The sequence below is a fragment of the Deinococcus seoulensis genome, assembly GCF_014648115.1.
Classification (GTDB): domain Bacteria; phylum Deinococcota; class Deinococci; order Deinococcales; family Deinococcaceae; genus Deinococcus; species Deinococcus seoulensis.
On the sequence record NZ_BMQM01000010.1, the window covers coordinates 1 to 56039 of the forward strand.

Consider the following 56039-nt stretch of genomic DNA (forward strand, 5'->3'; position numbering starts at 1 on the left):
AGCTCAGCATGCTGATAGTTTATCAGAGCACCCTCAGCTCCCTGGAATCCAGGAAGAGCCAAACAAAAAACCCGCCTCGTGGGCGGTTATTCCTAGAAGATAGCGCGGAATGCAGGGCCTGTCAAATCCATGCAGGCCACCGGGAAAACGCTGTCCGGGACGCACCCGGGTACATCGGCAGGCCTGCGGCCCCATGCACCCCCCCCTGCGAATCGTGACGTGCCGTCTGGGAGAAAGGTCGCCAGTCTGTATACTGGAAAGTCTGTGGTCCGGGCCGCCCAGTGGGGGCGGCGGACAATCGGCGGAACCCCCCAGGCGCCCGGGGCGGAACCGACACCGTACAAGGAGCGTCCACATGCATAAAGTCGCCATCGTAGGCCGACCCAACGTCGGCAAATCCAGCCTGTTCAACCGCCTCATCGGCCGCCGCGAGGCCGTCGTGGCCGACCTTCCCGGCGTCACCCGCGACGCCAAGGAAGGCCTGATGCTGCACCAGAACCACCGCATCACCCTGATCGACACCGGCGGCCTCTGGAGCGGCGACGAGTGGGAAGACGCCATCCGCGAGAAAGCCGAGTGGGCCATGGAAGGCGCGCAGGCCGTCATCTTCGTCCTCGACCCCCGCGAGGGCCTCTCGGCCGCCGATTACGAGGTCACCGACTGGCTGCGCCGCCTGGGCAAACCCGTCATCATTGCCGCGAACAAGATCGACAGCCCCAAGCACGAGGTCTACATGGCCGAACTGTGGGGCCTGGGCTTCGGGGAACCCGTCGCCATCAGCGCCGAACACGCGCGCGGCCTGGACGATCTGCTTGACCGCGTCATGGAGCACATGCCCGAGGACACCGAGGACGTCCCGGAAATCGCGCCCATCCGCATTTCCCTGATCGGCCGCCCGAACGTCGGCAAGAGCAGCCTGCTGAACGCCATCACGCAGACTGACCGCGCCATCGTCGCCGACATGCCCGGCACCACCCGCGACTCCCTGGACGTCGAGTGGGACTACGGCGGTCAGCGTTTCGTGCTGGTCGATACCGCCGGCATCCGCAAGAAACCCGACACGGCCGTCGAGGACTACGCCATCCAGCGTTCGCAGGCCGCCATCGGCCGCAGCGACCTGATCTGGCTGGTCGTGAACGCCGGGGATCTGGGCGACCACGAACTGAAACTCGCGAACATCGCGTACGACAGCGGCAAACCCGTGATCGTCATCGTGAACAAGTGGGACCTCGTGCCCGACGCGGACCTCAAGGCCACCGAGAAGGACCTGAACCAGAAACTCCACCACATCAGCTACGCGCCCCGCGTGTACACCAGCGCCATCAACGAGTACGGCATTCACGAGATGCTGGCCGAAGCCATGAAACTCCACGAGAAATGGCAGAGCCGCATCCCCACCAGCGAACTGAACCGCTGGCTGGGCGTCTGGCAGATGCGTCAGAGCGTCCCGAACTTCCACGGCAAGAAACTCAAGATGTACTTCATGACCCAGGTCGAAACCGCGCCCCCCACGTTTGCGATCTTCTGCAACCGCGCCGACTTCGTCACCCGCGCCTACGAGGGCTTCCTGCAGAACCGCATCCGCGAGGACCTGCAACTCGCCGGGATTCCCGTGCGCCTCAAGTGGAACGAGAAAGGCCCGTACAAACGCGGCAAGAACGCCGAGAACGACGACTGAACCGCACTTTGGACGTACGTCACGTGCCCCCGCTCCGGCGGGGGTTTTTCGTTACCAGTCAGCCGTGACCCGTCAGCCGTTCACGGCGCTGCCCCGGTCAGGGTGCCTGTCCGGCAAAGTACTTCCGGGCCAGGGCCACGGCGTCCAGCCCGACCTCGTGTCCGATGCGCCGCCCGGCGAGGTCGTCGGGTTCGATGTGAATGCCGCCCCAGATGCGGGACTGCCCGGCCTGATCGGCGGCGTCGGCGTACGTGGCCCATTGCAGGTGCACGGGCGCGTCGTTGGTACTGGAGTCGCTGCGGATGAAGCCGGGCGCGGCCGTCATCTCGTACAGGCCGCCGGGGAAGAAGCCGCTGCCGGTCAGGTCAGTCAGGACGCTGGCGGCCGCGCGGCTGAACGTGGAGTGCCCGGACACGAAGCCGGGGAAGGCAGGACTGACGAACACGGCCGTCTGGTACGGAATCCAGTCGGCCGGGTCGCGCCAGCTGAAGCCCCCGGCGGGGTTGAAGGCCCGCACGAGCAGTTTCCCGCCGCGTTCCTCGGTCACGCCTGCCTCGTCGGGGAGGGCCTGCCGGGCGGCCAGGACGCGCACCAGCGTGATGGGCCGCGCGGAATCCGCCTGCCGTTTCACGTCCCAGGCGGCGATGGCGGCGTCGTGCATGGCGGCGTTCAGGGCCAGGTACAGTTTCACGTCCCATTCCAGGCGGGGCAGCGCTGGCCCCTGACCGCCCAGCCGGTGGGCGAGGCGGGGGTCGTCACTGACGGCGTTCGCCAGGACGTTCCAGTGGCCGGGGGGCGTCTCGGCGCGCGGGCCGTCCGCCCAGAATTCCGCGATGACCCGCCCGTAATCCGCGAGTTTCGTGGGGTTCGGCGCGTACGGTTGCCCGGTGACGGGGTTCACGGGGTGCCCGCGCCCGTCGTTGGTGCCCAGGGGGTTGTTGCCGGTCACGGCGGGGGACAGGTCGGTCATGTCGGGCCGGGCGGGGTCCAGCTGGGCCTGCCGCCGCAGCAGGTCCGGCACCCAGCGGGCCGCCATGAGTGGGTCGCTGATGCTGGGGAAGGCGCCCGGGTCGTGATAGAAGCGGCCCTGGCGGGTCATGGCGAAGGGTTTCACGTTCCCCCACTGGGCGCCCATGAAGGTCTGCGGGCCGCTGAGGGGAATGCCGTTCTGCGTGAACGGTTCTTTCAGCAGCAGCGGTTGCCAGCGGTCGGGGTTGCTGGGGGTCGCGCCGGGAATCTCGGGGCGCAGCGGCCCGTTCACGGCGCGGTAGCCGGTGGTGTCGGCGTACCCCTGCCCCTCGTTCGCGCCGTCCGTGCGGGCGGCGTCCAGGACGGCCTGCGCGATGCGGTTGCCGGTCGCGGCGGGTGTGTTCCCCTGCGTGCCGGTGTCGGCGGGGTCCAGGCCCAGGTGCCGCAGGCGGTCGTCGAAGCAGGTGCCGAGCGCCGGGACGATCCCCGCGTACCGGGCGCGCAGGACGCGGTGCGCGGCGCGGTTCAGGGCCTGTTCGACCTGCGCGGGCGTGCCCTGGTGGGTTTCCTGAACGAACACGCCCTGCGCGGTGGGGTCGAAGGCGGCCCAGGTGTCGTACATGGCAGCGGACAGGTGAAAGAGGTTACGGGCGTGCGCGGTGGGTTGCGGCAGCACGCTGCGGATGGCGTTCAGGGCCAGTTCGTCCCACACGCGCGCCGCCGAGTTCCCCGGCGCCTCGATGGCGGCCCACGCGGCGGGCGTCAGGGGGCAGGGGGGCGTGCCGGTGCTGACGGTGGGGCCAGGGTTGCCGGGAGCCGCGCCGGTGGTCGTGCCGGTGTCCGTGATCGGCGTGGCCGGGCAGGCGGTCAGGGTCACGGTCAGGGCCGCGCCCAGGGCGCCGTGCCGCAGGGAACGCGGCCATGCCGGGCGGCCGGGCTGTGGGCGCGTGAATGTGAAGGGCGTCTTCATCTGCCGCGCAGTCTATGGCGCAGGCTGACCCCCGGTGCAGCAACGGGACGGGGGACACAGGCGCCGGGTGTGGCTGTGTCCCCCGTCCGGGTGGTGCCGCTTACGGCTGGTAGGTCTTGATCAGTCCGCCGAATCCGCTGAGGGTCCGGGCGCGGTAGAACACCAGGCTGATCGGCAGGTTGCTGCCGCTGGCCGGCACGAAATCGATGTTCAGGCGGTCGCTCTGCGCGCGCCACAGCATGACGGGCTCGTCGGGTTTCAGGGCGTTGCCGCTGCGGGGTAACTTGATGGTCTGCGTGATGGGGCCGTCCTGCACGTTCATGGCGCCCCGGTACAGGCCGCCGCGCGGGCTGAGTGCCACGGCGGTGCCGGCCGCGCCGTTCACTTCCAGGTCGTACAGTACGCCGTAGTTGCCGCTCAGGCGCACGCTCTGGCGGGTCAGGGCGTCGGTGCCCACGATGGCGGGGTCCACCTGTCCGTCCCCGATCACGATGCGGGTGGGCAGGCTGCTCAGGTTCACGCGCAGGTGCCGCACGGCGTCCGGGAAGGTGCCGCGCACGTGCCGCCCGTCGGGTTGCAGGTACGGGAGTTGCTGCGCGACCTGCCCGGTGGGCGGCAGGCTGTCTTCCAGCATCAGGAAGGTCAGTTCCACGCGGCCCGAGGTGGTCAGGTCCTGCATGACGTTCACGCCGCTCCCGGCGCTAAGGGTGGGGCTGGCGTACACGGCGGCCGACTGCCCCGGCATCAGGCTCAGGGTGGTGCCGCCGCTGGACGCGAAGTACTCCATGAGCGTCACCTGCCCCAGGATGCCCTCGATGCGGGTGGGGGCCGTCTCGCCCAGGCGTTCGCTGCGGACTTCCACGGCGCGGGATTCGAGGTTGCGGGCCATGACGTACAGGCGCGCCGGGCGGCCCAGGCCGTTCAGGTGGTACGCCAGCAGCCGCGCGCGCCCCTGCACGCTGTCCTGGTACAGGATGCCGCTCTGGGTGGGTACCTCGGGACTGTCGCTGAACAGCAGCGGGTAGTTCGGGCCGTCCACGGTGACGGGCGTCGCCGACGGGTAGTTCAGGATCTGCGGGTCCGGGAAGGCGTCGCCGGGCTGCGCGTACTTCAGGGCGTACGTCAGCGGACTGTCGGCGGGCGTGCCTTCCACGCGGATGGTGCGCGTGAACGGCTGGCTCTGAAGGCCCCGGCTGTTCGTGACGGTCAGCCCGACCGTGTACGTGCCGGGCTGAAAGTACGCGTCCTGCCGGCCGGTCCAGCGGCGCGCGGTGATGTCCGCGCCGTCCGGGTCGAAGGGGTACTCGGTGTACACGACCCGCTCGCCCGGCGCGTACACGCTCTTGTCGGTACTGAATCGCGCCTGCGGGCTCAGGGGGTTGCCGCCGTCGCGCAGGGCGGTCAGCGTGAAGCTGCGGTCGTCGGTGCTCAGGTTGGCGTTCAGGGCGTCGGCCAGCGTGCGGACGCTGACGTACAGGGTGGTGCCCACGCTGGCGACCGTCCCGGCGGGTTGCGCCTGCCCGCTCAGCGAGGCGCTGTTCTGGCGGACATCCACGCTCAGGCGCGCCAGTTGCAGCTGGGTGCCGCTGCCCAGCAGCGGTTGCCCCAGCAGGTCCGCCGCCTCGCGCAGGGGCAGCATGGTGCGCCCCCCGATCAGGCGGGGCGGGCTCTGTAGCGTGACCGGGGTGCCGTTCACGAACGCGCCCGTCTGGTCCAGCGTGAAGGTCAGTTGCACCGAGCCGAGCATGGGCTGCGCGGCCCGCGCCTCCCCCAGCACGCTGACCAGTCCGGCCGCGCCCAGTCCGGCCAGCACCCCCGCAGCTGGTGCGGCGGGGGTCAGGGTGGGGGTCAGCAGGGCCAGGAGTGGCAGCAGACGGGATCGTCGGGGAGAACGGGGGAACGCGAGCAGGGAAGACCGTGAAAACCGCATCCGCCGAGTATGCCTGCCCGGCCTGACCGGAATCTTCATGCAGTGACCTTGTTGGTCTTTTCTGACCGTACCCTCAAGGGAACATGGGTGCGCCGTACAGAGCTGCGGGGTACGGAGCTGCGGGGTCATGGGCAAGCCCGGCGGCGGGGGTGGTGGGGGTGTGCGCTTTCAATCGCCGGGCAGGGGAGGGGCATACACTGGGGCATGAACGAGAGCGGCGTGACGGGTGAAGGCATGTCCGGCGTGACCCTGACCACCCTGGCCGGTGCGACCCTGGCCGGTGCGGGGCGCGCATGAAACGGCCGGCGTGGCTGTGGGGTCTGGGCATCGCGGCGCTGCTGCTGGTCGTGGTGGGCCTGAGCCTGCCGCGCGAGCAGGGTGACGAACTGAACCTCACGGACTTCACGGCCGCCCTGAACGGCGGGCAGGTCAGCAGCGCCGTGATCGCGTACCAGAACGGCACCGCGCAGCTCAGCGGGCAGTTGCAGGACGGCCGCCGGTACCGCACCCGCACGCTGGCCGCCGACCCGGCCCTGAACCTGGAGGCGTTGCAGCGTTCGGGCGTGACCGTCTCGTACGTCGCGCCGTCACGGCTGAGCGTGCTGGGCATCCTGAGCGTGGTCCTGACCGTCGCGCTGATCGGCGGCCTGATCGTCCTGCTGATGCGCGGACGCCAGAGCGGCGGCACGGATGCCACCGGGAATTTCGGGAAGTCGAAGGCGGCCGTGATCAGCGAGGGGCAGATCAAACTCAACTTCACCGACGTCGCCGGTTGCGACGAGGCCAAGCAGGATCTTCAGGAAGTCGTCGATTTCCTCCGCCACCCCGAGAAGTACCACCAGCTCGGCGCCCGCATCCCCCACGGCGTCCTCCTCGTCGGCCCCCCAGGCAGCGGCAAGACCTTACTGGCAAAAGCTGTCGCCGGTGAAGCGAGGGTCCCCTACTTCAGCATTTCGGGCAGCGACTTCGTCGAGATGTTCGTCGGCGTCGGCGCCGCCCGCGTCCGCGACCTGTTCGAACAGGCCCGCAAGGCCGCCCCCTGCATCGTCTTCATCGACGAGATCGACGCCGTGGGCCGCAAGCGCGGCATGAACATGCAGGGCGGCAACGACGAACGCGAACAGACCCTCAACCAGCTGCTCGTCGAGATGGACGGTTTCTCCAGCGGGCAGGAGGTCATCATCCTGGCCGCCACGAACCGCCCGGACGTGCTGGACGCAGCGCTGCTGCGTCCGGGACGCTTCGACCGGCAGGTGGTGGTGGACGCGCCGGACGTGCGGGGCCGCGAGCAGATCCTGCGGATTCACGCGCGCAAGAAACCCCTGGACGCATCGGTGGACCTGGGCGTGGTGGCGCGGCGCACAGCGGGGATGGTGGGGGCGGACCTGGAGAACCTGCTGAACGAGGCGGCGTTGCAGGCGGCGCGGTCGGGGCGGACACGGATCGTGGGGCGGGACGTGGACGAAGCGCGGGACCGGGTGCTGATGGGCCCGGAGCGGCGGTCGCTGGTGGTGCGGGAGGCGGACCGGAAGGTCACGGCGTACCACGAGGTCGGCCACGCCCTCGCCGCGCAACTGCTGCCCGGCGCGGACAAGGCGCACAAGCTGACCATCGTGCCGCGCGGCCGCAGCCTGGGCAGTGCGCTGTACACCCCGGAAGACCGCATGCACCACACCCGCGCCGCGCTGCTGGACCGCATCTGCGTGGCGCTGGCCGGGCACGCCGCCGAGCAGATCGCCACCGGGCAGGTCACGACCGGCGCCGCAAACGACTTCCAGCAGGCGACGGGTATCGCGCGGCGCATGGTCACCGAGTGGGGCATGAGCAGCGTGGGGCAACTGGCGCTGGAACAGGACAGCGGCTCGTACCTGGGGTACGGCCCGCAGCAGGGCGCGTACAGCGACCACACCGCGCAGGCCATCGACGCCGAGGTCAGCCGCATCCTGAACGGCGAGTTCCAGCGGGCGCTGGACCTGCTTGGCGAGCACGCGCACGTCCTGCACCGCCTGACCGACGAACTCGTCGCCCGCGAGAGCCTGACCGGCGAGGACGTGCAGACCGTCCTGGCCGGGGGCACGCTGCCGCCCCTCTCGCCCGACCTGCGCCCCACCGAAACGGCCGCGCCCACCGGGAAACTCACGCCGGGACCCGCGTAGCAGGGGGGCGGATGGCAGAAAGCAGATGGCAGATGGCGAATTCCCGCCTCTGCCATCTGCCTTGAGCCATCTGCTATCTGCCCTGACTGCTAGCTGCCCTGTGCCTTCCCGGCGTTCAGTTCTGCGCGGGCACGGCGCACTGGCCGTCCTCGCAGCCGTCGGCGGGGGTGTCGGTGCCGATCATCTGGAGGGGTGCGGGGTGGGTCTCGTCCCAGACCTGCGTGAGGGCGCCCAGCAGCGTCTGCGGGTCCTGCGCGCCGCTGACGCCGTACTTGCCGCCCAGCACGAAGAAGGGCACGCCGCTGATGCCCAGGGCCTGCGCCTGCGCCTCGTCCTGGCGGACGGCGTGCGCGTGGCGGCCGTCGAGCAGCGCGGCGCGGACCTCGGTGCCGTCCAGGCCGGTCTCCTCGGCCAGGCGGACCAGGGTGTCGGGGTCGCTCATCAGCTGACCCTCGCTCATGTAGGCGCGCAGCAGGCGTTCCTTCATGGCGTCCTGGCGGCCGTGCGCGGCGGCGTGGTGGATCAGCTGGTGGGCCAGGAAGGTGTTGCCCATGCGGGCGCGTTCAAAGTGGTATTCCAGGCCCTCGTCGGCGGCGACGCGGGTCATGTGGTCCATCATGCCCTGGGCCTCGTCGGCGCTGCGGCCGTACTTGCGGGCCAGTCCGTCGCGCATGCTCAGGGGGTGTTCGGCGGGGGTGGTGGGGTCGAGTTCGAAGGAATGCCACACGAGTTCCACGTGGTCGCGCTGCGGGAACTGCGCCAGGGCGCTTTCCAGGCGGCGTTTGCCGATGTAGCACCAGGGGCAGGCGACGTCGGACCAGATGTCCACGCGGATCTTGTCGGGGCTGGAGGGCTGGAAGGAGGCGGTCATGCCCACATTCTCCCATGCTTTACAAAACAAAGCATGAGCTGGGGCACAAATGCCGCCCACCCTCCCCACACCGACCCCGCATGAAGCGACCCGACAGGCACACCTCAGCGTCCGTCAGCTTCCACGTGCTACCACTGACAGTATGAACCGGCGTTCCACGCCCCTGAACGTCCCTGCCCTGACCCTCGCCGCCCTGCTGAGCACCCACGCCCAGGCACGCACCCCCGACCTGACCGGCGCCGCCACCCGCGCCGCCGCCGCCCTGAACGGCGTGCTGCGCAACTGCCCGGCCAGTTTCGAGACCATCGGCACGCCCGGCAAACAGTGCGTCGGTGCGCCCGGCACCACCGAACAGGTCCGCCAGACCCTGACCGCCACCCTGAAAGACGACCTGTACGGCGTGTGGCGCAGCCGCGACGAGCAGCGCAGCGTGTTCAACTGGCTGGGCACCCCCGGCGGGTTCGTGTACCTGCGCCTGCAACCCGACCCGGACGGCCGCGCCCAGACCCTGGTGTACCTGGACCTGCCCCCCGACGGCGACCCCACCCCGGACACCCCGCCTGCCAGCGCCACTGCCAGCAATCCCCCTGCTAGCGCCACTGCCAGCAGCGCGGCCCCGGCAGCCAGGGGCGCGGCCCTCCCGGCAGGGGCCGTGCAGATGGGCGGCGTGACCCTCACCCCGCTGGACTCGCCTTCCGTGCAGGCGGCCCGTCCGGCGCCCGCACCCCCCGCGCCGCAACTGACCGCCAGCCGCCCGGCACCCGCCGCGCCCACCCCGACGCTGGTGGTCACGCTCGCCCCGGGCGCAGTCACGGCGCGCTCGCTGGCGCCCGTGCCGTTCAGCCGCCCGCTGTCCCTGCAGACCAGTCGCCTGAACGGCCCGGACGTGCTGGCCGTGCAGAACCGCCTGATCCGCCTGATGCGCCCCGTGCGCCCCGGCCAGGGCGACGGCTGGTTCGGTCCCGTCACCGCCGACGCCGTGCGCGCCTTCCAGTCGGCCAGTGGCCTGCCCGTCACGGGCCGCGTGGACCGCGCCACCTGGGACCGCCTGTTCTCCCCGGACGCCCGTCCCTTCACTGCCCCCTGACGGGTGGGCGGGTGGAGCTGCGGCCCGTGCCTGTCGTCCTCCTTTCGGTGCAGGACCCGGCGCGCCTTCCTCATGAGACGCCGCCCCGGACCTGTCCCGGCCCCGGCCCGGATGGGCAGAACAGCCCTCCTGCACACGCTTTTGCGCCGGGCGGCACCTGAATGAGATACGCGCCTCAATTCTCACTGCCGCCCGGTACAGTAAAAGACACATGAAGCCGACTGCCCTTTTCCTCTCATCTGCTCTGCTGCTGGCGGTCGCGGGTTCAGGACTGGCCCAGACCGGTGATCCATTTCAGCGGGCCGCGCCCACCGCCGTTCCTCCCGTCGTGTCCACCCCGGTCGCGCAGGTCGGGCCGGGCGGCGTGCCCGCCGTGCCCATCACGCTGACCGGCGTGCAGAACGCCACCTTCGGCTCCCCCCGCTCCAGCAACCAGGGCAGCGCCACGCGCGTGGTGTTCGACCTCGCTCCCGGCGTCAGTTACTCCCTGACGCCCACCTTCACGGGCCTGCGCGTGGACGTGCAGGGCGCGCGCGTGCAACCGGCCGTGATCATGGGCCTGGGCAACAGCGTCACCGAGTACCGCGCCGGGGGCGGGCAGGTCACGCTGTCCACCCTGTTCCCGCTGTCCCTGACCGACGGCTGGCAGGCGCGCGAGGCGACCCTGGCGACCGGTACGCGCGTGCTGATCATCGACATCGGCGCGACCGTCACGGGCGGCGCCCCGAACAGCCGCGTGCTGGCCAGCGCGCCCATCAGCGCCGCCGCGCAGGCCGTCCTGAACGCCCCGGTCACCCCCACCCCGGTCAGCGTCAGCAGCCTCCCGCCCGGCGACACCGTCACGCGCGGCGGGAAGGTCCTGCCGCCCGCCCCGGCCCTGCCCGGCGACAACACCGCCCGCCCCAGCGCCCTGAGCGGACAGGTGCCCGGCACGCCAACCGGCGTCACGCTGCCCCCACTGCGCGTCGGCAAGAGCCCCGGCCAGACCCGCGTGGTCCTGGACCTGCCGCCCGGCACCGCGTACCGCATCGTGCCCGGCCCCGGCGGCCTGAGCGTCGAACTGACCGGCCTGAGCGTCCCCGCCCAGCGCGAACGGAACGTCAGCCCGGAACTCACGGAATGGTCCGCGCAGCCCTCCCCGCTCGGCGGGACGGTCCTGCTGGCCACCCCCACCCCCACCACCGCCCGCAGCGGCTGGCGCGCGCAACTGCTGCCGCCGGGCAGCGGCACCCTGTCCCGGCTGGCCATCGACCTGTCGCCCGCCATGGCCGACCTGACCCCCCTGCCTGCCGCCGACCGCGTCCTGGCGGCCGTTCCGCCCGTGTCGGCGGCGCGCGGTACGGCCATCCTGGCCCTGAGCGCCGCGTACGTCCGGCCCCGCGTGGTCATCGACGCCGGGCACGGCGGCCGCGACCCCGGCGCGGTCGGGTCGGTCATCGAGAAGGACGTCACGCTGGCCGTCGCGCTGCGCGTGCGTGACCTGCTGGCCCCCGCCGGGGTGGACGTCATCCTGACCCGCGACAGTGACCGCGAACTCAGCCGCGACAAGAACACCGACCTGAAGATGCGCGCCGGACTGGGCACGCCCGGCACGCAACTGTTCGTCAGTATTCACGTGAACGCCATGGACGCCCGCAACGCCCTGAAAGGCTACGGCGTGGAAACCTGGTGGAACCCCAACCACCCCAACAGCAGCGCCCTGGCCGCCCTGCTGCAACGCAACATGATCGAGGCGACCGGCGCGTTCAGCAAGGGCCTGAAGAACAGCCAGTCCCTGAGCGTGCTGCGCAACAGCCGCGTTCCGGCCGCGCTGGTCGAGATCGGGTTCGCCAGCCACCCGGTCGACGGGCAGAACCTGAAAGACAGCAACTACCTGGACCGCGTGGCGCTGGGCATCGCGCAGGGCGTCCACGAGGCCCTGATGGGCGGCGTGACCGCCGACGCCGACAGCGGCGTCCCGGCCCTCGCCAAGCAGCGCCCCTGAACCGGCACTGAACCGCGCCCCCCGGACCGTTCGTGGCCGCGCGTCAGGCACAATGACGGCATGACCGATTCCGTTCCGTCCGCGCAGGTGGCCCCGGCGTTCCGTGAGCGCGTGCTGGCCCTCGTGGCCCGCATTCCCGAGGGCCGCGTCATGACGTACGGGCAACTGGCGCTGCTGGCCGGGAATCCCGGCGCGGCCCGGCAGGCGGGGTTCGTGATGAACTCGCTGGTGGGCGGCGTCAGCGTCAGCGGGGATGGCCTGCCGTGGCACCGCGTGATCAACGCACAGGGCCGCGTCAGCACCCACAAGGTCGGCTTCGGGGACATGCAGGAGGGCCTGCTGCGCGCCGAGGGCGTCGAACTGGACAGCACGGGCCGCTGCGACCTCGCTGCGCGGCAGTGGTGGCCCGAGGAGGAACGCGGCGCGCCTCCCACCCCGCTGCTGTGACGCCCGCGCAGCCCGGAGCGACATGCAGCGGCATGAAGAAATTCCCCCGGCGGCCCTCCCACATGTCCCGGCGGGGCAGTCGTATGCTCGGGACATGAACAGACGAACGCAGCGTGAAGCGGGCGACGTGGCCTCCTGGGCACTGGGTGTCACGGCCGGACTGGTCCTGGGCGTGACCCTGCTGATCGCCACCCCCCAGCTGATGAAGGCCCCCCAGGCCGCCGAGCCTGCCCAGACGGAAACCAACGCAGTCAACCAGACCGAACCGACCACCATGGGCGCCACCACGACCCCGGAACCCGCTGCGGCTGCCGCTCCCGATACAGCGGCGACCGACACGGCCACCACCGACACCGCTGCCCCTGACACGGCCGCCCCTGACACGGCTGCGACCGACACCCCCGCAACCGACACGGCTGCCGCTGACGCCGGGGCGACCGGTGACGCCGCCGCCGGGCAGACGGTCTTCGCGGGCAACTGCGCGGCCTGCCACGGCGCGAACGGCCAGGGTCAGATCGGCCCGAGCCTCGTGACCGCCGACGGCCCGAAAGCCTGGACGGACGCGCAGTTCCTGACCGCCCTGCGCGAAGGGAAAACCCCGCAGCGTGAACTGAGCGTCGCCATGCCCCGCTTCGCCGAAGGGCAGATCAGCGACGCGGACGTGGCGAACATCCACGCGTACATCAAGACCCTGAACTGACCCTCAACCCGATTGAATGGGTGTCAACCTGTTCAATCCGGGCGGATGCCGGTGGGAACGGACGGCGCGCCCGGCAGCGGCCCGGTCTGCAACGCTCCCCGCAGGGCGTGCAGGTCGGGCCGCGCCTCGTCAGCCGCGCGCTGCGCCAGCCACCAGCGGGCCGCCGGGATGCGAGGCCGGGCGGGCCAGAGTTCACGCACCTGCCCGGCGTCCAGCGCCTCCTGCGCGGCGAACAGGGGAACCAGACTGGCCCACATGCCCAGCGTGACGGCCCGCACCACGGCCCGCAGGTCCGGCGCCACCAGCGCCTGCCGCGCCGCGAACCGCTGCCCCAGCGTGCCCGTGAAGAACCGCCGCGTGACCGGCAACTCCACGCTGTAATACGGATTCCGTTTGTTTCGCCAACAATCCGGAACTTCACCGGATTGCCGGCTCCACGTCCGGAACCCGTTTTGCTCCCACTCGCTTCGCTCGGATCGAACGGGCTTTGCAGCCCATTCAATCGGAGTCCGTATAACTCACCCACGGCCGCGCGTTCAGCCACGCGCCCAGCGTGTTGGGCAGGGTGGGCGCAGCGTCCCAGTCGGGCGGGCCGATCAGCGCGAACGGCATCTCGGTCACGACCTGCGCCGTCACCTGGTGGCCCTCGGGTTCGGTCGTGACCAGCGCGGCGTCCAGCGTGCCGCTGCCCAGCGCGGCCAGCAGCGCGCGGTCCTCGCCGAACGTGACGTGCAGCGCGCCCGGCAGTCCCGCCAGCCGGGGCAGCGCGAAGCCGTGCAGGACCTCGGGTGTCAGGCCCAGCCGCAGCGGTCCGGGCGGGGCCGGGCTGCCACGCAGGGCCGCGCTGGCCGCCTGGAGGTGATCCACGCTCTGCGCCACCTGTGCGTACAGCAGTTTGCCCCGCTCGGTCGGGGTCACGCCGCGCGGGGTGCGCAGAAACAGAGGCTCGCCCACGCGGGCCTCCAGCGCCGCCAGTTGCGCACTCACGGCAGGCTGGGTCAGGTGGCGGTCGCGGGCGGCGCGACTCAGGCTACCGGCACGGTACACCGCCACGAACACCCGGAACGGACCGAGGGACGCCATCAGGTTTTCTTATACCCCATGCCAGGGCCTGTGATTTGCAGTGATGCCCGGCTCCGGCGCACCATCAGGGCATGAGCGACCACCCCGCCCGCGCAGACCACGCCACCCCTGACACCAGCAGCGCGGCGCAGTTCAACCGGCACGCCGCGAAGTACGCCGCCAGCGAGGTTCACCGCCACGGTCCCAGCCTGCCCGCCCTGCTGGGCGCCGCCGACCCGCACGCAGCCGACGTGGCGCTGGACGTGGCGACCGGCACCGGCAACACGGCCCTGGCCCTGGCACCGCACGTCGCGCACGTCACGGGCCTGGACGTGGCCGAAGGCATGCTGGCCCACGCGCGGGACCGCGCCGCGCAGGAGGGCGTGCCCAACGCCACGTTCGTCGTGGGCAGCGCCGAGGCCGTTCCCTTCCCGGACGGGTCGTTCACGCTGGTCACGTCCCGTCACGCGCCGCATCACTTCCGGGACCTGCCGCGCTTTCTGGCCGAGGCGCGGCGCGTCCTGAAACCCGGCGGGCGGCTGGTCATCGCCGACCAGATCAGCCCTGCGCCCGACCTGCAAGCCTGGATCGACGCCTACCAGCGGCGGCGCGACCCCAGCCACCACGCGCAGCGCACCGTGCCCGCATGGCAGGCCCTGGCGCGCGAGGCGGGCCTGCGCTGGGCAGGCGAGACGCTGGTCCCCTACCGCCTGGAGTTCGCGTGGTGGACCGCGCAGAGCGGCAGCACCCCAGAAACCGTGCAGGCGCTGCGCGAGATGGTCGCGGCCCTGACCCCGCCGCAGCAGGCCGCCATCGGCGCGGAATTCGACGCTGCCGGACAACTGAGCGCCCACGTGGACCAGATGATGGTCGCCCGGCTGGAACGCGACTGACCATCGGGGCCGGTAGGCGCAACTGCGGATGCGCCCGCCGTGCCCGCCCGCTAGCGTGAGCCAGTGACCTCCGCCTCCTCTGAACCAGGCCACGCCGAACTGCTCCGCACGCTGCGGGCCACCCTGCCGGACCTGTGGCGCAGCCAGCCGCTCGTGACGGGCGGACTGCTGCTCCTGGGGGCCGCGCAGGGCCTGATGCCCGCCGTGACCATCCTGATCGGCAAGTGGACGGTGGACGGCGTGAGCGGCCTGCTGGCCGGGCAGAGCGTGAACCTGACGGCCCTGGCCGGTGCGTGGGCGGGCGCGGCCCTGCTGACGCAACTGACGACCGTCCTCACGCAGGTCATGCAGGGCGTCGCCGCCGACCACTACACCCTGCACGTGAACCAACGCCTGATGCGCCGCATGACTGAATTGCAGGGCCTGGACGTGCTGGAAGACCCGCAGTTCCATGACGACATCGAGGTGCTACAGGGCGGCGCCAGCTACCGCCCACTGAATCTGCTGTCCACGCTGGTGTATGGCCTGCGCGGCGTGGCGGCAGCCATCAGCGTGGCGGCCACCCTCCTGATCATCGGGTGGTGGGTGCCGCTGGTCGTTGTGGCGGGCATGCTGCCGCTGCTGTCCCGGCAGATGCAGTTCTACCGACTGGGCTGGACCCTGTTCATTCAGAACACCCCCGAGGCGCGCGAGGTGAACTACCTGTCCCGCGTGGCGCTGCGCCACGAGTACGCCAAGGAGGTGCGCCTGTACGGTCTGGCCCCGCACCTGCAACGCGAGGCGCTGCAGCGGACCCGCGCGTACCAAGACACCCTGCGTGCCCAGCGCACGCGGGGTCTGCTGGCCCTGCTGCCCTTCGAGGCACTGTCCCTGCTGGTCACGGCGGGCCTGTTCGTGTTCGTCGTCGGGCAGGCGCAGGCTGGGCGCGTGGGGGCGGGCAGCATCGTGCTGGTCATCACGGCCCTCGCCGCGTTGCAGGGCGAACTGCGGCAACTCTCGGAGATGATCAGTACCGCCACCGAGCCCCTCAGCTGGTTTGGGAAACTGCACGCCTTCCTCAGCGCTCCCGGCGGCGTGCAGAGCCCCGCGCAGCCCCGGCCCATGCCCACGGACGGCGCGATCACGCTGGAGAACGTGAGCTTCGCGTACCGGGATCAGCCGCCCGCCCTGCACGACCTGACCCTGCACATCCCCGCCGGGCAGACCGTTGCCATCGTGGGCGAGAACGGTGCGGGGAAGACCACCCTGGTCAAACTGCTGCTGCGCTACTACGACCCCACGGCGGGTCGCATCCTGATCGGTGACGCCGCTGCGCGCACCGACCTGCGCGACCTGGACCTGAACGACTGGCGCGCCGGAATTGCTGCCGTGTTTCAGGACTTCGCGCGGTTCGAGTGGACGCTGCGCGAGAACATCCTGCTGGGGCAGACGCCCGACGGGGACCGCCTGAACGCCGCCGTGCAGGGCAGCGGCCTTTCGGGCGTCCTGAACGACTCCCGCACGCTGGATACCCGCCTCGGGCAGGCGTTCGGCGGGACCGAACTGTCCGGCGGGCAGTGGCAGAAACTCGCGACCGCCCGCGCCCTGTACCGCAGCGCCCGCCTGCTGATCCTCGACGAACCCACCGCCGCCCTCGACCCCCGCAGCGAGGCCGAGGTATTCAGCACCTTCGCCGCCCTGGCCCGCGGCCGCACCACGCTGCTCGTCACGCACCGCCTGGGCAGCGTCCTGATGGCCGACCGCATCCTGGTCATGAAAGCCGGACGCCTGATCGAGGACGGCACGCACGCCGAACTCCTCGCGCGCGGCGGCGAGTACGCCGAGCTGTGGCAGTTACAGGCCCGGCAGTACGGGACCGGCCCGGCCCCCCACGAACGCGACCCGGCCTACCCCTGATCCGCGCCTACCCCTGATCCGACTGGTCTCCTCCTGCGCCCGCCTGCCGACGTTTCTCGCAGCACAGGTCGTTCATCAGTTCCCCCAGCGGCGCGATCACCGCAAAGTTCCCCACGATGCGCCCCTTGTGCCACTGGGGCGTGCCGGTCACGATCACGTCCAGGGTCGTGCCGTCCGTGCGCCGCAGCCGCGTCCGGTACGAACTGGCCTGCCCGGCCTCCCGCGCCCGGCGGCCCTCCTGCAACTGCGCGTGATCGTCCGGCACCGTGAACTCGAACGGCGTGCGCCCCACCAGCGCGCTGGCGGGCAGGCCCAGCATCTGCGCGTACGCCCGGTTCACGTACGTGAAACGCCCGTCGCCGTCCAGCACGGTCAGGCCGTGATTCACGCTCTCCATGACCTGCCGCGCGAAATCCAGTTCCTGCTCGAACGACTCTTTCAGTTGCCGGTGCCCGCGCACCAGGGTCACGATCCGGGGGGCCAGCCACACGGCCCCGCCCTGCACGGCCAGCAGCGGCAGCACCAGCAGCAGCGCCGCCGGGCGCGGCGCCAGCCACGCCACCAGCAGCGTCTCCAGGGTCAGCAGCGCGAACAGCACATACGCCCACCTCAGTTCGGCCAGCCCCGGCTTCATACCTCAGGGTGCCGGACCGCGCCTGTCAGGACTCTTACGGGCAGTGTGTGGGTGTCAAGCAGGTCTGCGTCAACGCCACGCGAACAGGATCACTACGCTGACGCTCATGACTGATCGACCGTCCGGGTGCGGGCCGACCCTGCTGCTCACCTGTGTGCTGGGCGTCCCCGCCGTGTACGCACTCGGCACGTCTGTCGCGGCGGGCCTGAACGCCAGTTTCATCACTCCGCGTGAGCGGGTGCTGGGTGAACTGTGGGGCGCCCTGTTCTGCCTGTGCACGGTACTGCTGGCGGCGCTGTGGAGCACGCATTTCGTGCTGCGTGGCCGGTGGCCGCTGCTGTCTGCGGCCCGCTGGCGGCGCGTGGCGCTGTGGGTGGCGGGTGGACTGCTGCTGACGGCCGCCGGGTTCTACGTGGCGTTCGAGGTGCGGATGCGGCAGGTCGCGGCGGGTACGCCGGTCGGCGCGCTGGCCAGTCTGGAGCCGGGCGCCGTCAAGTCCGGCCGTCACTGACAGGCCGCCCCGCCCCACCCTAGACTCGCTTCATGACCGCCTCCGACCTCGCCCCTGCGCCTCACATTCACCTGCCGGACGGTTCCTGCTGCAAGCCCAAGCGGTTTGCGCACCTGCATCAGCACACGCAGTACAGCCTGCTGGACGGCGCGGCGAAACTGAAGGACCTGCTCAAATGGGCCAAGGAGGTCACGCCGGAAGGGCAGACCCCGGCGCTGGCGATGACGGACCACGGGAACATGCACGGCGCGGTGCATTTCTACAATTACGCGACCGGGATGGGCGTCAAGCCGATCATCGGGTACGAGGCGTACGTGGTGCCGGGCGAGGGCACGCGCCGCGACCGGACGCGCGGGCAGGACGGCGAGAAGGGCATCTTTCACCTGACGCTGCTGGCCCGTGATTTCGAGGGGTACCAGAACCTCTGCCGCCTCAGTTCACGTGGGTACACGGAAGGCTACTACTACAAGCCCCGCATCGACCATGAACTGCTGCGCGAGCATCACGCGGGCGTGATCGCCATGTCCGGCTGCCTGGGCAGCGAGGTGCAGCAACTGCTGATGCAGGGCCGCGAGGACGACGCCAAGAAGCGCCTGATGTGGTACCGCGAGTTGTTCGGCGAGAATTACTTCATCGAGATTCAGGATCACGGGCTGCCCGAGCAGAAGAAGAACAACCCCATCCTGAAAGCCTGGGCGCAGGAGCTGGGCATCGGGATGGTCGCCACGAACGACGGCCACTACGTCAAGAAGACCGACGCGACCGCGCACGAGACGCTGCTGGCCATCCAGACGAAAGCCACGCTGGCCGACGAGAACCGCTTCAAGTTCCCCTGCGACGAGTTCTACGTGAAGAACCTCGAGGAGATGCAGGCGGCGCTGCCGGTGGGCGAGTGGGGCGAGGAAGTCTTCGACAACACCGCCCTGATCGCGGACCTGTGCAACGTGGACCTGCCGGTCGGGAAGAAACGCGTGTACCAGATGCCCGCGCTGCCCATCCCGGAAGGCCGGACCATGTCCGAGGAACTGCGCGTGCAGACGTACCGGGGAACCGTGAAACGCTACCCGGCGCACGCCACCGAAGGGCTGCTGCGTGATTACGCCGCCCGCACGCTGAGTGCGCTGGGCAGCGACGCGGCGCGGGTGCTGGAACGCGCCGGGAACTGCGACCCGCAGACCTGCGATCTGGAAACGCTGTTCACGCTGCTGGCCTTCGCGGGCAGCGATTGGGAAGCGCGCGGCAAGGCCGCCGGCGAGAAGTACACCCCATACCCCGCGCTAGAACTCATGGAAGCCGAGGCCAGCGAGGGCACGCTGCCCGCCTACGCGCACGAGGACTGCCGCCGCGCCCGCCAGAACAGCAGCGACACCAGTATCGAACTGACACCCGACGAGCAGCACGAAACCACGCGCGGCCACCACCAGCACGCGCTGGTGATCCTGCGCCGCGCCGAGTACGAACTGTCGGTCATCAACAACATGGGGTTCCCCGATTACTTCCTGATCGTCGCGGATTACATCAACTGGGCGAAGGATCAGGACATCAGCGTGGGGCCGGGGCGTGGGTCCGGCGCAGGCAGCCTCGTGGCGTACGCCATGCGCATCACGAACCTCGACCCGCTGGAATTCGAGTTGCTGTTCGAGCGATTCCTGAACCCCGACCGTATCTCCATGCCGGACTTCGATATCGACTTCAACGACGCCCGCCGCGTCGAGGTCATCCAGTACGTGCAGGACAAGTACGGCGAGGACCGCGTGGCGCAGATCGCCACCTTCGGAACCATGGCCAGCAAGGCCTGCCTGAAGGACGTGGCGCGCGTCATGGGTCTCGAGTACGCCAAGGTCGACAAGGTCAGCAAGCTCATTCCCATCAAGTTCGGCAAGAGCTACAGCCTCGAACAGGCCCGCGAGAGCGTTCCCGACATCGCCCAGATGCTGAACGAGGACGCCCAGCTGCTCGAAGCGTACGAGTTCGCGCAGAAACTCGAGGGCCTCACCCGCCACGCCAGCGTCCACGCGGCCGGCGTGGTCATCGGCCGGGACAAACTCACGGACCTCGTGCCCGTCATGCGCGACACCAGCGGCGCCGGCATGGTCTGCCAGTACGACATGAAAGCCGTCGAGGACATCGGCCTGATCAAGATGGACTTCCTGGGCCTGCGCACCCTGTCCTTCCTCGACGAGGCGCGGCGCATCATGCGCGAATCCAAGAACGTCGACATCGACTTCGACGCCATCCCCTTCGACGACCGGATCACCTACGACCTGATGAGCCGCGGCGACACCAAGGGCGTCTTCCAGCTCGAAGGCGCCGGGATCGCCGACGCCTCCAGGCGCCTCAAACCCCGAAGGCTCGCCGACATCATCGCCCTGTCCGCCCTGTACCGCCCCGGCCCGATGGAGAACATCCCCACCTACGTCCGCCGCCACCACGGCCTGGAAGAAGTGGACTACGTCCGCGACGGATTCCCCACCAGCGCCCGGTTCCTGGAGAAGATCCTGGCCGAAACGTACGGCATTCCCGTCTACCAGGAACAGATCATGCAGATCGCCAGCGAGGTCGCCGGGTTCTCCCTGGGCGGCGCCGACCTGCTGCGCCGCGCCATGGGTAAAAAAGACGCCGAGGAGATGAAACGCCAGCGGCAGATCTTCGTCGAGGGCGCCGAGGGCAACGGCGTACCCAGGGACGAGGGCAACCGCCTGTTCGACCTACTGGACGCCTTCGCGAACTACGGCTTCAACAAGTGTCTGACGGGCGACACGCGCGTGCCCGTCGCGGGCGGTGAGCTGCGGCGCATCGAAGATCTGTACCGCGAGGGCCTGCCGGTGGAGTTGCCCAGCGTCAACGGCGCGTACCGCCTGGAACTGCGCCCCACCGGACAGTTCTTCGACAACGGCGTGAAGCCCGTGTTCCGGGTACAGACCGCGCTGGGCCGCGAACTGACCGCCACCGGCAACCACCCGCTGCTGACACTGGACGGCTGGCGCAACGTGGAAGACCTGACGCCCGGCGACCGCATCGCCGCGCCCGCCCGCCTGCCGGAACTGGGCACAGAGGTGTGGCCGGAGCACCAGGCCGGACTGCTGGGCTGGCTTCTGGCCGAGGGCAACACCTGCCACCCGCACGGCGCGTACCTGTACTCGCAGAGCGAGGCGCAGGTGGCCGACATGGTCGCGCTGGCCTCCGCCTTCCCGAACACCCGCCCCACCGTGAAGGTGCGCCCGGAACGCCAGAACGTGCACGACGTGTACCTGGGCAGCGGCGTCAGAGGAAGTGCGGGCGGCAAGTCGGGCGTTCGCCTGTGGCTCGAAGACCTGAACATGGTGGACGTGAAAGCCACCGACAAGGCCCTGCCTTCTGCGGCGTTCCGACTGAACAATGCCTCGCTGGCCGTGCTGCTGGGCCGCTACTGGTCGGGAGACGGTTTCCTGTACGGCGTGGGCAACACCACTCCGTATGCCGCCACGTCCTCACGCGCGCTCGCTGACGATCTGGCGCACGTGCTGCTGCGCCTGGGCATGACCGGCAAGGTCACGCGCAAGCACTTCACGTACAGCCGCGGCGACGACATGGAAGGACGCACCGGGTACACCGTGCATCTGGTCGGGCGGCGCTCCATCGACCAGTTCCTGACCGTCATCGCGCCACACATCGTGGGCCGCGACGAGCAACTGGACGCCCTACGCGCGTACTACGCCGCCACACCCGCCGCCCGTGAGACGGTCGACACCCTGCCCGCCACGGTGAAGACCCGCGTGCAGGCCGCCAAGCACGCCAGCGGCCTGGGCTGGCGCGAGATCGAGGAACGTACGGGAGTCTGTACCAAGGAGTTCTACGGCGCGCCCAAAGCCCACAAGAAGGGCTTCCGCCGCACCACCATCCAGACCCTGGCCGACTTCTTCGAGGAAAGCGCGCTGCGGGACGTGTGCTCGGACGACCTGTACTGGGACACCATCACCGCCATCGACCCGGCGGGCGAGGCGCAGACCTACGACCTGGAAGTGCCCGGCACGCACAACTTCGTCGCGAACGACCTGATCGTGCACAACAGCCACTCCGCCGCGTACGGCGTGATCACGTACCAGACCGCGTGGCTCAAGGCGAACTACCCCGTCGAGTTCATGGCGGCCCTGCTGACCGTCGAACGCAAGGACAGCGACAAGGTCGCCGAGTACATCAGTGACGCCCGCAAGATGGACGTGCACGTCCTGCCGCCCGACATCAACCGCTCGGCCGCCGACTTCGCCGTGCAGGGCGAGGAAATCCTGTTCGGTCTGTACGCCATCAAGGGCCTGGGCGAGGGGGCCGTCCTGAAAATCCTGGAGGAACGCGAACGCGCCGGGCGGTACAAGAGCCTCGCGGACTTCTGCTCACGCCTGGGCAACAAGGTCTGCAACCGCAAAGCCCTCGAAAGCCTGATCAAGAGCGGCGCCTTCGACCAGTTCGGCGAACGCAACCAGCTCATGCACAGCCTCGAAGACGCCCTCGAAGACGCCGCCGGTACCGCCGACATCAACGCCAAAGCCCAGACCGGCATGAGCATGATGTTCGGCCTGGAAGAGGTCAAGAAGGAACGCCCCCTTCGTACCGGCATTCCCCCCTTCACCGACCTCGAACGCCTCAGCATCGAGAAAGACGCCCTGGGCCTGTACATCAGCGGCCACCCCCTCGAACAGCACGAGGGCCTGCGCGAGGCCGCCAGCTGCCGAATATCCGACCTGGACACCTGGTTCCAGACGCAGAACGTCGCCCCCGGAAAACGCATCAAGGCCGTCCTGGCAGGCATGATCGAGAGCGTCGTCAAGAAACCCACCAAGTCCGGCGGCATGATGGCCCGCTTCATCCTCGCCGACGAGAGCGGCCAGACCGAACTCGTCGCCTTCTCCCGCGCCTACGACCGCATTCAGGACAAACTCGTCAACGACACCCCCGCCCTCGTCATCGTCGAACTGGAAAGCGAGGACGGCGGCCTGCGCGCCATCGCCGAGGAGATCGTCAGCATCGACCAACTCGCCGAAGTCCCCAAAGTCATGTACGTCACCATCGACCTCGAAACCGCCAGCCCCGACGCCATCGGCGAATTCCAGAGCGTCCTCGACGAACACGCCGGCAGCATGCCCACCTACCTCCGCCTGGAAACCCCCGAACAGTTCGTCCTGTACCAACTCGACCACGGCATGGGCAGCCCTGAAGCCATCCGCGTCCTCAACCAGACCTTCCCCTGGGCCGACGCCTACCTCGCCTACGACCAGCAGACCATCCTCGGCCGATTCGCCCCCAAACCCCCCGCCTGGATGAACAAACAGCAAGGTGGGGGCATGCGGGCTTGAACCCAGCCGATCTCGCCCAGGAGGCACTGATCTGGCAGTGGCAGATCCTGCTCGATCTGCACGGCGCGGCCGCAGACCCAGCGCAACCCGTCCGCGCTTGGACTGACGCGTGGATTCTCAGGCTGACCGACCTGCCCGACGACCTGCTGGACCTCAGCCTGCACGCGAAGATCATGGCCGATACCGGGATTCCACTGGCGAACCTCGCGGCCACCGCATCCTGGCCAGCCACCCTGCCCGAATTCGCACGGCGAACCCTCCCCCTGATCCGCCCCCGCGCCATGAGCTACACCCGCCACTTCTCGACCTTCTACCCCGTCACCCGTGCGGACGCGTTCCCAGCCGAACGCCGACAGGAGTTCGACGCTTGGCAAAGCCAGTACGTCGAAACCTTTGATGAGGACCAGGACTTCATCTGCTTTGAACGCCTGCTTCAGGACTGGGCAGCCCTCGGCTGAACACAGTGACGTCGCGGGCGGACCCCTCCACTGCGCGGAGAACCCCTCAGTCAGCTTCGCTGACAGCTCCCCTCAAGGGGAGCCTTTTTCTTTCTGCCTCCCCTTGAGGGGAGGTGCCCCCGGAGGGGGCGGAGGGGTTACGCTGCGGGTCATGCGTGACCTGCATTCGAGGCGTCTGGTGCCGCGTGCGCGTGAGCTGAGGCGCGCCATGACGCCTGCGGAGCGGCGATTGTGGTTCGATCTGCTGCGGTCGCATCCGGTGCGGTTTCGTCGTCAGGTGCCGTTGCTGGGCTTCATTCTGGATTTCTACGCGCCGTCCGCGCGGTTGTGCGTGGAGGTGGATGGCCGCAGTCATGACGGCGCGGAGGCCCAGGCGTACGATGCCGAGCGGTCGCGGGTGCTGGGTGGGGCGGGGATTCGTGTGCTGCGCGTGCAGAACGCGGAGGTCGTGCGGAACCTGCCGGGTGTGGCGGCCCTGATCGAGTCGGCACTCCAGCGATAAAAAAGGCTCCCCTTGAGGGGAGCTGTCAGCGAAGCTGACTGAGGGGTTGCCGTTGCCCGTTTCAGGCGTACTGGGCGCGCATCATCATGATCTTGAGTTCGTGGGGGCTGGTGGCGCTGGCCATGGCGTCTTCTTCGGTCATGAGGCCGCTGGCGACGAGGCTGGCGAGGTGCTGGTCGAAGGTGTGCATGCCGCGCGCGCCGCCTTCGAGGAGTGCCTGTTTGATTTCTTCGGTGCGTTCGGGGTCCTTGATGCATTCGCGGACGGTGGGGGTGCCGAGCAGGATTTCGAGGCCGAGGACGCGGCCGCCGGTGGCTTTGGGGAGCAGGCGTTGGCTGACGATGCCGACGATGCTTTCTGAGAGGCCCTGGCGGATCTGGTCGCGTTCGTGGGGGGCGAAGAAGTCGATGATGCGGTTGACGGTGCGGACGGCGTCCTGGGTGTGCAGGGTGGAGAAGACGAGGTGGCCGGTCTGGGCGGCGCTCAGGGCGGCTTCGACGGTTTCCTTGTCGCGCATTTCGCCGATGAGGATGACGTCGGGGTCCTGGCGCATGCTGGCGCGCAGGCCGTTGGCGAAGCTCATGGTGTCCATGCCGAGTTCGCGCTGGCTGATCATGGCCATCTGGTCTTTGTGCAGCACTTCGATGGGGTCTTCGAGGGTGACGATGTTGACGGGTTGGGTGGCGTTGATGTGGTTCAGGAGGCTGGCGAGGGTGGTGGTCTTGCCGCTGCCGGTGGGGCCGGTGACGAGGACGAGGCCGCGTTCGTGCTGGGCGAGGGCTTCGAAGGTGTCGATGGGCAGGCCGAGTTGCTGGAAGGTGGGGATGGCCTTGTCTTCGATGACGCGCATGATCAGGCCGATGGTGCCGCGCTGGTAGTAGGCGTTGACGCGGAAGCGGGCGAGGTTGGGGATGCCGTACGCGAAGTCGGCTTCGCGTTTCTCGGTGAAGGCGTCCCACATGGCGGGGCTCATCATTTCGCGGGTGAAGGCTTCGACGTGTTCGGGGGCGAGTCGGGTGTCGCCGTAGCGTCTGATCACGCCGTTGACGCGGCCGGCGGGGGCGCTGCCGGTGCGCAGGTGGATGTCGCTGGCTCCTTCCTTGACGATGGCGGTCAGTACGCTGTTCAGGACACTCATGGTGTGCTCAGGGTAGGAGGGCGGGTCTTACAGTTTTAATGCAGAGGGGTTTTCCGGAGTGGGGGGTGTGGTGGGGGTATGGGCAGGCGGGCAGCGACCAGCGCACACGCGCCGGACTCTGCCCGCCTTCTTCGCGGTGACGTGATGGGTGGGTTTACTCGCCGCGGAGTTTGCGGCTTTCGAGGTCGGCGTGCTGCGTCAGGTAGCGCAGCCACGCCTTGGTGGTCATGGGGCCGAGGCTGTTGTGGTTGACGGTCAGGGTGTCGTCGGGGGGGTTGTGGCCCAGGCGGCGGGTCAGGTCGACGGTGGCGGCGCGGGTGCTGGTGATCAGCGCCTGCAGGTCTTTCAGGGTGGTGTCCTGCGGGGGGCGGTAGGGGTGGTACGTGTCGGTCTGGTCGGGGGTCGCGCCGAGGGCGGCACTGAGGCGCTGCTGGCCCCAGCGTTCGATGCCGATGATGTGCGCGAGCAGGTCGCGGTTGGCGTGCGTGTCGGCGGCGCGGGCGGCGCGGCCGGTCAGGAGCGTCCCGGCCCGTTCGAGGCTCTGCCCGAGGTCGCTGTAGCTGCTGCGTCCGGCGGGGCGTTCCAGCACGCGGTTGACGACCATGCTGGTCACTTCTTTCTTGCGGGTGCGGGCCACGTAGGCGGCCCCGGCGGCCACGCCGACCGTGGCGACTGTGACGAGGGCAGGCACGTAGGTGGGGGTGGTCTTCTTACTCATGCCGCATGGTACGCGCTTCAGGGCCGGTTCGTTCCATCGGGCAGGTGCGCCGGGGGCGTGATGACCCGGTCGGGCGTGCCGATCAGGGCCACGTGCGAGTCGGCGGGGCAGGGCAGGGCGGGGCGCAGCATCAGCGGGTGCGCCAGCGTGAACTCGGGCAGACCCAGGTGCAGGCCGCGCGCGCCCCACCCGAAGCCCTTCCCGAGCCGCGCGCCGTGATGGTCGGCGGCGACGCAGGCGATCACGGCGGCCTGCGCGCCGGTCGGGGTGAGGGTCGCCTCGCCGTGCGCGCGCAGGCCGCTGAGTTTCGCGCCTGCCGGGTCGGTCACGCGCCAGTACCAGCCCTGCCTGTGCTGGTGCGGCACGAACAGCGTCTTCCCGGCCTTCAGGGCCTGTTGCCGCAGGGGCAGCAGCGCCCGTTCCGGCCCGACGATCAGGGTGTGCAGGGCCGCCACGTCCGGGTGCGAGAGCAGTTGCGCAGCGGCCTTCTTCGCGTGCGTGAAGTTCGGGCAGTGCCCGTGCGGCGGCAGCGGGTACGCGCAGGCGCGGCGGGCGACCAGTTCATCCCACACCTGTTCGCGCAGCGCCCCGGCGGTGGTCATGCCTGCACGCTAGCAGAGGGGGAGAGCGGATGGCAGATGGCAGATGGCAGATGGCGGATGGCGTGCGGCACCCCCGCAGATAGGTCATCTGGCGGCGGTGCGCGTCGGGCGGGGCGGGTACACTCGGGCGCATGACAGGGCATGAGGGCAGCGTGGAACGGGTGCGGGTGGCGGCGGCGGCGTACCCGGTGGACTTCCTGACGGACTGGGCGGCCTTCGAGGCCAAGCTGACGCGCTGGGTGGCGGACGCGGCGGGCCAGGGCGCAGGGCTGCTGGTGTTCCCGGAGTACGCGCCGCTGGAACTCGTCAGCCTGCTGCCCACGGAGCTGCACCACGACGTGATCGGGATGCGCCCGGCCCTGCAGGCGTTCGTGCCGGAGTTCGTGGCGCTGCACGCCCGGCTGGCCCGCGAGTACGGCGTGGGGATCGTGGCCGGGAGTTACCCGGTCGCGCACGCGGGGGCGTTCGTGAACCGGGCGTTCGTGTTCGGGCCGGACGGCACGCAGGGCCATCAGGACAAACTGCTGATGACCCGGTTCGAGGCCGAAGAGTGGCACGTCGCGCCGGGCGAGGGCGCGGCGGTGTTCGACCTGCCGCTGCCCGGCGGCACGCTGCGCTTCGGCGTGGCGATCTGCTACGACAGCGAGTTCCCGGGACTGGCCCGCGCGCAGGCCGAGGCGGGCGCGGAACTGCTGGTCGTGCCGTCCTTCACGGGCAGCCGGGCCGGGTTCACGCGCGTGCGGGTGGGCAGCATGGCCCGCGCGCTCGAAAACCAGCTGTACGCGCTGCACGCCCCGCTGATCGCGGACGCCCCCTGGACGTACGCCGTCGAGGACGCGCACGGCGCCGCCAGCATCTACGCCCCGTCCGACAACGGGCTGCCCGAGGACGGCATCGCAGCGCAGCTCGGCTGGAACGAGCCGGGCTGGCTGGTCACGGACCTGGACCTGACCCTGACCCGCCACGTCCGCGCGGACGGGCACGTCCTGAACTGGCGGGACCGGCACGTCGGCGTGAGCCGCGCCGTGCCCGCCAGGGTCGTCACGCTGGGCGGAACGCCGGAACCCGCATGACCGTCACGGTCCGCCGCCTGACGCCCGCCGACGCGCCCGCGTACCGGGCCGCGCGACTGGCGGCGCTCCACGCCGACCCGGCCGCCTTCCTGACGAACGCCGCCGAGTTCGCCGCGCTGGACGACACTGCCCTGGTGGCCCGCCTCGCGCAGGACGCGCCGGGCGTCACGCTGGGCGCGTTCCTGGGCACTGACCTCGTGGGCCTGCTGACCCTGGTGCGTGAGGCGGCCCTACCCCTGGCGCACCGCGTGAACGTGTACGGCGTCTCGGTCGCCCCGCCCGCGCGTGGTCAGGGTGTCGGCGCGGCCCTCGTGCAGGCCGGAGTGGAGCAGGCCCGCTCGTGGGCGGGCGTGACCTCGCTGCACCTCGCGGTGATGGACTCGCAGCCCGCCGCGCTGAGCCTGTACGAACGCGCCGGGTTCCGGGTGTGGGGCACCCGGCCGGACGCAGTGCGCCGCGACGGGCGCGTGTATACCGAGCAGTGGCTGAGCCTCGACCTGACCGCGCCTGCCTGAGCCTTCCGCCAGTACGCCAGTCGGCGCAGGCGGCCCGCACGTCCCGGCGGTAGGCTGTCCGGCATGACCTTTCCTGATCCGGCGTCCCTGGTGCCTCCCTCCGTTCAGCGCGGGTTCGTGCGCCCGCCGCGCCTGGGGCCGGGGTCGCGGGTGGCGGCGCTGAGCCTGTCGAGCGGGTTCGTGACCGAGGTCATGAACCGCTACCGCGCCGGGGTGCGTCAGGTCGCGCGTGAATTCGGGTGGGAGGTCGTGGCCGCCCCGAACGCGCTGCGCGGTCCGGAGTTCCTGGCGGCAAACCCGCAGGCCCGCGCGGACGACCTGCACTGGGCGCTGGAGTCGCCGGACATAGACGGCATGGTCAGCATCATCGGCGGGGACGACAGCGTGCGCCTGCTGCCGCACCTGCGCCCGGACCTGATCCGCGCGCACCCGAAGGCGTTCCTGGGCTTCAGCGATTCCACCGTGACCCTCACGCAGTTCCTGCGGGCGGGCGTCATGGCGTATCACGGCCCGGCCCTCCTGACCGATCTGGCCGAGAACGCCGGGATGCACCCGTTCACGGTGCAGGGGCTGCGGCGGGCGCTGGTGGACCCGCCCGCGCCCTTCGATCTGGAGGCCGCCCCGGAGTGGACGCAGAGTGGCCCCGACTGGGCCGACGAGGCCGCGCAGGAAGTCCCGCGCATCTTCCGCCCCGGCGACGGCTGGGTGTGGCTCCAGGGCGACGCACCCGTGCAGGGGCACCTGCTGGGCGGCTGCCTGGAGGTGCTGGACATGCTGAACGGCACGCCCGGCTGGCCGGAACCGGCCCTGTGGCGCGGCGCGGTTCTGGCGCTGGAAACTAGTGAGGACGTGCCGCCCCCGCATCAGGTGGGGTACTGGCTGCGCAACTACGCCGCGCAGGGCATCCTGGCGGGCGCCGCCGGGCTGATCCTGGCCCGCCCCCGCACCTACACGCCCGCGATGGTCGAGGACCTGCACGGCTGGGTGCGCCGCGTGCTGGCCGAGGCAGGCCGCGCGGAGATGCCGGTCGTGGCGAACGTGGACTTCGGACACACCAGCCCGCAACTCACGCTGCCGCTGGGCGCGCAGGCCCGCCTGGACCCCCGTGCGGGCCGCGTGACCGTCTGGCCCTGACCCGCCCGGCCCTGATCCGACTGGCACTGCCTCGCCCGGCCGGGCCTCAGCTGGGGCTGTCTGAACCGGGTGTGTCCTGGCCGGTCACCTCGACCTCCAGGAAGTCCGTGATCACGCGGTTCAGGACCCACCAGCCCTCGGGCGTGGCGCGCAACTGCTCGCCGTCCAGGGCCAGCAGGCCGCGCGCCACGTTCGCCTCGATGGGCGCCGCGTACACCCCCGCCACGTTCAGCCCGCTGCGGCGTGACAGGTCACCCAGGTTCACGCCCGCACGCAGACGCAGGCCCATGAACAGCGCGTCCGTCACGAACTCGGGCGCGTCGATGGGTTCTGCCTCGCCCGCCTCGCCGGTCAGCCACTCGTGCAGGTGCGGATTCGTGCGCCGCACCGTCAACACGTCCGCCGCGCGCGGTCCGGCCCCATCCGCCATCTGCCATCCGCCATCTGCCGGGTAATGTCCCGCAGCCCCTGGCCCCAGCCCCAGGTACGTGCGGCCCTGCCAGTACGCGAGGTTATGCCGGGATTCCTGGCCGGGCCGGGCGTAGTTGCTGATCTCGTAGCGGGTCAGGCCGCGCGCGGTCAGCAGCGCCTCGGTCTGCTCGAAACCGCGCCGCTCGTCCTCCTCCTGCACCGTCACGCCCCGGCGCGCGAATTCCGTGCCGGGCTCGATGGTCAGCGTGTACGCACTCACGTGCCCCACGCCCAGGTCCAGCAGGCCCTGAATGTCCGCCTCCAGCGGTTGCCCCGGCACGGCCGTGATCAGGTCCCCACTCACCCGGAAGCCCGTGCCGATCAGGGTCGTGACCGCCTCGTGCGCCTGCTGCGCGTCATGCTGGCGGCCCAGGAACTTCAGGGTCGCGTCGTCCAGGCTCTGCACGCCCACGCTGGCCCGGTCGAAGCCCAGCGCCCGCCAGTGCGCCGCCCGTTCCGGCGTGACCGTGCCGGGATTCACCTCCAGCGTGTTCTCCAGGCGGCCCCAGCCCAGGTGACGGCGCACGCTGCCCACCAGCGCCTCCAGTTCCGCGTCTCGCAGGAAACTGGGCGTCCCGCCCCCCAGGTACACCGTGTCCAGCTCGACGGCGTACGTGGCGGCCAGCGCCGCCGCCTCGACCTCCAGCCGCTCCAGGTAGCGTTCCACCAGCCCGGCGCGGCGTGTCAGGACATGAAAATCACAGTACGGGCAGATGGTCGGGCAGAACGGCACGTGCACGTACAGGTGCCGCACCACATCCGGGGCAGGGCTGGGCTGGGCGGGGTCGGCACTCACGCGCGGCAGTCTACGCGTATCCTCCCCGCATGACCGACGCGCCCCTCACGAACGACCGCCAGCGCACCTACACCTGGGCCGACACCGCCCCCACCCTGGCCGCCCTGCGCACCCTCAGCGGCCTGGAATTCATGCGCGCCATCGCACGCGGCGACCTGCCCCCCTCGCCGGTCGGCATGACCCTGGGCATGGAACCCCTGCGCGAGGAGGACTTCACGGAAGGCCGCGCCGTGTTCCGCCTGCGACCCCAGGAATTCCACTACAACCCCATCGGCAGCGTGCACGGCGGCGTGTTCGCCACCCTGCTCGACTCCGCGCTGGCCTGCGCCATTCACACCACCCTGCCCGCCGGGGTGGGGTACACCACGCTGGAACTGAAATTCAACTGCATCCGCCCCCTGATCGCCGGCGGCCCGGAAGTGCAGGCCGTCGGGCAGGTCGTCGCGACCACCCGCCAGACTGCCATTGCCGAGGGCCGCATCGTGGACGACGCCGGAAAACTGTACGCGCACGCCACGACCACCTGCCTGATCCTGCGCTGACCTTGGCCGTGGGCGTGATCTACACCTGAGGCACCTGATCCAGATTCTCGAACCCGTTGGGCTGAGGATTGCCATGCTCAAGCCAGTCGTAGTCGAACACGCGAGCCTGATCGCTCGCCGTCTGCACTGCCTGAGCAGCCGTGAAGCCTGATCCAGGAAGACCGGTAGCTTTTTGAACGACTAGGACCGTCAGGGGAGGCAGCCTGTGCTGCACACAGTAGGCCTGGATGGGATCCAGCATGTTGCCCAGCCCCGCAGCGTGCATCCCTGTGGCTTTACTCAGCTGCTGATATGTGATGGTCTGCCTGTGCCGAGCAGCCCATGCAAGAACACTCCAGATTTGCGCTGCCCGTTCGTATCGGTTCATGATTGTCGACCCTACCACTCGTAGACAATCCAACCATGCGAACTTCAGCGGCCGTGCGGCGTGCGGTCCATCCAGGCACTCAGGGCTTCCGCCACGTTCTCCGGGCCGACCACGACCACCGCCGCGCCCGCCTGGGCCGCCGCTGACGCAGCCGCGCACCCGCCCGCCGGGCCGCCCACGTCATCCGCGCCCGTCCAGGCGGGAAACTCACCGCCCTCGCGGTACTCCACGCCGCCCGCGTCGTTCACCACCCGTTCCGGCACGCTGATCGCCGGGCCGCCCGACAGGGCCGACGGCGCCACCACGATCACGCCGCGCGGGTCCGCCTCACGCAGCGCCGCCAGCAGCGGCGTCAGGCCCTCATGCACGACCAGCGTCACGCGGCCCTTGCCGTCCACGCCCGCCAGTTCCCCGGCCAGCCCACCCGCCAGGGACGGGGGAGCCGCGACCAGCCACGCGTGCCCCCCCGCGCGACCCTCGAACAGGGCGAGGGCACTGCCGTACACGTCAGACCAGGTGCGGGTGTGTTGCATGACGCCCAGCATAGCGGGCGCACCCCCCATCTCAGACCGCCACCTCATACGGATTCCGTCTGTTTCATTGACAACCCGGCAGGGCACCGGGTTGTCAACTTCACGCCCGGAACCCGTTTCTCTCCTACTCGCTCCGCTCGGATTGAACGGCTTTGCAAGCCATTCAACCGGAGTCCATATCAGTCCGTGAAGCGCAGCAGGTACCCGTCGGGGTCCTGCACCAGCACCTGCCGCTGCGTGTGCGGCGTGTCGCCTTCCATGTACGTCTCTGTGTTCAGTGGCGCGAACAGCGGATAGCCCGCCGCCAGCAGCCGCTCGTGCAGGGCGTCCAGCTCCGGATGCACGATCTGGAAGTTGATGCCGCGCCCGAACGGCACCTCCAGCGGCCCCGTCAGCCACGCTTTCCCCGGCTGAGCCTGCTCCAGCATCCACTGCGCCCGGCCCAGACTCAGGTACGCGAAACCGGGCCGCGTGTAGTTCAGCGTGAAGCCGAACATGCGGGTGTACACGTCGAGGCTGTGAGGCAGGTCGCTGACCATCAGCTCGGGCACCAGCGCGGCCCACTCGGTGACGGGCAGCAGGGATTGGTTGTCGGTCATACCTGCACGGTAGCGGTCCGGCGTGGCTGTGGGATGCACGTGCTGGCCTACGCGCCGCGCAGGGCGGGCCCTGAAAACGAAAAATCCGTCCTGCGCGGACGGTGATATGGAAAGAATAGCGCGGTATGCAGGGCGTGTCAACTTCTGCGGGCGGGTTGCGCAGATGGCGTTCTGGTGGGCATTTCCGGCAGTGGGGTATGCGCCGTTTGCATGCTGTTGCCGCCCCCTGGCGCGCAGGCCCACGCCGGGGGAGCTGGTGCCGCCCGGCGGGCCGGGTCGGTATGCTGGGATCATCACACAGCTGGGCCGGAGGTCAGATGCAGGATTACGAGAAGCTGGGCGCGTTCTACCTGGGCAGGACGGTCGATCCTGCCACGAACCAACCGACGGATGAACTGCTGCTGTACGACAGCGCAGACCTGACCACGCACGCCGTGATCATCGGCATGACCGGCAGCGGCAAGACGGGCCTGGGCCTGAGCCTGATCGAGGAGGCCCTGATGGACGGCGTGCCTGTCCTGGCCGTCGATCCGAAGGGGGATCTGGGGAACCTGCTGCTGACCTTCCCGGACCTCACGCCCGGCGATTTCCGCCCGTGGGTGGACGAGGCGGAGGCCGCGCGGGCGGGCGTGTCCGCCGATGATCTGGCGGCGCAGAAGTCGGCGTTGTGGCGCAGGGGGCTGGGTGAGTGGGGTCAGAGCGGCGAACGCATCCGCACGCTGCGGGAGAAGGCGGATTTCGCGGTGTACACGCCGGGCGGCAGCGCGGGCCTGCCGGTCAGTGTCCTGAAGGGCTTCGACGCGCCGCCCCCCGAGATCATGGACGACACCGACGCCCTGCGTGAGCGCATTCAGGGCACCGTGACGGGCCTGCTGGGCCTGCTGGGGCTGAGTGCGGATCCCATGCGCTCGCGCGAGCACGTGCTGCTGTCGAACCTGCTGGGGCACGCGTGGGGCGAGGGACGGTCGCTGGACATGGGCGGCCTGATCGCCGGGATTCAGGCGCCGCCGTTCGCGCAGATCGGCGTGATGCCCGTGGACGCCTTCTACCCGCCGAAGGAGCGCTTCGAGCTGGCCATGAGCCTGAACAACCTGCTGGCCTCGCCGGGCTTCGCCGCGTGGACGCAGGGCGAGCCGCTGGACGTGGGCCGGTTCCTGTTCACGCCGGAAGGTCGGCCGCGCGTGTCGGTCATGAGCATCGCGCACCTGAACGATTCCGAGCGCATGTTCTTCGTCTCGATGCTCCTGAACGCCACCCTCGCGTGGATGCGCACGCAGTCCGGCACGAGCAGCCTGCGGGCCGTGCTGTACATGGATGAGATCGCCGGGTACTTCCCGCCGAACGGGAACCCGCCCAGCAAGCCGCCCATGCTGACCCTGCTGAAGCAGGCGCGGGCGTTCGGGCTGGGCGTCGTGCTGTCCACGCAGAACCCCGTGGACCTCGATTACAAGGGCCTGAGCAACACCGGCACCTGGATGATCGGCCGCCTCCAGACCGACAACGACAAGGCCCGCGTGCTGGAGGCCTTGCAGGGCGCGACCAGCGGCCCGGACGCCCTGACCCGCGATCAGCTGGACGCCCTGCTGTCCGGCCTGGGCAAACGCGTGTTCCTGATGCACAACGTCCACGAGGCCCGCCCCACGCTGTTCACGACCCGCTGGACCATGAGTTACCTCGCCGGGCCGATCACCGGCACGCAGATCCGGCGACTGATGGGGGAGAGGAAGGCGGAGGGCAGATGGCAGATGGCGGATGGTGGAAGGCAGAAGGCAGATGGCCCGGCTGGGGTTTCGCCTTCGGCCATCGGCCTTCAGCCATCCGCCCCGGCAAAGCCCGTGGTTCCGCCCGGTATCACCGAGGTCTTCGTGCCCACGTCCCAGCCGGACGTGAAGTACCACGCGCAGCTGCTGGCGGTCACGCAGGTACGCTACGCCTCCGTGAAGTACCGCGTGGACGTGGCGGGCGTGCTGCCGCTGGTGGCAGACGTGACGGACGGCCCCATTCCCGTCACCTGGGACGGGGCGACCGAACTGCACGTGGACCCGAACACGCTGGAGCAGTCGGGCGTGGACGGCGCGACCTTCTCGGACGTACCGGCGGCGCTGCTGAACGCGAAGAACCACGCGCGCTGGGCGAAGGAGGCCGCGAAGTTCGTGGCGGGCAGCCGCCCCCTGACGCTGTGGCAGGAGCCAGGCAGCGGACTGATCAGCGCGCCCGGCGAGGCCGAGGGGGACTTCCGGGCGCGGGCCAGTCTGGCCGGGCGGGAAGCCAGGGACGCGGCCGTGCAGAAACTCCGCGCGAAGTACGCCCCGAAAGTCGCGGCCCTTCAGGACCGCCTGGCGCGCGCGCAACTGAAGGTGCAGCAGCAGCAGGCGCAGGCGCAGCAGGCCCAGCTTCAGACCGCCATGAGCGTCGGCGTGGGCGTGCTGGGCGCGCTGTTCGGCGGTGGGCGCAGGGCGACCGCGCTGCGCAGCGGCGTGTCCGGCGTGGGCCGCTCCATGCGCGAGGGGCAGGACGTGCAGGCCGCGCAGGCGGAACTGGCGCAGGTCGCGGCGCAACTACAGGAGTTGCAGACCCAGGTGCAGGCCGAGGTGGACGCCCTGACCCTGACCGCCAGCAGCGACCTTGTGCGGCTGGACGTGAAGGCCAGGAGTACCGACGTGACCGTTCCGCTGGTCGCGCTGGCGTGGCTGCCGTACACCCGCGCGGCCAGCGGCCTGCTGACCCCCGCCTGGGACACGCCCACCTGAACGGTCGGGGCGCGGCCTCCCGGCAGAGGGGGGAGGCCGCGCCCGCCGACCGCCGGGGAGACATAAAAAATCCGCCTTCCCAGGCGGCTGTTTCGGCTTGCTACTACGTTGTTGAGGGGGCGCCGAGGGATTTCCTCGATTGATATGTTCAGAATAGCGCGGTATGCAGGAATCGTCAAGTCTATGTGGGGCCTCCGGAAAATGCCATGTGGCACGTGATTTCTGTCTGGCGGGTTGATCCGGTATGCAGCGGTCACGGGCCGGGGCGGGCTGCCTGCGATGATCCGACTGGAACTCCTGATCGGATCACCAGGGGAGAAAACAAAAAATCCGCCCTCTGCGGACGGTGATGGGAAAAGTATACCCCGGTATTCACGGGTGGTCAAGCCAAGCCCGGCGGTCCAGACCCGAAGGCCGGGAAGGGCGTCCAGCAGCGGGTTTTCCTCTGTGCCGGAAAGAGCTGGATGTGGGAGACGGTCTGCATAGGCCCGTGCCCGTGATCGGGGTAAATGAACGACGCCCTCCGCAGAGGGAGGGCGTTCGTTCGGTGCGGCGCGTCTTAGACGGCCAGCACCTGGCGGCCGTCGTAGTAACCGCAGCTGGGGCAGATGTGGTGGCTGAGCTTCTTCGCGTGGCACTGGGGGCACTCGGTCAGGTTGGGCGCGACGAGGGCGTGGTGGCTGCGGCGCATGTCGCGCTTGCTCTTGCTGGTCTTCTTCTTGGGGACGGGGTGCTTGGCCATGATTTTTCTCCTGGGCCGCACGGCGTTTCTCGCCGGGGCGCGATTCTCGGCCCAAAGCGCACGGGCGAGACAACAGCGGGGAGTATAGCACAGCGCCCCGCCACGCTGCCAATCCACCCGGCCGGTCACGGCAGGGACGTGCCCTGCACGGCGCGCAGCCCCCCTGCACGTTACGGGCGGCCCAGGTACAGGCAGCGCAGACAACAGGCCGCGCAGACACGCCGCGCAGCCCCGCCGGGCGCACTCCGGTACAGTTGACAGGTGCACGAACTGCAGTGGACGCCCATCACGCTGGCAACCGGCCTGCACATCCTGGACCTGATCGGGGTGGTGGCCTTCGCCATGTCGGGCGCGCTGCTGGGCGTCCGTAAACGCTTCGACCTGTTCGGGGTGCTGGTGCTGGGCTGCGTGACCGCCGTGGGTGGCGGCGCGATCCGCGACACGCTGACCGGGCAGACCCCGCCGCTGTTCCTGCGGGACGAGACGTACCTGTGGGCGGCGCTGGCGGGCGCGGCCGTCGCGTTCGGGTTCGGGGAGCGGCTGGCACGGTTCGAGCGGGCCCTGAGCCTGTTCGACACGGTGGGCCTGGGCCTGTTCGCGGCGTCCGGCGCGCTGGGCGCCATTCAGTTCGGACTGGGGCCGCTGGGCGTGGTGTTCGCCGGGATGCTGTCCGGGGTGGGCGGCGGCATCATCCGCGACCTGATCGCCAACGAGGTGCCGGAAGTCATGTACCGCCGCGACCAGCTGTACGCCACGGCCGCCGCCGCCGGAGCGTTCGTGGTCTGGGCACTTCAGGGGCACGTCACGCCGTTTCAGTCGCAGGTGGCGGGCGCGCTGGTGGTGTACGCGCTGCGCTGGCTGTCCCGGCGCGGCTGGGTGAAACTCCCGGTGCGCCGCCTGCCGGAACGCTGACCGGCCGGGTGGGGTAAGCGTTCGCACCGTTCCGCGCCCGCCAGGACTGGTAGAACGGCAGGCATGATCCATGACGCCCGTGTGCAGCCCCTGCGGCCCGGCACGCCCCGCCGCCAGGGGTTCGTGCTGCTGTGGGTGCAGGCCAGCGTCCGCACCCGAGACAACCACGCCCTGGAATACGCCGTGCGCGAGGCGAACCGCCTGAACCTGCCCCTGGTGGCCACGTTCGGCCTGACGCCCGGTTACCCCGAGGCGAACGCCCGCCACTACGCCTACCTGCTGGAGGGCCTGCGCGACCTGCGGATCAACCTCGCCGCGCGGGACGTGCCGCTGCGCGTGACCCTGGGCAGCCCGCCCGAGGTGGCCCTTAACGCGGCGGGAGAGGGCGCGGCGCTCGTCGTGACGGACGTCGGGTACACCCGCCTGCAACGCGAGTGGCGCGAGTGGCTGGCCGCCCGGCTCGACGTGCCGCTGGTGCAGGTGGAATCCGAGGCGGTCATTCCCGTGGGCGTGGTCAGCGGCAAGCAGGAGTACGCGGCGCGCACCATCCGCCCGAAGATCCACCGGCTGTGGCACGACTACCTCGTCCCACTGGAAGTCCACGACCTGAAACGCCGGGCGCGCGACTGGGACGGCGGCGAGGACATCAGCGACCCCGCCCGCCTCCTGAAGACCCTCCCCATCGACCACAGCGTCCCCCCCGGCGACGAGGAAGGCGGAGAGAACGCCGCACACGACCTGCTCGAAGACTTCATCACCCGCAAACTCGACGGGTACGCCACCCGGCGCAACGACCCCACCGTGGACGGCAGCAGCCGCCTGAGCGCGCACCTCCACTACGGGCACCTCTCCCCGCTGACCGCCGCCCTCGCCGCGCGCGAACACCCCGGCCCCGACACCGACGCCTTCCTTGAAGAACTGATCGTGCGGCGCGAACTGAGCTTCAACTACACCACCTACAACCCCCACTACGACCGCTACGCGGGCCTCCCCGCCTGGGCCCGCGCCACCCTGGAAGAACACGCCGGGGACCGCCGCGAACACACCTACACCCGCGCCGAACTGGACGCCGCGCAGACGCACGACCCGTACTGGAACGCCGCGCAACGCCAGATGACCCGCACCGGCCGCATGCACAACTACATGCGCATGTACTGGGGCAAGAAAATCATCGAATGGACCCCCACCCCCCAGCAGGCCTACGACACCCTGCTGTGGCTGAACAACCGCCACGAACAGGACGGCCGCGACCCGAACTCCTGGGTGGGCGTCGGCTGGATCTTCGGCCTGCACGACCGCCCCTGGACGCGCCGCCCCATCTTCGGCACGGTGCGCTACATGAACGCCAGCGGCCTGAAACGCAAATTCGACATCGAAAAATACGCCCGGCAGTGGGCGGAAGAGGGGAGCCCCGAGCCCCGCAGCCGCTAGAGTCCGCTCATGACCGACGTGGCCTCCCTCTCCCTTCCCGCCCGGCACGTGACGAGTGGCGGCACGCGCGTGTACACGCTGCCCGTGCGGGCCTTCCCGAACTTCCGCGCGAACACTTACCTGCTGGTGCGCGGCGACCCGCACGCCCCGGCCTACGCGGCGCTGGTGGATACCGGCGGGAGTGGCCCGGACAACCTGGGTGACATTCAAGCTGGACTTGCGGCGGTGCGGGCCGGGTACGGCGAGGCGGTGAGCCTGGAGACCCTGACCCGGATCGTGATCACGCATCCGCACCCGGATCACCTGGGCGGCCTGAGCGCCCTGCGGGAGCACACGGACGCGCCCGTGGCGGCGTTCCACAGCGCCGTGCCGTTCATCGAGGAGCCCGGCGCGATCCGCGCCGCCTGGCTGATGCAACCCGATGCGCAGGCCGCGTGGCTGGGCCTGCCGCCCGGGGGTGAACTGGACGGCCGGATCCGCCGCCGGGGCTCGAACCTCAGCGTGCCCCGCGCCATCCCGGTCGCCACACCCCTGCACGACGGGGACAGGCTGGACGACCTCCTGCACGTCATCCACACGCCGGGCCACGAGGGCCACCAGATCTGCCTGCGCGTGGACGAGGTGCTGCTGAGTGCCGATCACCTGCTGCCGCTGAACTCGCCACCGCTGATGCCTGCCCGCTTCCTGCGTGGCAGTGGCGTGGCCGCGTACCTGGACTCACTGGACCGCGTGGAGGCGCTGGACGGCGTGACCCTCGCCCTGGGCGGGCACGACGGCCCCATGCCCGACCTCCACGCCCGCATTCAGGCGCTGCGGGCGCGCACGCACGAGAAACTGGACGGACTGCTGGCCGCCTGCACGCAGCCCATGACCGTCCACGACCTGCTGCTCGCGCTGCACCCGCGTCTGCGGTCCATTCAGGCGGTGCTGCTGCTCGACCAGACCGCCGCGCTGACCGAGTACCTGACCGGAACGGGCGCCCTGAGCGAGACTGCGCGCGAGGACGGCGCGGGCCTGTTCACCCGCGCCTGAACCTGCGCGCCGTGCGGTACTCTGGAGCGTTATGACCCCGGAGCGTTACGCGAAAATCATGCGGGTGCTGAGCAAACGCCAGCCGACCCTGACCGTCCTGATGGACCAGGTGAACAAACCCCACAACCTGTCCGCCATCATCCGCACCTGCGACGCCGTGGGTGTCCTCGAGGCGCACGCCGTCGCCCCGAAGGGCGGGAAACTCGCGGAATTCGAGGGCCACACCTTCGAGGCCACGAGCGGCAGCGCCCACAAGTGGGTGACCGTCAACCGCCACGAGGACGCCGCGCAGGCCGTCCGTGACCTCCAGGCGCAGGGCGTGCAGGTCCTCGCCACGCACCTCTCGCAGCGCAGCGTGGACTACCGCGACGCCGACTACACCCGCCCCACCTGCGTGCTGCTGGGCGCCGAGAAGTGGGGCGTGGGCGACGAGGCCGCCGACGCCGCCGACGGGAACATCATCATCCCCATGTTCGGCATGGTGCAGAGCCTGAACGTCTCGGTCGCCGCCGCCACCATCCTGTTCGAAGCGCAGCGCCAGCGCCTCGCCGCCGGAATGTACGACACGCCGCAACTGACCCCGCAGGCCCTCGCGGACCGCGCGTTCGAGTGGGCGTACCCGGACCTCGCGCCCGCCTACCGCGACCGTGGCGAGGCGTACCCCATGCTGGACGAGCACGGACAGATCATCGCCTGACCGGTCACCCGGAGCCCCGGCGCGGGTTGGTGAGGGGCTGGTCATATGGGCTGACCGGCCCCCTTCGTGTCCGGCGTACACTGAACCCCATGAGCGACCTTCTGGATACCATCCGCGACCTCGCCAAACCCACCGACAGCAAGATCCTGATGGTCGTCCTCGACGGCATCGGCGGCCTCCCCCTCGAAACGAACGGCGACACCGAACTCGCCACGGCAAAGACCCCCAACCTCGACGCGCTCGCCGCGCAGAGCCAGCTGGGCGCCGTCGAACTCGTCGGCGCGGGCATCACCCCCGGCAGCGGCCCCGGCCACCTCAGCCTCTTCGGGTACGACCCCCTGAAGTACGTCGTCGGACGCGGCGCCCTCTCGGCCGTCGGGATCGGCGTGAAACTCGGCGCCGGTGACGTCGCCGTGCGCGGCAACTTCGCCACCCTCGGCGCGGACCGCAGCGTCCTCGACCGCCGCGCCGGCCGCCCCAGCGACGAGAAGAACGCCGAGATCGTCACCAAGCTCAAGGCCGCCATCCCCGACATCGACGGCACCCCCGTCGAGATCTACACCGAGTCGGAGCACCGCTTCGTGGTCGTCTTCCGCGCCAATGGCGGCGCCCCCCTCGGCGCGAACCTCAGCGACGTCGACCCCCAGGCGACCGGCGTGCCCCCCATGACCGCCCAGGCCCACGACGACGCCAGCAAAAAAACCGCCGACCTCGTCAACGCCTTCGTGCAACGCGCCGAAACCGCCCTGAAGGACGAACCGCAGGTCAACGGCGTCCTCTTCCGCGGGTACAGCGACGTCCCCCACTTCCCCAGCTTCGACGCCGCCTACCAGCTCAAAGCCGCCTGCATCGCCAGCTACCCCATGTACAAGGGCCTCGCCAGCCTCGTCGGCATGGACGTCCTCACCGTGCAGGGCGAAGAAGACGCCCTCGACGGCAAAGTCCAGGCACTGCGCGACAACTGGGACAAGTACGACTTCTTCTACTTCCACGTCAAGAAAACCGACAGCACCGGCGAGGACGGCGACTTTGGGGCAAAAGTCAAGAAGATCGAACTCTTCGACCAGCTGCTCCCCCAACTCCTGGCGCTGAACCCCGACGTCATCGCCATCGTCGGCGACCACAGCACCCCCAGCAAGCTCGCCACGCACTCCTGGCACCCCGTGCCGCTGCTCATCCGCAGCAACTACGGCCGCCGTGATCTCGCCCAGCGCTACACCGAAGACGAAGCCCTGAAAGGCAGCCTCGGCCTGCGCAGAGGCACCGACCTCATGCCGCTCCTCATGGCCAACGCCCTGAAACTCAACAAGTACGGCGCGTAACCCCAACCCGCCCAGCACGGCCCCCTCGCCCCCCGGCGACGGGGCCGTTTCCACAACCCAACCTCAACCCCCCATTCAGCCCAGGGTCAGATTCAAACGGCAAGGTGAATCCAACACGTTCCCACGCGGAACACGGAGGACCACCATGCACAAAGCCATCCTGACCACCGCCCTCGCGGCCACCCTCGGCGCCGCCCCCTTCAGCACCGCCAGCGCCCAGACCCTCAGCGTCAATATCAGCGCCAGCCTCCAGTACCCCAGCATCGTCCAGACCACCGCCAACGTCATCAACCTCCTGAACCAGGGCGTCCGCGTCACCTTCCTCACCCCCACCAACCAACAGGCCGCCACCCTCAGCGGCGGCGGCGGCATCGTCGTCAACCCCGCCTACCCCACCACCACCCGCCTCACCCAGGTCCAGGTCATGACCCAGGTCCCCGGCACCACCACCTACGCCAAAGAGATCTACCCCCTCGCGCAACCCATCACCACCGCCCAACCCCTCAGCGCGCAGAGCATCATCGTCAAAGCCAAAGACGGCACCCGCCAGCCGCTTGTGAACGTCATGGGCCGACAGGCCGCCTGGGCCAAAGCCCCCGGCCTCCAGAAGAAACCCGGCGGCATGCCCCCCGGCCAGTACAAGAAAACCCAGGGCAACAAGTAACGTCTGCGCCCCCTTCCAGCTGGAGGGGGGTTTTTCTGTGGTTGGAAGGGGTGCGCCTGCGGCGGGCTGCCCCACCCCCCAGCCCCCTGCCCCTCTGGGGCAGGGGGGGCTTACGTTGGCACTGGGCAAGAGTTTTGACTGGCGCGGCGGAGGTGTGTCGGGCGGTGACGGGTCCGGCTTCCACGCCATCCTGCCGCCCCCCCGCAAGGCCCGCGCGCTGCGCGCACGACGGCCAGTGGCAGTCTGCGGTCAGGTGATCGGTGGGACGCTTCGCGCCGCTGATCGACTTTCAAAAGACCGCTTTGGCAGAAGCCCAAAAAGTAGAACCTTCTGGGTCGCACCAGGGTGTGGGGCCCACCCATCGTCGTGGCAGACGAGCCCGTCGTGCGCGCAGCGCGCGGGGCGCACGCAGCGATATCGGAGGAATGCAGACACATACGTGGCCGTCCCCGCCAGTTACCCGCCAACCACCTCAGAGAAATACCTTGCCGAGCGCAGCGAAAACTCCCCCTGCCCCTCTGGGGTAGGGGGCTGGGGGGTGGGGAAGCCCGGCGCAGGCGCAGCCATTCCAACACAGACCAACTCAGTTCACGCCAGCCGTTCACTCCCCCGGCTCGTGAACTCCACCCACGCCCGCGCGAGCCGCCGGACCGCTTCGGGGATGTGGTCGGGGTGAAGGGTGAAGGGGACGCGCAGGTACTGGTCGGGGAGGGGTTCGACGCCCATGCTGGCGCCGGGGTAGAGGCGTAGGCCGTGGCGGGCGGCGTGGTGGGTGTAGGCGCTGGCGGTGGGGGTGGGGAGTTGAATCCAGAGGAATTGTCCGCCGGGTGGGGTGGTGAAGGTCCAGTCGGGGAGGTGGGTGCGGAGGAGGTGGGCGAGGTGGTCGCGGGCGGGGGTGATGGCGGCTCGGCGTTCGCTGATGAGGGTGGGGAGGTCGCTCAGGAGGTGGAGGGCGAGGTGCTGGGCGGGTTGGCTGCTGCCGAAGTCGGTGAGGGTCTTGGCCTGGGTGAGGGGCGCGGTGAGGGTGGGTGGGAGGCGCATCCAGCCGATGCGGAGTCCGGCCCAGTAGAGCTTGCTGAGGGAGCCGACGTTGATGATGGGGGCGTCTGGGGCGTGGGTGCTGAGGCGTGGGGGTGGGGGTTGGTCGGTGAAGCCGAGGTCGGTGAGGGTGTCGTCTTCGATGGTGGGGAGGTGCGTGTCGTGAATGAAGGCGGCGAGGCGGGCGCGGGCGTGGGTGGGGAGGGTGGTGCCGGTGGGGTTCTGGTGGGTGGGGGTGAGGAACGCGAGGCGGGGGTGGTGGGTGCGGGCGAGGGTCATGAACGTGTCGGGGTTCACGCCGTGTGGGGTGACGGGCACGCCGGTGAGGGTGGCGCTGGCGGCGCGGAAGACGTCGATGGCTCCGAAGTATGTGGGGCTTTCGAGGAGGGCGTGGTCGCCGCGGCGGAGGAGGGTGGTGGCGGTGAGGGAGATGGCCTGCTGTGCGCCGCTGGTGATGATGATCTGTTCGGGTGTGGTGGGGAGGCCCTGCGTGGCGTACAGTTCGGCGATGCAGGCGCGCAGGTCCGGGAGGCCGAGTGGGTGGTAGAGGCTTTCCTGGAAGGCGTTCAGGGTGGCTTCGCGTAGGCGGTGGCGGTGGGGTTCGGTGAGGAGGGGGACGGCGATGGTGAGGTCGATCTCGCTGGGGTGGGCCGCGCCGACGGGGGTGCGGAGTGTGAGGAGGGGCGCGGTGCGGGGGGCGTTGCCTGAGACGTGGGTGCCGCTGCCGACGCGCCGGGTGACCCAGCCGCTGGCGGCGAGGTCGTCGAGGGCCTGGGCGACGGTGTTGCGGCTGAGGCCGAGCAGGGCGGCCAGGGGGCGTTCGGCGGGGAGGCGTTCGCCGGGGCTGAGCTGGCCGGTGCTGATCAGGGTTTGCAGGGTGCTGATCAGGCGGCCCTGAAGGGTGGGGGCGGTGGGGTTGCGGCGCCATCCGGTCAGCAGGGCGGCCCAGCGGGGTGCGTCTGGCAGGGTGGGGTGGGGGGGCACCGGTTCAGGGTACTGCTGTGGCGGGGTCGGGGTGGGCCACTGGCGGGGTGGCTGGTGGGCCATTCGGGGGGCCATTGCCACTGCCGGGGGGGTGATTGGCAGCGCAGACTGTGGGGCATGACCGTCATGCCCGCTCCGTCCCGTTCGTTCTGGCAGGATTCCAATTCTGGTGCGGTGCTGAGTGGCCTGATCACCATGCTGATCGGCTGGGCCGGGCCGAACGTGCTGATCTACTCGGTGGCGCAGGCGGCGCACCTGAGTGACGGGGCGGCCATGTCGTGGTTGTGGGCGCATGCGTTGCTGGCGGGTCTGACGGGCATCGTGCTGAGTCTCAGGACGCGCATGCCGGTCCTGATCACCTGGAGTACGCCGGGAATCGCGTTCCTGGTGACGGCGCTGCCCGGCATTCCCTTTCCGGAGGCGGTCGGGGCGTTCATCACGAGTGGGGTGCTGGTCGTGCTGCTGGGGACGTTCGGGCCGCTCACGCGGGCGTTGCAGGGCATTCCGGCGCCGCTGGCGGCCGCGCTGAACGCCGCGATTCTGCTGCCGTTCGGGTTCCGGGCGTTGCAGGCGTTCGGGACGGCTCCGGCGCTGGTGGGCGTGATGATCCTCGCCTACTTCGCGTTGCGGCAACTCGCGCCGCGCTGGGCGGTGGCGGGTGTGCTGGTGGCGGGCGTGGTTGCCAGCGCCGCCCTGAACCTGTGGCACCCGGCCCCCGTGACCCTGGCCCTGACCCGCCCGGAGTTCGTGGCGCCCGCTTTCAGTCTGCATGCCACCCTGAACCTCGCGTTGCCGCTGACGCTGCTGGCGTTCACGGGGCAGTTCGTGCCGGGGTTCGGCGTGCTGAAAACCAACGGGTACGAGCCCGCGCCGGGTCCGGTCCTGCGGGCGTGCGGGGCGGCGAGCGTGGCGGCGGCGTTCGCGGGGTGCCATAACCTGACGCTGGGGGCGTTGCTGGCGAACATCGTCAGTGGTCCCGAGGCGCACCCGGACGCGCAGCGGCGTTACACGGCGGCCGTGTGGGCCGGGGTGTTCAACATTGCGGTGGGTCTGTTCGCCGGGACGTTCCTGCACCTGATGGGGATCCTGCCTGCGCAGGCCATTTCGGCGCTGGCGGGGCTGGCGCTGCTGTCTGCCGTGGGCAGCAGTTTGCAGGGGGCGTTTCAGGGTGTGGCGGCCGGGAGTCTCGCGGCGCCCGTGGTGCTGCTGGTGACGCTCAGCGGGATCACGCCGCTGGGGGTCGGGGCGGCCTTCTGGGGCATTCTGGCGGGACTGGCCGTTCACTGGACCGAGCGGCGCCGCCCGGCTCCCGCACGGCTGTCAGTGCCGGGCCGCCCCGCGCCTGTCACCGACGCGCAACCGGACACCTGATCCGGACCCCGTTTTGCTTCCACTCGCTCTGCGGAGCAGCTCTACGAGTCCGCTCGGATTGAACGGCTCTGTAAGCCACTCAATCCGAGTCGGTATGGGCGCAGGCGGGCACGTGGGGGTGCTGTCCGGTTGCCCCTGCGCTCCGCTGAAAACAGAACACCCCTCGCCTGCTTGACAGCAGACCGAAAGACCGGTATAGTCTCCTTCTGATCTGAAAGGATCGTGCAGTGCAGTCCACGTTGTACACGAATGCACTTGAGGGAGGCGCCCACCTCTAGGATTTACAAAAACACGGGCGCGCGAACAGCGGCAGAGGCCGGTCACACCGGCCCCCCTGATCCCCCAGAAAGCCACCCACGCGGTGGCTTTCCTCATTCCACCCCGCAGGGCAGGGCCGCCAGCCACGCCAGCACGCCCGGCAACGCGTCCTCACCAGTCGTATCGACCGTCAGGCACGGCGCGCCGCCCAGGTCCAGCGGCGTCCAGCAGCAGTGATCCGGCAGGGTGGCGTAGTCCATGGGCAGGTCGATGCCCGGCCGCCGTCCCGACGCCACCCGCGCGTCGTGCCGCGCCTGCAACACGGTCAGCGGCGCGTGGCAGAACACCTGCGCGACCCTCGCCCCGTGTGCCTGGGCCAGCTTCAGGATGTGGGCCTCGCTGACGCCCCGGTAGAAATGCGTTTCCAGCAGGGTGTCCACGCCCGCTGCCAGGGTCACGCCCGCGACGTGCCACATCACGTCGAAGCTGAGGGGGCCGGAGACGTCCCGCGTCAGGTCCGGCAGGCGGGCCAGGAGCAGGGCCTTGTATTCGTCCTTCGTCACGAACGGCATGTTCAGCGCGTGGGCGAGTCGCGTGCCCAGCGTGGATTTTCCGGAGGCGGGCATGCCGGACACGATCAGCAGCAGTGGCATGTGGGCCACGCTACTGCCGGTGCCGGGCTGCCGCGTCACACCTTGGGTGGAGTCAGCGCCAGCCCAGGCCCGGCGCGACGTGCGTCAGGATGCTCTCGATCAGGTGCGCGTTGTAGTCCACGCCCAGCTGGTTCGGGACGGTCAGCAGCAACGTGTCGGCCTCGGCGATGGCCTCGTCCTGCCGCAGCTGCTCGATCAGGCGGTCGGGTTCGTCGGCGTAACTGCGGCCGAACACGGCGCGGTACTGGTCGATCACCCCGAACTGGTCCTGCCCACCCTGCCGTCCGAAGTACACGCGGTCCTGGTCGTTGACCAGCGCGAAGATGCTGCGGCTGACCGACACGCGCCCCTCGCGGGCGTGCCCCGCGTCCTTCCACGCCTCGCGGTATGCGCGGATCTGCTCGGCCTGTTGCACATGGAACGGCTTGCCACTCTCGTCGACCTTCAGGGTGGAACTCTGGAGGTTCATGCCCATCCGCGCGGCCCACTCGGCGGTGGCGTTCGACGCGGCGCCCCACCAGATGCGGTCGCGCAGGCCTGCCGAGTACGGCTCCAGGCGCAGCAGGCCCGGCGGGTTCGGGAACATCGGGCAGGGGTTGGGTTGCGCGAAACCTTTGCCCTCGATCACGTCGAGGAACACCTCGGCGTGCCGCCGCGCCATGTCAGCGTCGGTCTCGCCGGGGGCGGGCGCGTACCCGAAGTGCTGCCACCCGTCGATCACCTGTTCTGGCGAGCCCCGGCTGATGCCCAGCTGCAACCTCCCGCCGGAGATCAGGTCGGCGGAACCGGCGTCCTCGGCCATGTACAGCGGGTTCTCGTAGCGCATGTCGATCACGCCTGTGCCCAGCTCGATTTTCTTCGTTTTTGCGCCCATCGCCGCCAGCAGCGGGAACGGCGAGCCCAGCTGCTGCGCGAAGTGATGCACCCGCACGTACGCGCCGTCCGCACCCAGCTCCTCGGTGGCGACCGCCAGATCGATGGTCTGATGCAGCACGTCCGCCGCCGAGCGCGTGCCGGACTGCGGGGACGGATTCCAGTGCCCGAACGAGAGAAACCCGATCTTCTTCATGGGCACAGGCTAGCGCGAATGGTTGAAAAAGTAAATCAGTTTGGCGGATAAATCTGGGTTTGCCTTCTCACCAGTCGGCTTCCTTCTGCACCCGAGCATTCGGTAATCGCCGCCCCCACACCCACAACCAGATCAGGCACCCCAGGCTGACCAGTGGCCCCGCGAGCAACAGCAGCGCATTGCGCACCTGATCAACCGCAGAAGCCTTCACATCAGCGCACGAGGTGGCTCTGAAGGCGGCCTTGTTCAGCCAGAAGCTCTGGCCCTTCGCCGTGACGGGCAGAGCCGCTGCCGTCAGCACTTCCAGCCGACGTCCCGGCACATCAATACGCCCGAACCTCTCCCCTTCCTTGAACTGTAGGAACGTCCGACCCTCAACGCAAGCCAGCCCCGTCACGGTCATGCTCCCGTTCCGAGGCAACCTCTCATCCCCATCCCGGTGCTCAAGTCCGAGCGGTAACTCCCGATCAGAATCGATGCTCGCCAGATAGAAACCTCCGCCCAGAGGCGTCTTGTAGAAATCCAATGCTCCCCCGTCAGCATCGCTGCCTGCCCCACCGGAAAAAAACATGATCAGCGAAAACGCCAGCGCCAGAGTGGACACCACCCCGGCCCCCACCCACGCGCCCGTATACACCGGATTTCGTTTCCGGACATGCGCCGCTGTCGCCAGGGCCACCAGCACCCCAGCACCGATGACCAGCAGGAAGAGTACCGGGAGCAGCACGATGAATCCCATGCCCCTACCGTAAAGAGCGCTCTACAGGCTTTCGTCCCCAGGCACGGTCAAAGACGTTCGGCCGCATGTCATAGGAGAAAGCCGGAGCGTCATGCCCCGGCTTCCCCCGTTCAGCCTTCGGCCATCAGCCGTCAGCCGTCTGCTTTTCTGGTGGCCTCAGACTCGGGGACGGCCCCTCGTCTTTCTTGACCAGTCAGCGCAGGAGTTGTTGCTCTTAGAAGTCCATGCCGCCCATGTCGGGGCCGCCGGCGGGTGCGGGGGCGGCCTTCTCGGGCTTGTCGCTGACGATGGCTTCGGTGGTGAGGATCAGCGCGCCGATGCTGGCGGCGTTCTGCAGTGCGGTGCGGGTGACCTTGGCGGGGTCGACGATGCCGGCGGCGACCATGTCGTCGACGTACTCGCCGGTGGCGGCGTTGAAGCCGAAGCGGGGCTTGTCGCTGCCAATGACGGCGTTCACGATGACGCTGCCTTCTTCACCGGCGTTCGCGGCGATCTGGCGGGCGGGTTCTTCGAGCGCGCGGATCAGGATGCGGGCGCCGGTGGCTTCGTCGCCGGTGAGGGCTTCGGCGGCCTTGCGGACGGCGGGGATGATGCGCAGCAGGGTGGTGCCGCCGCCGGAGACGATGCCTTCCTCGACCGCGCTGCGGGCGGTGCTGAGGGCGTCCTCGTAGCGGTGCTTCTTCTCTTTGAGTTCCGTTTCGGTGGCTGCGCCGACGCGGATGACGGCGACGCCGCCGGCGAGTTTGGCGAGGCGTTCCTGGAGTTTTTCCTTGGCGTAGTCGCTGTCGGTGCTGTCCAGTTCGCCCTTGATGGCGTTGACGCGGGCGTCGATCTGGGCCTGTTCGCCTTTCCCGTCGACGATGGTGGTTTCGTCTTTGGTGATGCGGACGCGGGCGGCGCGGCCGAGCATGTCCATGCTGGTGTTCTCGAGTTTGTGGCCGAGGTCTTCGCTGACGACTTCCCCGCCGGTGACGGCGGCGATGTCGCGCAGCATTTCCTTGCGGCGGTCGCCGAAGCCGGGGGCTTTGACGGCGGCGATGTTCAGGGTGCCGCGTAGTTTGTTGACGACCAGCGTGGCGAGGGCTTCGCCTTCGACGTCCTCGGCGATGATCATCAGGGGGCGGCCGGTCTGGGCGACTTTCTCGAGGACGGGCAGCAGGTCTTTCAGGGCGCTGACTTTCTTCTCGTAGATGAGGATGTAGGCGTCTTCGAGGACGGCTTCCATGGTGTCGGGGCTGGTGATGAAGTAGGGGCTGATGTAGCCCTTGTCGAACTGCATGCCTTCCACGACGTCCACTTCGGTGTCGAAGCCTTTGCTTTCTTCGATGGTGATGACGCCTTCCTTGCCGACCTTGTCCATCGCGTTGGCGATTTCTTCGCCGACCTGCTCGTCGTTGGCGCTGATGCCGGCGACTTTCTTGATGGCTTCGCTGTCTTCGACGGGCACGGCGAGGTTCTTGATTTCCTCGATGGCGGCGGCGACGGCTTTCTCGATGCCGCGTTTCAGGGCCAGCGGGTTGGCGCCGGCGGCGACGTTGCGCAGGCCTTCTTTCACGACGGCCTGGCCGAGGACCGTGGCGGTGGTGGTGCCGTCACCGGTGATGTCGTTGGTCTTGCTGGCGACTTCTTTCAGCAGCTGGGCGCCGATGTTCTCGAGCTTGTCTTCCAGCTCGATTTCCTTGGCGACGGTGACGCCGTCCTTGGTGATGGTGGGGCTGCCGAATTTCTTCTCGATGACGACGTTACGGCCGCGCGGCCCGAGGGTCACTTTGACGGCGTTGGCGACGGCGTTCACGCCTCGTTCGAGGGCGCGGCGGGCTTGTTCATCAAACACGAGTTGCTTGGCCATGGTGGGGCTCCTTTTGGGGCGGTGAGCGCAGAGCGGTGGGCTGTGGGGTCACGCCTGTTGAGTGGGGTGAGGTTGGGGTGGCTTCCCTGTGAGGGGAGCGGTCAGCGCCGCTGACTGAGGGGTTCTCAGTCGGCGGGCGCTTTACTCGACGATGGCGAGGATGTCGCGTTCGGCGAGGATGGAGTAGTTCTTGCCTTCGAGGCTGACTTCCGTGCCGCCGTACTTGGCGAAGTAGACGGTGTCGCCTTCTTTCACGTCGAGGGCGATGCGGGTGCCGTTGTCGAGCACCTTGCCGCTGCCGACGGCGACGACTTTGCCGCGCTGGCTCTTCTCTTTGGCGGTGTCGGGGACGTACAGGCCGCCGGCGGTTTTCTGCTCGGCTTCCTCGATGATTTCAACCAGAACGCGGTCACCTAAGGGTTTCAGCATGTTGTGTCCTCCTGTGAATGTGGGGTGTGGAGCTTCGGCGTGCCGGAAGCTTCCGGCGGTTTTTGCCGTTCCGCACGCAATCCTAGGCTCGAGGTGACAAAAATGTCAAGTTGGGGAATCTGACAATTTGAGTCTGGTGCGCTCAAGGTGCGCCAGCACGCGCAAAGCGCATATGCCCTTGCCATCTCATAGGCTAAACGTATATATGTAAGTAGAACATACGCCATCAACCCAGCGCCCCGGCACGCCCCACACCCCCCAGCACAGGAGGACCACCCGCATGGCCGCACGCCCCGCCATCCTGTCCCGCAACGCCTTCGAGGACGCCTTCGACGCCCTGCACGGCGCCCCCCTCACCCTCGCCGTCCTGGACCTCGACCACTTCAAGACCCTGAACGACACCCTGGGCCACAGCGAAGGTGACCGCGTCCTGCGCGGCGTGGAACGCCTGCTGTCCGGCAGCCTCCCGTCGGGCAGCGTCATCGGCCGCATCGGCGGTGACGAGTACGCCTGCCTGCTCCCCGAAACCGCCGCCGAGACCGCCCTGATCCTCCTCGACGAGGTCATCAAGCACTTTCACATTCACCGCGACCCCCACTGGCCCAAGAGCCTGGGCCTCAGCGTCGGCCTCGCCTCCCGCCCCGCCCACGCCACCCACTACGCCGAGCTGTACCGCGCCGCCGAGGAAGCCCTGCTGCGCGCCAAACGTGAAGGCCGCGCCCGCGCCTGCATCTACGTGGAAAGCAAGATGGTCCTGAAAAGCAACTACTACAGCAAGAGCCAGCTCGACCGCCTCGCCAAACTGAGCGGCGCCCTGGGCCGCACCGAGGCCAGCCTGCTGCGCGAAGCCGTGGACGACCTGATCGAGAAGAACCGGGGCGAACTGTGAACGGCACCGGGCGCGTGAACCTCTCACCGGGCCTGGAACGCACCGGGCGGGCCTGCGTGTGCGTCCTGCACGCCGGACAGGTGCTGCTGACTGGCACGTCCGGCGGGCGCTGGACCCTGCCGGGCGGCGGCATCGAACCCGGCGAGACGCCCGCCCAGGCCGCCGCTCGCGAAGCCTGGGAGGAAGCGGGCGCGCACGTCACCGTGGACGGCGAACCCTTCGAGGTCACGTCGCCCCACAACGGCGTGACCAGCGTGATCTTCCTGGCGCGCCTGCACCGACAGGAACCCAGCCCGGAAGGACGCGAGCACGTCTGGGTGGACCCCGCTGCGGCCCCCTGGTGCGACGACTACCAGCTCGCCCCGGCACTGGAGATCCTGCGCCAGCGAGGCTGGCTGTGACACCGGCTGGCCTGTCGGCCGGCTGGAACGCGGCGCTTCAGGAAGCCTGGGACGCCTACTGCGCCGGGTCGTATGCCATCGGCGCGTGCGTGATCGACGCCGAGGGGCACGTGATCGCGCGGGGCCGCAACCGCCTGGGCGACCCGCGCGGCGCGGAGGGCGGCGTGATCGGCGGGCACGATCTGGCACACGCCGAGATCAACGCCTTGCTGAACCTGAAGGACACGCCGCGCCCCGAGTGTCGCGGCTGGACGGTGCTCACGACGGTGCAGCCCTGCCCACAGTGTGCCGGGGCGATTGCCATGAGTGGCCTGCGTGCCGTGGAGTACGCCGCCGAGGATCCCTGGGGCGGCTGCACGCGGCTGCTGACCGACGACCCGTACGTGTCCCGCAAGGGCATCCGCGTGGGCCGCGCGCCGGCGGACGTGCAGCGCGTGGCCCTGCGGCTGGCCTGGGCGGGTTTCCTGAATGATCAGCCCCCTGTGACGACCGTACCCGGCGGGAACCTCTACGACGCCTTTCACGAGTACCGGGACGACATTCACGCCGTGGCCGACCTGCACGCATCCGGCACCCTGGCAGCCCTGCGTGCGCGGCGCGCCCCGCTGGCCGAGGCGCTGGCGGTGCTGGCATGAGCCGCCCTGCGTTCCTGAACCTGTCGCCGGGCCTGGACCGCGTGGGCCGCGCCTGCGCGTGGATCGAGCGGGAGGACGGCTTCGTGCTGATGACCGGGCTGGAGTGGGGCGGCTGGACGCTGCCGGGCGGCGGCATTCACCCCGGCGAGACGCCCGAGCAGGCGGCGGTCCGGGAGGCGTGGGAGGAAGCCGGAGCGCACGCCGAGGCGGCAGGCGGGGTGGCGGGCGAGGCCGTGATGCTGCCCGGCGACAGCGTGTGCGTCCCGCTGCGCCTGAAGCACCTGGAACCCAGCCCGGAGAGGCGCCCGGTCGCGTGGATGAACCCGCGTTCGCTGCCGTGGGCGAACGACCTTCAGATCCGCGAGGTGCTGGCCGCGCGCGGGCAGACGCCCCCGCACCTGGAAGTCCCGGCGCTGGTGTGGCTCGTGCAGGAGCAGGCGACCCGACTGGCGTTCAGGGATTCCTGCTCGCCCGAAACGGGCCGACTGCTGCGGACCCTGGCGGCCACGCGACCCGGCGGGCGGGTGCTGGAACTCGGGACGGGAACCGGCATGGGCGCGGCGTGGCTGCTCTCGGGCCTGGACCGCGCCGCCCGCCTCCTGACTGTGGAGACCGACCCCGCGCGGGCCGAGGCGGCCTGGGCGGGGTTGCAGGCCGATCCGCGCGCCCGCGTGCAACGGGGCGACTGGCGTGACGTGCTACGTGACGGGCCGTTCGACCTGATCTTCGCGGACTGCGCCGCCGCGAAAGCCGACCCGGACGCCCTGGCCCGCGCCCTGAAGCCCGGCGGGACGCTGATCATGGACAACTTCAGCCCGCCCGCCTTCATGTCGCCCGACCGGCACGCGGGCGACCCGCTGAGGGACGCGCTGTTCACCCACCCGCAGCTGACCTGCACCGAACTGGAAGTCAGTCGCCGCGAACGCGTGCTGCTGGCCGTGAGGACCGCATGACCCCAGAAACCCCGCCAAAGACCGACGCCCTGCACCTGACCATCCTGCGCCACGGCCGCAGCCGCGCCGACGACGAGAACGTCCACGAGGGCCGCTACGACAGCCCCCTGAACCCGGAAGGCGAGGCGCAGGCCGCCGCGCTGGCCGCGTACTGGACGGCGAACCCGCCGGGTTTCGACCGGGCGTACTGCTCGACGCTCCAGCGGGCGCACGGCACGGCCCGCATCGTCACGGACGCACTGGGCGTGCCCCTGACCCCCACGGACCTCCTGCGCGAGTGGGACAACGGCCCCCTGGCCGGAATGGGCCGCGAGGAGGCGCTGGAGCGGTACCCCATCCCGGCGTTCCGGCACGACCTCGACCCGTTCACGGCGCAGGGCGGCGAGAGTCAGGCAGCCATCCGCGCCCGCGCCCTGCACGCCCTGGAACTCGTGTGGAACGGCGGCGGCCAGCGCGTGCTGCTCGTCACGCACGGCGGCTTCGGCAACAGTCTGCTACGCGAACTGCTCGTCACGCAGCGCGGCTGGTTCGCGTTCGGCGACACGGCCTTCGCCACACTGCGTCTGAGCCGGAGCGGCCACACGGCCTACGTGACCGGCGTGAACCTCACGCCACACCTGCCCTGACCCGCCCCGTACAGTGATCCCATGCGCCACGACCTGACCCTGGTAGACGGCCCGTACACCCTGCGTCCCATGACCGACGCCGACACCGCCCCGCTGATGGCGCTGGCGCGGGCACACGAGGCCGAGTACGCCCGCATGGGCACCTTCCCCACCCAGGAGCGCTACTACACGGGTGCGCTGGACGCCCCGGATCAGCTGCCGTTCGTGAAACTGGTCGGCGGTGAACTGGCGGGCGCCACCCGCTTCATGGAGATGCGCCCCGCACATCACCGCCTGGAGATCGGCAGCACGTGGCTGGCCCCGGCGTTCATGCGCACGCCCGCGAACCGCACCTTCAAGCGCCTGCTGCTGGACCACGCCTTCGGCGAGATGGGCATCCTGCGTGTGGAGATCAAGACCGACATCCTGAACACCCGCAGCCAGCAGGCCATCGAACGCCTGGGCGCCACCCGCGAGGGCGTCCTGCGCCAGCACATGCCCCGCCCGGACGGCACGCAGCGCGACACCGTCATGTACTCCATCATCGCGGAGGAATGGCCGCAGGTGCGAGAGCGGCTACTGGGGGCCAGCTGACCACCCTTACTCGTTCATCAGCAGCGGGTAGGGGTTGATCGCGCCGCCCGTCGTGTAGATGCCGTAGTGCAGGTGCGGGGGCGTGCCCTTCGCGTTGCCGCTGTCGCCCACGTACCCCACCACGTCGCCCTGCTCGACCCAGTCGCCGCGTTTGAGGTCCGGGTAACGTTCCAGGTGCGCGTAGTAGTGCCGCTGCCCGCCCGGCCCGAGGATCATGACGGTGCGGCCCCCCAGGTTGTTCGGGCCGACGTTCACGATCACGCCGCGCGTCGTGGCGCGGATGGGCGTGCCGCGCGGCGCGAAGATGTCCACGCCCTCGTGCGTGCGGCCCTGACTGCGCGCGCCGCCCCAGGTGTCCACGAAGCGTTGGCCCGGCAGCGGGTTGGGCAGCGAGCCCTCGGTCGCCCCTGGTGCCGACAGCAGGGCCGCGTACCGCTGCGCGCCCTCCAGTTGCGGCCACAGCAGGAACGCCGCGCCGCCCAGCACCGCCAGCGTGACCAGCCAGCCCAGCACCCGCCTCACGCCCGCCCTCCATCCCGACCCAGCTTCATGCCTCCCAGGATGGCGCGTGGGGGCCGCGCCGGAACCGGACAAAAGTTGCAGAGTGCGCCCAGCATGAAGGCCGCCTCAACCATGCCCGGACCAACCGTGCGCGCCGCTCCCGCACGCCGCGCCCCGCAGGGTAGACTGCCCGGATGCCTGCGCGTTCCCACCCCATTCCAGCGCACCTCTGGACGCTGCCCGGCGGCCTGACGGTCGCCTTTGAACGCCGGACCGGACCCGGTTTCGCCTTTGATCTGCGTGTGCCCGTCGGCAGCGCCCACGACCCCGCCGGGCACGAGGGCGCCAGCGCCGTCCTGGAAGAATGGCTGTTCAAGGGCTCGGGCGGCCTGGACGCCCGCGCCCTCCAGGACGCCTTTGACGACCTCGGCGTGCGCCGGGGCGGCGGTGTCGGCCCCGAGGCGACCCGCTTCTCCGTCAGCGGCCTGAGCGCCGACCTGAGCGCCGCGTTGACCCTGACCGCCAGCGTCCTGAGCGACCCGCACCTGCCGGAAGGCGAACTGCCCATCCTGACCGACCTGGCCCGCCAGGACCTTGAGGGCCTGCTGGACAGTCCCGCCGACCGCCTCGCCACGCTGGCCCGCCAGACGGCCTTCCCCACGCTGCCCGGCGCGGCCCTGAGCGGGTACGGCCACCCTGCCAGCGGCACCCCGCAGGGCCTGGAAGCCCTGACGCCCGCCACGCTCCGCGCGCACCTGGAGCGATACGGGCAGGCGGGCAGCGTCCTGGGCCTCGTCGCGGACCTCGACCCGGGACAGGCGCGCGACCTGACCGCCGCCGCGCTGGGCGGCCTGCGCCCCGGCGCGCACGACCCCATCCCCGCCACGCTGCGTACCCGCGCCCGCGCGCACACCACCGACCCGGACGCCGAACAGACCCACCTGAGCCTCACCAT

Annotated in this window: 52 protein-coding genes (1 of these 52 running past the window's edge); 31 read left to right on the forward strand and 21 right to left on the reverse strand. The window is 69.7% G+C overall.

The window, feature by feature from the left end:
- The first annotated feature begins 355 nt into the window (after positions 1-355).
- Positions 356-1678 carry a ribosome biogenesis GTPase Der gene (der, locus tag IEY70_RS08915; RefSeq protein WP_189064663.1) on the forward strand — a complete coding sequence of 441 codons (1323 nt, stop codon included), beginning with the start codon at positions 356-358 and terminating at the stop codon, positions 1676-1678.
- Positions 1679-1775: 97 nt separating this feature from the next.
- On the opposite strand, the gene IEY70_RS08920 is transcribed toward der, so the two are convergent.
- Both IEY70_RS08920 and IEY70_RS08925 read right to left on the reverse strand, forming a co-directional pair.
- Positions 1776-3617 (reverse strand): vanadium-dependent haloperoxidase, encoded by a 1842-nt coding sequence (locus tag IEY70_RS08920; protein ID WP_189064664.1) that lies wholly within the window; start codon positions 3615-3617, stop codon positions 1776-1778.
- 100 nt (positions 3618-3717) lie between these two features.
- The gene (locus tag IEY70_RS08925) at positions 3718-5547 is read right to left on the reverse strand and encodes a stalk domain-containing protein (protein ID WP_189064665.1); all 1830 of its coding nucleotides are present in this window, start codon (positions 5545-5547) and stop codon (positions 3718-3720) included.
- Between the two features lie 293 nt (positions 5548-5840).
- Here IEY70_RS08925 and ftsH point away from each other — a divergent pair, with 293 nt between their 5' ends.
- Complete coding sequence (gene ftsH / locus IEY70_RS08930) at positions 5841-7703, forward strand: ATP-dependent zinc metalloprotease FtsH (protein ID WP_189064666.1); 1863 nt, start codon at positions 5841-5843, stop codon at positions 7701-7703.
- A gap of 115 nt (positions 7704-7818) precedes the next feature.
- On the opposite strand, the gene IEY70_RS08935 is transcribed toward ftsH, so the two are convergent.
- Positions 7819-8574 carry a DsbA family oxidoreductase gene (locus IEY70_RS08935; protein WP_189064667.1) on the reverse strand — a complete coding sequence of 252 codons (756 nt, stop codon included), beginning with the start codon at positions 8572-8574 and terminating at the stop codon, positions 7819-7821.
- Between the two features lie 142 nt (positions 8575-8716).
- Here IEY70_RS08935 and IEY70_RS08940 point away from each other — a divergent pair, with 142 nt between their 5' ends.
- The 4 genes from IEY70_RS08940 to IEY70_RS08955 all read left to right on the forward strand — a co-directional run bounded on the left by IEY70_RS08940 (position 8717) and on the right by IEY70_RS08955 (position 12792).
- A complete protein-coding gene (locus IEY70_RS08940) occupies positions 8717-9661 on the forward strand; it encodes a peptidoglycan-binding domain-containing protein (RefSeq protein ID WP_189064668.1) in 945 nt (314 codons plus the stop codon).
- 211 nt (positions 9662-9872) lie between these two features.
- Positions 9873-11645 (forward strand): N-acetylmuramoyl-L-alanine amidase, encoded by a 1773-nt coding sequence (locus tag IEY70_RS08945; RefSeq protein WP_189064669.1) that lies wholly within the window; start codon positions 9873-9875, stop codon positions 11643-11645.
- A 60-nt stretch (positions 11646-11705) separates the two neighbouring features.
- Positions 11706-12092, forward strand: a complete 387-nt coding sequence (locus IEY70_RS08950) for an MGMT family protein (protein WP_189064670.1) — start codon at positions 11706-11708, stop codon at positions 12090-12092.
- 94 nt (positions 12093-12186) lie between these two features.
- A complete protein-coding gene (locus IEY70_RS08955) occupies positions 12187-12792 on the forward strand; it encodes a c-type cytochrome (RefSeq protein WP_189064671.1) in 606 nt (201 codons plus the stop codon).
- A gap of 32 nt (positions 12793-12824) precedes the next feature.
- Here IEY70_RS08955 and IEY70_RS08960 read toward each other — a convergent pair whose 3' ends face one another.
- Both IEY70_RS08960 and IEY70_RS08965 read right to left on the reverse strand, forming a co-directional pair.
- A complete protein-coding gene (locus IEY70_RS08960; RefSeq protein ID WP_189064672.1) occupies positions 12825-13160 on the reverse strand; it encodes a LysR substrate-binding domain-containing protein in 336 nt (111 codons plus the stop codon).
- 130 nt (positions 13161-13290) lie between these two features.
- On the reverse strand, positions 13291-13875 hold the full coding sequence (locus IEY70_RS08965) for a LysR family transcriptional regulator (RefSeq protein WP_189064673.1): 585 nt from the start codon (positions 13873-13875) through the stop codon (positions 13291-13293).
- A 71-nt stretch (positions 13876-13946) separates the two neighbouring features.
- Between IEY70_RS08965 and IEY70_RS08970 the strand changes: the two genes are divergently transcribed.
- Positions 13947-14747 (forward strand): class I SAM-dependent methyltransferase, encoded by an 801-nt coding sequence (locus IEY70_RS08970; RefSeq protein ID WP_189064674.1) that lies wholly within the window; start codon positions 13947-13949, stop codon positions 14745-14747.
- Positions 14748-14810: 63 nt separating this feature from the next.
- On the forward strand, positions 14811-16643 hold the full coding sequence (locus tag IEY70_RS08975; protein WP_189064675.1) for an ABC transporter ATP-binding protein: 1833 nt from the start codon (positions 14811-14813) through the stop codon (positions 16641-16643).
- Positions 16644-16650: 7 nt separating this feature from the next.
- On the opposite strand, the gene IEY70_RS08980 is transcribed toward IEY70_RS08975, so the two are convergent.
- On the reverse strand, positions 16651-17277 hold the full coding sequence (locus tag IEY70_RS08980) for a PAS domain-containing protein (protein WP_189064676.1): 627 nt from the start codon (positions 17275-17277) through the stop codon (positions 16651-16653).
- Positions 17278-17383: 106 nt separating this feature from the next.
- Between IEY70_RS08980 and IEY70_RS08985 the strand changes: the two genes are divergently transcribed.
- The 4 genes from IEY70_RS08985 to IEY70_RS09000 all read left to right on the forward strand — a co-directional run bounded on the left by IEY70_RS08985 (position 17384) and on the right by IEY70_RS09000 (position 24078).
- Positions 17384-17788 (forward strand): hypothetical protein, encoded by a 405-nt coding sequence (locus tag IEY70_RS08985; RefSeq protein ID WP_189064677.1) that lies wholly within the window; start codon positions 17384-17386, stop codon positions 17786-17788.
- A 32-nt stretch (positions 17789-17820) separates the two neighbouring features.
- On the forward strand, positions 17821-23118 hold the full coding sequence (dnaE, locus tag IEY70_RS08990) for a DNA polymerase III subunit alpha (RefSeq protein WP_189064678.1): 5298 nt from the start codon (positions 17821-17823) through the stop codon (positions 23116-23118).
- Positions 23115-23576 (forward strand): hypothetical protein, encoded by a 462-nt coding sequence (locus IEY70_RS08995; RefSeq protein ID WP_189064679.1) that lies wholly within the window; start codon positions 23115-23117, stop codon positions 23574-23576. Before dnaE ends, IEY70_RS08995 begins: the two co-directional genes overlap by 4 nt.
- Before the next feature lie 151 nt (positions 23577-23727).
- Positions 23728-24078: an endonuclease domain-containing protein gene (locus tag IEY70_RS09000; RefSeq protein ID WP_189064680.1), complete on the forward strand. Its 351-nt coding sequence runs from the start codon at positions 23728-23730 to the stop codon at positions 24076-24078.
- A gap of 61 nt (positions 24079-24139) precedes the next feature.
- Here the strand turns inward: IEY70_RS09000 and IEY70_RS09005 are convergent, their stop codons facing one another.
- From IEY70_RS09005 to IEY70_RS09015, 3 genes are all read right to left on the reverse strand, one after another.
- Positions 24140-25216 (reverse strand): PilT/PilU family type 4a pilus ATPase, encoded by a 1077-nt coding sequence (locus tag IEY70_RS09005; RefSeq protein WP_189064681.1) that lies wholly within the window; start codon positions 25214-25216, stop codon positions 24140-24142.
- 154 nt (positions 25217-25370) lie between these two features.
- Positions 25371-25934 carry a DinB family protein gene (locus tag IEY70_RS09010; RefSeq protein WP_189064682.1) on the reverse strand — a complete coding sequence of 188 codons (564 nt, stop codon included), beginning with the start codon at positions 25932-25934 and terminating at the stop codon, positions 25371-25373.
- A gap of 17 nt (positions 25935-25951) precedes the next feature.
- On the reverse strand, positions 25952-26536 hold the full coding sequence (locus IEY70_RS09015) for a 5-formyltetrahydrofolate cyclo-ligase (protein WP_189064683.1): 585 nt from the start codon (positions 26534-26536) through the stop codon (positions 25952-25954).
- 131 nt (positions 26537-26667) lie between these two features.
- Between IEY70_RS09015 and IEY70_RS09020 the strand changes: the two genes are divergently transcribed.
- The 3 genes from IEY70_RS09020 (at position 26668) to IEY70_RS09030 (ending at position 29258) form a co-directional block, all read left to right on the forward strand.
- A complete protein-coding gene (locus tag IEY70_RS09020; protein WP_189064684.1) occupies positions 26668-27609 on the forward strand; it encodes a carbon-nitrogen hydrolase family protein in 942 nt (313 codons plus the stop codon).
- Positions 27606-28124 carry a GNAT family N-acetyltransferase gene (locus IEY70_RS09025; RefSeq protein ID WP_189064685.1) on the forward strand — a complete coding sequence of 173 codons (519 nt, stop codon included), beginning with the start codon at positions 27606-27608 and terminating at the stop codon, positions 28122-28124. Before IEY70_RS09020 ends, IEY70_RS09025 begins: the two co-directional genes overlap by 4 nt.
- A 63-nt stretch (positions 28125-28187) precedes the next feature.
- Entirely contained in the window at positions 28188-29258 is a 1071-nt protein-coding gene (locus tag IEY70_RS09030) for a S66 family peptidase (protein ID WP_189064686.1), read from the forward strand.
- Positions 29259-29304: 46 nt separating this feature from the next.
- On the opposite strand, the gene hemW is transcribed toward IEY70_RS09030, so the two are convergent.
- Positions 29305-30525 (reverse strand): radical SAM family heme chaperone HemW, encoded by a 1221-nt coding sequence (hemW, locus tag IEY70_RS09035; RefSeq protein WP_229777794.1) that lies wholly within the window; start codon positions 30523-30525, stop codon positions 29305-29307.
- Between the two features lie 29 nt (positions 30526-30554).
- Here hemW and IEY70_RS09040 point away from each other — a divergent pair, with 29 nt between their 5' ends.
- Positions 30555-31067, forward strand: coding sequence for a PaaI family thioesterase (locus tag IEY70_RS09040; protein ID WP_189064687.1), 513 nt, complete (start codon positions 30555-30557; stop codon positions 31065-31067).
- 19 nt (positions 31068-31086) lie between these two features.
- On the opposite strand, the gene IEY70_RS09045 is transcribed toward IEY70_RS09040, so the two are convergent.
- From IEY70_RS09045 to IEY70_RS09055, 3 genes are all read right to left on the reverse strand, one after another.
- Positions 31087-31434, reverse strand: a complete 348-nt coding sequence (locus tag IEY70_RS09045; protein ID WP_189064688.1) for a hypothetical protein — start codon at positions 31432-31434, stop codon at positions 31087-31089.
- A 44-nt stretch (positions 31435-31478) separates the two neighbouring features.
- Positions 31479-31967: a hypothetical protein gene (locus IEY70_RS09050; protein ID WP_189064689.1), complete on the reverse strand. Its 489-nt coding sequence runs from the start codon at positions 31965-31967 to the stop codon at positions 31479-31481.
- 179 nt (positions 31968-32146) lie between these two features.
- The gene (locus IEY70_RS09055; protein ID WP_189064690.1) at positions 32147-32566 is read right to left on the reverse strand and encodes a bleomycin resistance protein; all 420 of its coding nucleotides are present in this window, start codon (positions 32564-32566) and stop codon (positions 32147-32149) included.
- A gap of 317 nt (positions 32567-32883) precedes the next feature.
- On the opposite strand from IEY70_RS09055, the gene IEY70_RS09060 reads away from it, so the two are divergent.
- Positions 32884-35316: an ATP-binding protein gene (locus IEY70_RS09060; protein WP_189064691.1), complete on the forward strand. Its 2433-nt coding sequence runs from the start codon at positions 32884-32886 to the stop codon at positions 35314-35316.
- 559 nt (positions 35317-35875) lie between these two features.
- Here IEY70_RS09060 and rpmF read toward each other — a convergent pair.
- The gene (gene rpmF / locus IEY70_RS09065; RefSeq protein ID WP_055363851.1) at positions 35876-36058 is read right to left on the reverse strand and encodes a 50S ribosomal protein L32; all 183 of its coding nucleotides are present in this window, start codon (positions 36056-36058) and stop codon (positions 35876-35878) included.
- Between the two features lie 261 nt (positions 36059-36319).
- Between rpmF and IEY70_RS09070 the strand changes: the two genes are divergently transcribed.
- From IEY70_RS09070 to IEY70_RS09095, 6 genes are all read left to right on the forward strand, one after another.
- Positions 36320-36970 carry a trimeric intracellular cation channel family protein gene (locus tag IEY70_RS09070; RefSeq protein WP_189064692.1) on the forward strand — a complete coding sequence of 217 codons (651 nt, stop codon included), beginning with the start codon at positions 36320-36322 and terminating at the stop codon, positions 36968-36970.
- A 63-nt stretch (positions 36971-37033) separates the two neighbouring features.
- Positions 37034-38401, forward strand: coding sequence for a deoxyribodipyrimidine photo-lyase (locus IEY70_RS09075; RefSeq protein ID WP_189064693.1), 1368 nt, complete (start codon positions 37034-37036; stop codon positions 38399-38401).
- A gap of 9 nt (positions 38402-38410) precedes the next feature.
- Entirely contained in the window at positions 38411-39433 is a 1023-nt protein-coding gene (locus tag IEY70_RS09080) for an MBL fold metallo-hydrolase (protein ID WP_189064694.1), read from the forward strand.
- Positions 39434-39464: 31 nt separating this feature from the next.
- On the forward strand, positions 39465-40130 hold the full coding sequence (trmH, locus tag IEY70_RS09085; protein ID WP_189064695.1) for a tRNA (guanosine(18)-2'-O)-methyltransferase TrmH: 666 nt from the start codon (positions 39465-39467) through the stop codon (positions 40128-40130).
- A gap of 89 nt (positions 40131-40219) precedes the next feature.
- Positions 40220-41452 carry a 2,3-bisphosphoglycerate-independent phosphoglycerate mutase gene (locus IEY70_RS09090; protein ID WP_189064696.1) on the forward strand — a complete coding sequence of 411 codons (1233 nt, stop codon included), beginning with the start codon at positions 40220-40222 and terminating at the stop codon, positions 41450-41452.
- Between the two features lie 145 nt (positions 41453-41597).
- Positions 41598-42116: a hypothetical protein gene (locus IEY70_RS09095; protein ID WP_189064697.1), complete on the forward strand. Its 519-nt coding sequence runs from the start codon at positions 41598-41600 to the stop codon at positions 42114-42116.
- Positions 42117-42704: 588 nt separating this feature from the next.
- Here the strand turns inward: IEY70_RS09095 and IEY70_RS09100 are convergent.
- Positions 42705-44138, reverse strand: coding sequence for an aminotransferase-like domain-containing protein (locus IEY70_RS09100; protein ID WP_189064698.1), 1434 nt, complete (start codon positions 44136-44138; stop codon positions 42705-42707).
- Between the two features lie 117 nt (positions 44139-44255).
- Between IEY70_RS09100 and IEY70_RS09105 the strand changes: the two genes are divergently transcribed.
- Positions 44256-45509 carry a benzoate/H(+) symporter BenE family transporter gene (locus tag IEY70_RS09105; protein ID WP_189064699.1) on the forward strand — a complete coding sequence of 418 codons (1254 nt, stop codon included), beginning with the start codon at positions 44256-44258 and terminating at the stop codon, positions 45507-45509.
- A 371-nt stretch (positions 45510-45880) separates the two neighbouring features.
- Here the strand turns inward: IEY70_RS09105 and IEY70_RS09110 are convergent, their stop codons facing one another.
- From IEY70_RS09110 to groES, 5 genes are all read right to left on the reverse strand, one after another.
- A complete protein-coding gene (locus IEY70_RS09110; protein WP_189064700.1) occupies positions 45881-46420 on the reverse strand; it encodes a P-loop nucleotide/nucleoside kinase family protein in 540 nt (179 codons plus the stop codon).
- A gap of 52 nt (positions 46421-46472) precedes the next feature.
- Positions 46473-47489, reverse strand: coding sequence for an LLM class flavin-dependent oxidoreductase (locus IEY70_RS09115; RefSeq protein ID WP_189064701.1), 1017 nt, complete (start codon positions 47487-47489; stop codon positions 46473-46475).
- 67 nt (positions 47490-47556) lie between these two features.
- Positions 47557-48228: a hypothetical protein gene (locus tag IEY70_RS09120; RefSeq protein WP_189064702.1), complete on the reverse strand. Its 672-nt coding sequence runs from the start codon at positions 48226-48228 to the stop codon at positions 47557-47559.
- A 214-nt stretch (positions 48229-48442) separates the two neighbouring features.
- Positions 48443-50077, reverse strand: a complete 1635-nt coding sequence (gene groL, locus IEY70_RS09125; protein ID WP_189064703.1) for a chaperonin GroEL — start codon at positions 50075-50077, stop codon at positions 48443-48445.
- A 141-nt stretch (positions 50078-50218) separates the two neighbouring features.
- Positions 50219-50506, reverse strand: coding sequence for a co-chaperone GroES (groES, locus tag IEY70_RS09130; RefSeq protein WP_189064704.1), 288 nt, complete (start codon positions 50504-50506; stop codon positions 50219-50221).
- A 280-nt stretch (positions 50507-50786) separates the two neighbouring features.
- Here groES and IEY70_RS09135 point away from each other — a divergent pair, with 280 nt between their 5' ends.
- Genes IEY70_RS09135 through IEY70_RS09155 form a run of 6 tightly spaced genes read left to right on the forward strand, consistent with a single transcriptional unit; the run spans position 50787 to position 54583 of the window.
- Entirely contained in the window at positions 50787-51395 is a 609-nt protein-coding gene (locus IEY70_RS09135) for a GGDEF domain-containing protein (RefSeq protein WP_189064705.1), read from the forward strand.
- Positions 51392-51796: an NUDIX domain-containing protein gene (locus IEY70_RS09140; RefSeq protein WP_229777796.1), complete on the forward strand. Its 405-nt coding sequence runs from the start codon at positions 51392-51394 to the stop codon at positions 51794-51796. Before IEY70_RS09135 ends, IEY70_RS09140 begins: the two co-directional genes overlap by 4 nt.
- Positions 51793-52431: a nucleoside deaminase gene (locus IEY70_RS20990; RefSeq protein ID WP_229777798.1), complete on the forward strand. Its 639-nt coding sequence runs from the start codon at positions 51793-51795 to the stop codon at positions 52429-52431. Before IEY70_RS09140 ends, IEY70_RS20990 begins: the two co-directional genes overlap by 4 nt.
- Positions 52428-53384 (forward strand): NUDIX domain-containing protein, encoded by a 957-nt coding sequence (locus IEY70_RS20995; RefSeq protein WP_229777799.1) that lies wholly within the window; start codon positions 52428-52430, stop codon positions 53382-53384. The genes IEY70_RS20990 and IEY70_RS20995 overlap by 4 nt, the downstream gene beginning before the upstream one ends.
- The gene (locus tag IEY70_RS09150) at positions 53381-54010 is read left to right on the forward strand and encodes a histidine phosphatase family protein (protein WP_189064706.1); all 630 of its coding nucleotides are present in this window, start codon (positions 53381-53383) and stop codon (positions 54008-54010) included. Before IEY70_RS20995 ends, IEY70_RS09150 begins: the two co-directional genes overlap by 4 nt.
- A 21-nt stretch (positions 54011-54031) precedes the next feature.
- Positions 54032-54583: a GNAT family N-acetyltransferase gene (locus tag IEY70_RS09155; protein WP_189064707.1), complete on the forward strand. Its 552-nt coding sequence runs from the start codon at positions 54032-54034 to the stop codon at positions 54581-54583.
- 6 nt (positions 54584-54589) lie between these two features.
- Here the strand turns inward: IEY70_RS09155 and IEY70_RS09160 are convergent, their stop codons facing one another.
- Complete coding sequence (locus tag IEY70_RS09160) at positions 54590-55105, reverse strand: M23 family metallopeptidase (protein ID WP_189064708.1); 516 nt, start codon at positions 55103-55105, stop codon at positions 54590-54592.
- A 173-nt stretch (positions 55106-55278) separates the two neighbouring features.
- Here IEY70_RS09160 and IEY70_RS09165 point away from each other — a divergent pair, with 173 nt between their 5' ends.
- Positions 55279-56039, forward strand: partial view of a M16 family metallopeptidase gene (locus IEY70_RS09165; protein ID WP_189064709.1) — the 5' portion only. The gene runs 580 nt beyond the window's last position; the window shows 761 of its 1341 coding nt (coding positions 1-761); it begins with the start codon at positions 55279-55281; its stop codon lies off the right edge, out of view.

Excerpts from the sequence above, each read along its gene's own strand:
- der (WP_189064663.1), top strand. The coding sequence starts at position 356 with ATGCATAAAGTCGCCATCGTAGGCCGACCCAACGTCGGCAAATCCAGC.
- IEY70_RS08920 (WP_189064664.1), bottom strand. The coding sequence starts at position 3,617 with ATGAAGACGCCCTTCACATTCACGCGCCCACAGCCCGGCCGCCCGGCA.
- IEY70_RS08925 (WP_189064665.1), bottom strand. The coding sequence starts at position 5,547 with ATGCGGTTTTCACGGTCTTCCCTGCTCGCGTTCCCCCGTTCTCCCCGA.
- ftsH (WP_189064666.1), top strand. The coding sequence starts at position 5,841 with ATGAAACGGCCGGCGTGGCTGTGGGGTCTGGGCATCGCGGCGCTGCTG.
- IEY70_RS08935 (WP_189064667.1), bottom strand. The coding sequence starts at position 8,574 with ATGACCGCCTCCTTCCAGCCCTCCAGCCCCGACAAGATCCGCGTGGAC.
- IEY70_RS08940 (WP_189064668.1), top strand. The coding sequence starts at position 8,717 with ATGAACCGGCGTTCCACGCCCCTGAACGTCCCTGCCCTGACCCTCGCC.
- IEY70_RS08945 (WP_189064669.1), top strand. The coding sequence starts at position 9,873 with ATGAAGCCGACTGCCCTTTTCCTCTCATCTGCTCTGCTGCTGGCGGTC.
- IEY70_RS08950 (WP_189064670.1), top strand. The coding sequence starts at position 11,706 with ATGACCGATTCCGTTCCGTCCGCGCAGGTGGCCCCGGCGTTCCGTGAG.
- IEY70_RS08955 (WP_189064671.1), top strand. The coding sequence starts at position 12,187 with ATGAACAGACGAACGCAGCGTGAAGCGGGCGACGTGGCCTCCTGGGCA.
- IEY70_RS08965 (WP_189064673.1), bottom strand. The coding sequence starts at position 13,875 with ATGGCGTCCCTCGGTCCGTTCCGGGTGTTCGTGGCGGTGTACCGTGCC.
- IEY70_RS08970 (WP_189064674.1), top strand. The coding sequence starts at position 13,947 with ATGAGCGACCACCCCGCCCGCGCAGACCACGCCACCCCTGACACCAGC.
- IEY70_RS08980 (WP_189064676.1), bottom strand. The coding sequence starts at position 17,277 with ATGAAGCCGGGGCTGGCCGAACTGAGGTGGGCGTATGTGCTGTTCGCG.
- IEY70_RS08985 (WP_189064677.1), top strand. The coding sequence starts at position 17,384 with ATGACTGATCGACCGTCCGGGTGCGGGCCGACCCTGCTGCTCACCTGT.
- dnaE (WP_189064678.1), top strand. The coding sequence starts at position 17,821 with ATGACCGCCTCCGACCTCGCCCCTGCGCCTCACATTCACCTGCCGGAC.
- IEY70_RS09000 (WP_189064680.1), top strand. The coding sequence starts at position 23,728 with ATGCGTGACCTGCATTCGAGGCGTCTGGTGCCGCGTGCGCGTGAGCTG.
- IEY70_RS09005 (WP_189064681.1), bottom strand. The coding sequence starts at position 25,216 with ATGAGTGTCCTGAACAGCGTACTGACCGCCATCGTCAAGGAAGGAGCC.
- IEY70_RS09010 (WP_189064682.1), bottom strand. The coding sequence starts at position 25,934 with ATGAGTAAGAAGACCACCCCCACCTACGTGCCTGCCCTCGTCACAGTC.
- IEY70_RS09015 (WP_189064683.1), bottom strand. The coding sequence starts at position 26,536 with ATGACCACCGCCGGGGCGCTGCGCGAACAGGTGTGGGATGAACTGGTC.
- IEY70_RS09020 (WP_189064684.1), top strand. The coding sequence starts at position 26,668 with ATGACAGGGCATGAGGGCAGCGTGGAACGGGTGCGGGTGGCGGCGGCG.
- IEY70_RS09025 (WP_189064685.1), top strand. The coding sequence starts at position 27,606 with ATGACCGTCACGGTCCGCCGCCTGACGCCCGCCGACGCGCCCGCGTAC.
- IEY70_RS09030 (WP_189064686.1), top strand. The coding sequence starts at position 28,188 with ATGACCTTTCCTGATCCGGCGTCCCTGGTGCCTCCCTCCGTTCAGCGC.
- IEY70_RS09040 (WP_189064687.1), top strand. The coding sequence starts at position 30,555 with ATGACCGACGCGCCCCTCACGAACGACCGCCAGCGCACCTACACCTGG.
- IEY70_RS09045 (WP_189064688.1), bottom strand. The coding sequence starts at position 31,434 with ATGAACCGATACGAACGGGCAGCGCAAATCTGGAGTGTTCTTGCATGG.
- IEY70_RS09050 (WP_189064689.1), bottom strand. The coding sequence starts at position 31,967 with ATGCAACACACCCGCACCTGGTCTGACGTGTACGGCAGTGCCCTCGCC.
- IEY70_RS09055 (WP_189064690.1), bottom strand. The coding sequence starts at position 32,566 with ATGACCGACAACCAATCCCTGCTGCCCGTCACCGAGTGGGCCGCGCTG.
- IEY70_RS09060 (WP_189064691.1), top strand. The coding sequence starts at position 32,884 with ATGCAGGATTACGAGAAGCTGGGCGCGTTCTACCTGGGCAGGACGGTC.
- rpmF (WP_055363851.1), bottom strand. The coding sequence starts at position 36,058 with ATGGCCAAGCACCCCGTCCCCAAGAAGAAGACCAGCAAGAGCAAGCGC.
- IEY70_RS09075 (WP_189064693.1), top strand. The coding sequence starts at position 37,034 with ATGATCCATGACGCCCGTGTGCAGCCCCTGCGGCCCGGCACGCCCCGC.
- IEY70_RS09080 (WP_189064694.1), top strand. The coding sequence starts at position 38,411 with ATGACCGACGTGGCCTCCCTCTCCCTTCCCGCCCGGCACGTGACGAGT.
- trmH (WP_189064695.1), top strand. The coding sequence starts at position 39,465 with ATGACCCCGGAGCGTTACGCGAAAATCATGCGGGTGCTGAGCAAACGC.
- IEY70_RS09090 (WP_189064696.1), top strand. The coding sequence starts at position 40,220 with ATGAGCGACCTTCTGGATACCATCCGCGACCTCGCCAAACCCACCGAC.
- IEY70_RS09095 (WP_189064697.1), top strand. The coding sequence starts at position 41,598 with ATGCACAAAGCCATCCTGACCACCGCCCTCGCGGCCACCCTCGGCGCC.
- IEY70_RS09105 (WP_189064699.1), top strand. The coding sequence starts at position 44,256 with ATGACCGTCATGCCCGCTCCGTCCCGTTCGTTCTGGCAGGATTCCAAT.
- IEY70_RS09110 (WP_189064700.1), bottom strand. The coding sequence starts at position 46,420 with ATGCCACTGCTGCTGATCGTGTCCGGCATGCCCGCCTCCGGAAAATCC.
- IEY70_RS09115 (WP_189064701.1), bottom strand. The coding sequence starts at position 47,489 with ATGAAGAAGATCGGGTTTCTCTCGTTCGGGCACTGGAATCCGTCCCCG.
- IEY70_RS09120 (WP_189064702.1), bottom strand. The coding sequence starts at position 48,228 with ATGGGATTCATCGTGCTGCTCCCGGTACTCTTCCTGCTGGTCATCGGT.
- groL (WP_189064703.1), bottom strand. The coding sequence starts at position 50,077 with ATGGCCAAGCAACTCGTGTTTGATGAACAAGCCCGCCGCGCCCTCGAA.
- groES (WP_189064704.1), bottom strand. The coding sequence starts at position 50,506 with ATGCTGAAACCCTTAGGTGACCGCGTTCTGGTTGAAATCATCGAGGAA.
- IEY70_RS09135 (WP_189064705.1), top strand. The coding sequence starts at position 50,787 with ATGGCCGCACGCCCCGCCATCCTGTCCCGCAACGCCTTCGAGGACGCC.
- IEY70_RS20995 (WP_229777799.1), top strand. The coding sequence starts at position 52,428 with ATGAGCCGCCCTGCGTTCCTGAACCTGTCGCCGGGCCTGGACCGCGTG.
- IEY70_RS09150 (WP_189064706.1), top strand. The coding sequence starts at position 53,381 with ATGACCCCAGAAACCCCGCCAAAGACCGACGCCCTGCACCTGACCATC.
- IEY70_RS09155 (WP_189064707.1), top strand. The coding sequence starts at position 54,032 with ATGCGCCACGACCTGACCCTGGTAGACGGCCCGTACACCCTGCGTCCC.